Consider the following 57,671-nt stretch of genomic DNA (forward strand, 5'->3'; position numbering starts at 1 on the left):
GCGACTTACCGGTTCGTAATTGCTCCAGCGCCTTTTTCTGAAGGCGTTCATAATCAGGGTGTTGTTTGTCTAGCATAAAAAACTGCATTAAAGTTAACCTTTGACACAGTTCATTTTACAGCCTCTATTATGGAGGCGGCAAGGTGATTTTCGGCCTTAATCAGGCCTTATTTTGGCTTTAATTAGGCTTCCCGGCGGCCCGGATTAGGCTCGCTCCGGGCTTCGGGCAGGCTTCAAACAGGCTTATGGAAGGCAAATGGAAGGCTTATGGAAGGCTTCATGCAGGCTTCAGGCCAATACAAATTAAGGAATGTGGCGCGCCACGCATGTTGCGGGTGATCAGGTTATCAGGCCTTAGACATTTTGCCAGATTTTAAGTTTCACAAAAATTGGATGTACTGTTGCGGTTCGTTGTTTTTTTGATTAAAAAGTCCTTTACAGATGTCCACCTGATGTTTGAATATCTGTCGTTGTCATATTTTTGAAAAATAATTCTACCCTCCATCATATCTCTCATATATTGCATTCCTTGCCAGGCTGGATAAAGTTCATCTTTTGACGGAGAAATAAATCTTGTTAAGGTGATAACAGCATTTAGAAGGCGGATGCCTCCTGGTCTAAATAATTTATACTTTTCATTGGTAAGTTCAGTAAGCAATTTCACAAAGTCGTTACATGAAAGTCTGTCACCAGCGATTCTAAGGAATCTTGGTGTTTTGTTGTCAATGGCTGCTTCAGCTGTGAATTCTGCAACGTTATTAGTAGTTGTAAATTCTATGATTTGATTTGGATTGCCCCAACAAAGAATGCGTTTTTGTTTAAACATAATCAAAGGCATATCTGTAGTCAATAAATCCATAAAAGGACCGTTAAATATAGTTGTTGCTTTGATAGGGGTTGTTTCAAGATATCTGTGAAACTCTCGTCTTAAATCTAAATTTCTGTTTTGACCTTCTTTTAAGTTCGTGAAATCACTTGAATAATCGCTTGGTATAAATCGTGAAACATTTGCTTCAATGGCAGCGTCTAAGAAAACACGTTGAGCATCAATAATAGTCTTCCTTAAGCCGGCTAAAGCAGATACAAGGCAATGTGCACCAATGCAATGTTTTGAAACCTCGGATATATTGCTAGTGTTTACCTGAAAAACATTGACACCTTTTTTCTCTAAATCTTTTATTTTTTTAAGGTCCGTTTCCAGACGGACAATTGCTCTTACTTCTGCTCCTTTATCTAATAAGGCAGTTACAATTTTGCCACCTAAATTTCCTGTCGCACCTGCTACTACTATTATTTTCCTCATCCTACTCTTTTAGTTTGTTAGTCTTTAATATTTAGTTAGGTGTCGTCAGTTACAATGACCGATAAAGTTTTGCATTGCCGCAGGTGGGGATATGTAACGTTATTTTTTTGTTTCGAGTTGATTGTTCAAACTTAATGCGTCAGGAAAACCCCATTGCTCCGCTATTTTACCGTTTGCTATTCTGAAAATAGAAGTTTCATAGATAGTAACTTTTTTTCCAGTCGAGTCAAGTTCATTAAATGTTCCCTGTTGAGTACCTGTCGATTTATATCTTGTTACCACTTTGTCGCCTTCACTTATCATGTCAACAATTTCTTCTTTCCAGTCTGGAAATGATTTTCTATGACTTGTAATTGAACTATTTGCCCCTTCAATTCCTTTCCACTCAATTCCGTTTATAAAGTGGCGGACAAAATCTGGTGCTAATATTTTGTTTAATTCTGTCACTTGTCCGTTACTCCATACTTCATGATATTTTTTAACAACGTCACGGTTAGCGTCCAAGTTAATTTCTTGTTTATTTAAACTACAACTGTAAATAAAGATACTGGCTGTAAGAAGCAAAACTGAGAAGAAAGTTTTTTCATTTTAGTTTTTGTTTAAATGATATTTTATTAGTTATTCCTTATGCCAGCATTGCGGCAAACCTGATGTTATTCGCTTTTCGCACGAACTTCAAAATATTTCTTTAGTGTCTCGAAAATTACAGTGTTGTCTCCGGAAATATATTGCAACGGGATTATAAAAGGAGTGTTGTATGAGAAATTGCTAAACCGTCCTAATAATTTTTGCCACATATTTTGATCACTATAGAAAGCGTCTTTGTCAATTAAGTCTATTGCAATGCCAGAAGAAAAAGAACGAGAAAAGTTTACTTGTCGCACATTTTGAACATTGCTCCAATAGACTTTTCTATTTCTAATATTGTCAACAAGGCAATCTTTGTTTAGCTCAAGCGCAATTTGTCCTTTAATTGCCGGAATAAAATATTTTATGCAAACAACAATGATTAGTACAATCATGAAAATGTCAAAGTAGCGCATAATGGCAATTTCTTCAGGGTCGCTTAGCTGAAATGTCCTGATAACAAAAATGAAAAGAACAATAGAAAGCATTGATAATGTCAGGTAAGCAAACACTTTATTATATGTCAACTGAATTGTGTCGCTCATAAAGTTGCGCATAACGTCCGGGCTTAGCGACGTGGCGATATTCCGTGTTACGTAAGCCGGGACTGGTGCTGATCAAAGATATGAAGAAGAAAATATATTCTATAGCTGGGTTTTATTCGTCAGATTGATATGTCGCCGAGCAATGTTATATCGATCAGGATTTATTCGTTAAGCCGCCATGACGCCAAACCCCTTGTTGGCTGCGGTAAAATTTTTGTATTCCTCTTATTAATTAATACCAAAGCCATTGAACTTTACCTCTGTCTTTGTTCAAGGGCATCATCTCGATATTAATTTTTTTTGCCGAAATATAAACTGAGTCTATACCAAAAACACCCTTAAAGTTGTATTGATCTGAACTTTGGATATAATGGAGCGATGACTTAAATAAGCTGTCATATGGACTCTTTAACTCCACAATTTTCTTTGTGGTATCAATTTTTGCAATAAAAACCGATGTTGAGTCATTGCAAAACCGAATGGTAGCATAACCATCCATCATAGCCAGCTTTGTCCATTTCGTATTTCCATCATCAATTCTCAACTTTTCATTTGTATTCTGAAACCTATTTATTTCATAAATGCCATTTAATACTGATTTCATTGAGGCAGTTCGTCTCTGCCTGGCGTGCCATTTATCATTGACATAAACGAAAAAAACATAAGTAATGAGGATAAACTTCAAAATTAACAATGCAGGTCTGAATTTTGATTCTATAATCAGCATGTCGCGCTTCTTCTGAATATCTGCATTCAGGAAAAAGAATTTTAGAAGCCTATCTAAGTCGGGGTAAAGTATAAAAATTCCGATTAGAATAAGGTGCAGTGTCATTGTTTTTACCTGCACATCATATCCAATATTCAGCATTAGTACGTTTAAAAGCACTGCGATGGACGCAATTGCTCCAATAACAGAAGTTCTCCTGAATAATAGCAAAGCCCCCGGTATAACTTCCAATAACCCTGCAAATAAATTATATGATCTTGAAGCCCCCATGAAATCCCATAACAAACTATGCACATTCAAATTACCGAGCGGTTGTATTAAATCATTCGGCCACGGTTCTGCAAACTGGATTCCAAATATTTTTGCAAACCCATAATCTAGCAACATGAAAGCGAGGTAATAGCGGGAGTAAATGTTAAGGTAAAAAAAGAGTTTTGATTGTCCCTTGCTGCCGGCCACAATTGTCCAAATAACTCCAATGGGTATTGACAACGCAAAATAAGTGACAACAGCAACATAAAGCCAGTAATTGTCATCCATTGTAATATTCCCATCGAATTCTTTATGAATGAAAATTTCATTTATAAGGTGAATAAGTTTTCCCGAAATATATTGGAGTGAGTCTACGAAAAATGTTATTACTGGAAATGAAAATTTAAAATAATTACTGATGAAAAGAAAATACAACAACAAGTACACCGGAAGGATATTTCGGCATGTACCTATAATTGAACTTTTGTCTAGCTTCATTAAATAATTCGAAAGTTTGAGAAATCGCAGCCAACGACCAGGGCTTTATGCTGTTGGTATATTTGCCAATGTCCTGCCCGGAACCGATGTTAAATTTATAAATTAAAGTTCATTCTTTTTACAGAAGTGCAAAAATGCTGGTCAAGCCCAAACTAAAGACTGGCTTTGCTTTTAGCTGAAGATTGTTGGTCAAGCCCAAATAGCATAAAACCCAATGTTAGCGGTTCGAGCATCTGTTTTAAATTCTATTCCCATTTTGTTTTGTCACTAAAGAACTTTTGAATAAAGCTCAAGCCTTTTGGCGAAAGACCTCCAAACTTCATTGCTGGTGAGAAGGGTCTCGAACTTGTCATGCCACACTCGTCAAGGCAGAAGTAAATCTTGCCTGAAACCTTGCCGTCTGCATTATATAGTCTGCAGTAATATTTGCTTTCATTTAGTTTCCATGTTGTTTCACCCCAATGAAAATTTGTTGTGTCATTACAGAAGTTAGTGAACCTGTCAACATATTCCGGTTTTAGTGTTTTACTTGTCAACGAACTTATCATTGGGATGTTTCTAAAGAGCTTTACTTTGGTAACCTTTTGTCTGGGAAATGCATACTGGCCGTCAAAGAAATACTGTCTGTACCGTTGCATTAATTTTTCTCCGTCGTCACCGTCTTGCCATTCAAAAGACCTTTTTTCCGAAGATGTCAAATCTCTATAGTCAGAATTGAAATAATCCTTTTTGTCTGCCCAATACCAAAACGCACAGATTCCGATAAGAATAAAAAGTACAATAAGAATTTTTCTAAGTCGCTTCATGAGTTCATGATGTCTGTTACTGCCTGACCGCTAACGTACATGCATTGGCAAAGGCACGGCATTTAATATTTGCTGCCTGGTACCAAAGCTAATCCTTTATAAATAGTTGATTGAATATTACTAATTTTCAGCAGAACCTCTGTCGCCGAAACAACCGTTGATCAGTGAAATTATCGACGATGCGTATTGAGTCCGCCGTGCTTTTGCTAATGCAAGGTTAGCGGTAGTTTTCTAATTTCCATTGTCATAGTTTTGAAAAAATAATCTGCAGGTTATTCTTAAACGAATCTTCAAAGCCGGCCTCACCCGACCGTTCCAATATACGGAGCTGCGCCTGCCATTTGGGATCCACAGATTGAATTGACCCTATAAAGGCAGGTGAACTGACATAATTCTTTGACAAATTGATCATCGCAGTTCGGTCATCGGCCTTTTTTGCCCGTTTAAGTTCTTCGATAAAACCACTTCTTTCAGTACGTAGTGGGATCAGGGTTGTTGCCAATGACTGATTGTTGGTTTGTAGTGGAGGACGTACGACGGCAAACCGCATTTCCACTGTGGGGTGGATGGTATATTTACTGCAACCCACATATTCGAATCGAATCAAGTACAAAAGGAGCGCCAACAAAATTCCGAACATTGGGCTCTACTGCAACCGGTGTGGCCCCCATTTTCTGACAGGCAATGATGGCACCTGAAACATGCTCATTTCCTGCCATTAAAATTGGATACACTCCAACTGATACATTTACATACACAGGCTTATCAGAATAACTATACCGAACACTGGTACTAACATCTGATTTGCCATTCTGGCTGTACTGCGGAGTCAGCGTAATAAACTCATCGTAGGCCTCCAAAGTTGTTGTAGCGTTTCCTAAGTAAATAAAATACTTATCGTAATATTCTTTGTCGTAAAAGCGGGGCGCTCCTATGGCCACATTCCGAATACAAACATGCCAGTTATCTGAATGAAACCATTTTTTACCGACCGGATCATAGGTTGATACCTGAATAGTAGACATAACTATTATAGCAGCTAGTCCATCTACGTTACTACCTAATGGACCAGCATTGAGAAATAAAATTCCACCTTCCGGATGGGATAACCGCGCAGTGGCCTGGATGGCTCCATACTGCGGGCCAAAAAGAGTACTGTCAAAAACATGCGTGAGGCCACTATACAGTGTAATCCCCCGCCCGGGAAATATGCTTTCATTCGGAGTTGAACCATAGCCAGTTACTCCTGCGAGCGAAATCTCACCGGTGGCGGGCACTGTTTGAACAACGCTTTGATGTAAAAATTTTATGTCGCCCCGCATAAGGGTGGGCTGGTTGTTTGCGGCAAAATCAATAACAGTTTCCTGGTCCGAAAAACCTATAAAATAATTTTTATCCTGCTGCGTAATAAAATTAAAACCTCCCTGGCAGCCTAACGGCGGACTTAAAAAAGGCACCCGGTCAATGCCATTTCCTTTACCACCCGTGCCGGGACCCTTTCTATTAGACATTATTTTTTTAATGCGATCAATATCCCTGCTGATATATCCATTCTTTTCAGCATTCAAAGCGTCACGCAACTGGCTCTTTACCCCATCCTCATGAATTTGCTTGCTACTAAATTGATTACAGGCTTTATGCCATGTTGCATTTAATTGTTCTTGCATACAAAAAGATTTAAGGTGTTAATGATAAGAATCAAACAGTAAATTGAGCCAATTCTTCCAGAATAGAACGGGTGAAAGTCCCGTTTTAGGAGGCTATTTTTCCCGAAACCTTTCTATCCTGTTTCCACATGTTCCTATACTTTTTATAGCATATTCCCGGCCTTTCCCAAGCGCTTAGTTGCATACCTGGAACCGAATGGCAGCGATTGGAAATATCTCTGCACGCAGCAGAATGCCACCTTGCCTGGCACGGTAGTGAAAATTGTCGCTACCGACCTGGCTGGCAATGCCGCTGAGTTGCAACAAACCCTATAGTCATGGAACTGCTCTTACAACGGACGTACTACGAAACGGGTACGAACGGCATATTACGCATCCTTGATGATATCCTATGCTATACGATTGAGTTACCCTGGCGGAACAATGCGCCTATGAAATCCTGTATTCCCAAAGGCAGGTACCCCGTGGTACTGAGGTACAGTCCACGCCACAAGAATCACCTGCTACTGAAGGATACCGGGATCCGGAAACTGATACTCATCCACCGGGCCAACAATGCCCGGACTGAGTTGAAGGGTTGCATTGCCACCGTTACGGAACTCACGGGACCGGGCATGGGAAAGGGTTCAGGAAAAGCTTTCAACAAGTTGCTGGACCTGGTATTTATTGCACTCAAAGACAACAAGCCGGTATGGATTACGCTGGAGGAAATGCCGGCCATTATTAACCTTTAAATGGACAATGCTATGAAACAAACCGAGATCGACAGACTTAGCCTGGTGGAAAGGGCCAACGCCCCTACGCCATCATTCTTTGTAAAGCTGCGAAACATTGGCATGGCGCTGGCAGCGATCAGTGCCGCCATCATTGCAGCCCCTGTGGCGCTTCCGGCCATTGTGACCACCATTGCCAGCTACCTAGCGGTAGCAGGTACGGTAGCCACGGCCGTTAGCCAGATTACCGTGCAGGGATAAGCGATCAGGAAATCCCTGTGAAAAGCCAGCCCTGGCAAGCATTGGCCGGGGCTTTATTAAAAAAAGCAAGTATGAAACCACTACATCTTCCCCCCACCATAAAAATGCCCACTCCGGCAGAACCTGCAAATCTTGTGGAAGGGTATACCATTAGTCCAGACGACGATGATTTATTACCAAATACCTTCCTGGCACAAATCAACATCAACAATGAAAACTTATGGTCACTTTGCAGAGTCCTGATATTACAGTTACCGGAAGAAGTATGCATGGTTTTTGGCCCAGGTAAAGAAGATTATTCGCTGGGTGATGCGATGGATAAGATGCACTTATTAAATGAACTCGAACCCTTTCATCTTGAACTATCGCAAGACCCCGACCTGCAATTTTCCATTTTCTACCAGGATGAAGATTATTACGAACATGTAATGGTAACACAAGAAAAATACATCCATTATTGGGGCATGAATGAAGTACGATTCAGGAATACCATGAAATATTTTGGCCTTGCTGAAGTAGAAGGCTTAAACTTTATAGATGAATACCCGCTGGAAACGGAAAAGCTCGGGCTAATAAATCCAAATGCAACGGAAACAGAGGATTTGCTGGAACATTTGGAGGTGGTAATGAAGGGGCTGTAATCAATTCAACAATAGAAAATATCTTAGCATTTGAAATTCAATTATAAAAATTAATCTATTTAGAAAATATTCTTCCTCTAAAATCGTTTAACGGAAAAACCTATTTCATGAAATTTTTCTTTACCGCCATTTTATCAATTATTAGCATTTCTGGATTTACTCAAAATACAACACAGGAAGAATATTTATACCTAGTAAAAGGCTATAAAACTACGATTGAAAGTGGATTAGACATAAAAAAAGGCTATTCTATTTCCGATACCGTATCATTTACAACTCAAGGCAATAAATATGGTTTTACCTTTATGAACCTAATACGACAAAATAATAAATCCCTTGCCGGAACGATAATTCTTGCATATAGTTCAATTTCCGATAAGCACTATTTTTTAGGTATGGAAGCTGCTAGCGAAGGAAATCAAATTGATTTAGAAAATACCTTGATGAAGCAGATAACTGATTATGGGTGGGATACCCAAATAAAAAATGCATTTATTCAAGCATTGGCAGAATACCTAGCAATTAAACTAACTGACAAGAAATCAGTAAGGATTGCAATTACAGGTAGGTGACATATGCGTGTTATGATTTCATTTTAACCTTCGTTGACTCTAAAGTCTAATACAAAAAGGGATGGAACAGTCTTTAACTTTTTTGCAACCCAGTAGGTTTGCTCAAAACTGGACTTCTCTACAATAATTACATTATAGTTCAACACCCTTTCCTTTAAAAATAATATTAGTCTTCAGATGCACTTTAATTAAATATTAATGAGGATTGCCTTTATGATATAAATTTATCCAATAGCCATTTTCGCGGAATCTTTCCAAAGATATGGCGGCATTGGCTCTGACAACTCCCATACAATGTTCATAGGCTTAGAACCGTTGTGTTCCACTAGCTTTGCTTCACCCAAAAAAACTGAAGCCATAGTATTTTTATATTCATCTTCCTTTTTCTCACGTACAAAAAGCAATATTCGTCTTTCAAGCTTAACGTGATTTATGTACAATTGCCCCTTCACGGATTCCGGTTTAACTGAATTTTGAGACTGCCATTGAAACAAAATATCATTTATCGCAAAATCATCATACAATGTGGTTGGCGAGAAATCTTTATCCGATTTATCCAGTGTAATAAAAAGCAACTCCGTATTTTTTTCCACAGAGTACGCTACTCCTTCCCTAATTTCACTTCTTTTATTAAAAGTGTGAAAACCAAATGCTGCCAAAATCTGATCTCGGGTATACCTGCTATGCAGTTTTAAAGGTTGTGGATATGGCAGACGAATATTTATTTCCAAAAAATCAATCCTATCTATCAATATTTCCATTAATTCTATAATCTCATTAACCAATAACCTATTTCTACCTAAATACATTATACTTTCCGCAAGAGAACTAAATTTGCCTGGTTCCTGCCATACATCGTAATATAGCATCAAACACATCGTCTTTTCATCCACAGTAAAGCTTTCGAAATCAAAATTGAAGTTTCTTTTGGCCAATGTTAGAATAAATTGAAAATAGGTATATGAATTACACGAAAGCCACTTTTTACTTACCGCTCTAAATAATTCACTGTCGTAATCTGGGTCGTAATCTTCAATCTGCTCGGCCAATACACATAATCTACTCCAATTTGAATTTTTGTATATCAGTTGTAAATTAATATGATAAAAATTAGAAAAATTCTTCAGTGAAAGAGGCAGTGAAGTTTGATTTTCAAAATTCCTGATCTTATTAACCAGTTGATTTTTATTTAAGGAAGTTGCATTCCGGATGTTTTGTAATATGTACTCTTTTGCCTTCTTCTCAAGAATAATGGAACATCCTAATGGCAAGTGCGGAAATTCATCCTCCAATTCCTTTAGTATTGATGTATTGGTTTTTCCTATCAATGCTCGAAACTTACCATCAAAATCATACTCCGGCCTTGAGTTACCTACAAAATCCAAGACTGTCAAACAATCTTTCCCATCAGCCAATCTCAAACCACGGCCAAGTTGTTGCAAAAAAACTGTTAGGCTTTCTGTTGGTCTAAGAAATAGCACAGTATCAATTTCAGGAATATCAACACCTTCATTATAAATATCTACCACAAAAAGGTAATTGATTTCCTTTCTTATTAATTTACTTCGCATGCCGTCTCTCAAATCACGGATTGAATCACTAACGAGGTAATCGGACTTCAATCCAGCCAATGCAAATTTTTCTGCCATATACTTAGCGTGTTCTTGAGAAATACAAAAACACAACGCTTTTACATCGGTCAAATCATTTAGATATTTATTTAAATTTTCTATTATCTGGCCAACTCTTTTATCATTCTGGGTGTAAATTTTTGTCAGTTCTCCAGGCACATATTTCCCATTTTTCCAGGTTACCCTTGACAAATCAATGCTATCTGTAATCCCGAAATATTGAAATGGACAAAGCAACTTTCTATTCAACGCTTCTGGCAACCTTATTTCAGCGGCTATTGAATCACAAAAATCCTTAGTAATATCCTCGCCATCCATTCTCTCTGGTGTAGCTGTTAACCCTAAAAGGATATTTGGCCCAAATCGGTTCAAAACTGGCCGGTAGCTTGAAGCTGCAATATGATGAACCTCATCAATAATTATGAAATCATAAAAATTAGGAGAAAGTGTAAGAGATTCTATCCTATTATTTAAGGTTTGAACTGAAGCAAAAATACAATCATATTTCCCTGGAGAAATGCCATCAACCCATAACTCTCCAAAATTATTATCCTTTAGAATTCCACGAAATGTTTCAAGGGCTTGTTGCAAAATTTCCTTACGGTGGGCTATAAATAAAAGTCTAGCACTAGAGTGCTTACTTTTATAATTTTTATAATCAAATGCTGAGATAACCGTCTTTCCAGTGCCAGTCGCTGCTACAATTAAATTCCTATATCGATTGTGTACTTGCCGTTCAGTTTCTAATTTTTCCAGGATTTCATTTTGAAAAGGATGTGGAGTTATATCAAAATAGACTAAGGATTTTTTTCTATCGGTTAATTTTTCATTGCTAAGCGCTGATTTTAATTTTTCGCTGTGCATTTCAGTTTCAAAACGCTCAAACTCCTTATCATGCCAATATGTTTCAAATGTTTTCAGGAATTTATCGATTATATGACCTACTTCCTGTGTTGTAACCTTTACATTCCATTCTAATCCATTAGTTAATGCAGATCGTGAAATATTTGAAGATCCAATATACCCTGTATGGAATCCAGTATTTCTTAAAAACAAATAGGCCTTTGCATGCAATCGTTCATTATCAGTATTGTATGAAACTTTAATCTCAGTGTTCTTTAAAGTTGATAAATATTCAACTGCCTTAAAATCAGTTGCGCCCATATAAGAGGTGGTAATAATATTTAATTGGCCGCCCCGCTCTGTAAATTCAAGGAGTTCATCTTTAAATATTCTTATGCCTGTCCATTTTATAAATGAAACAAGAAAATTGATCCTATCAGATGACAGTATTTCTTTTTTTATTTCACTTTCTAGAGATATTCCTACGTTACTACCAGTGAACAGTTCACTTTGTGATAACCCAGTATATGGTGTGATTTTTTTTAGGTGTTTTTCTAAATTTGAAAATTTTGAATCCATTTTTGGAAATACTGCCGAAAGGATCTTTCCTTGTGCCACTATTAAGTCATCTTCGAATTCCTCGTCTTTTAATTGAGTGATAAATACTCTAATAACACTATTTGCAAGATCAATTTGTTTTTCTATACTATTATCACCACTAATTTGATTTAGTGCTATGCGCATTATATTTGAAAGATAGTGCGATAACACCTGCGCTGCTTCGGCTTTACCAATTTCATTTTCTTGAACATAAAACTTATCTCTGTCAATTTCATTTAGTCTGGAAAATATATACTTATTAATAAGCTGCTCATACAGGCCAAAATTAGTCATGATAAACATTTAAAAAATTCTCCAATACTGGCATGTCCGCTGCTGCCCAATCTAAACCCTTTAGCTCATCCTTCCTAAGCCATTTAAATGCCTTATGCTCAGCTAATATTAATTCGCCTTTTAAATACTTTGCTATAAAGGGATATAGCTTTATTGAAAACATACCATAATCAAACTCTCCGTTATCAATTTTCAATTCCACCTCTATTTCAATATTCAATTCTTCCTTTATTTCTCTTTTAATACAATTTTCGGCTGTTTCATTTTCCTCAATTTTCCCACCAGGAAACTCCCATTTTAATGGAAGCTTCATTTGTTCGCTTCTCTGAACAACTAAAATCTTATTATCCTTAATAATTATTGCACAAGCAACATCTATCATATAAAAAAGCAATAAAAGTTCAATACTGATTAATATAGAAAATTTTATTTGCCGTACTCACTCCTTCACCCCCACCACCGTCAGCTTCTTCTCCCTTGCCACCTCATTAAACTTCACCAGATCTTCCTTCTTCAACTTCGACAGTTTCGCTAACTCAACATCACACTTCCCGGCTATATCTGCATACACTTCACGCGACTGTTTCGACGGGGCCATATGGCCACTGTTGGCAGTTCCAAATACACCGGCGAGTTTGTCGTTCAGGCGTATAGGAAAGTTCAGCACGTCCTGGCCACTCTTGGCCCTGGTCTGGTAAAGGGCTTCTTCTATCAACGTGAGTTGCTTCGAAAGGGTATCGGCGGCGGACTTCACATCAGCCGGACAATCCTTGCCCTGGCGCGCTACGAAATCGGTGAGCTGGCTGCGGATGGAACGGATATCCTTGATGCCTTTCTGCACTTCATTGAACTTGTCCTGCACCTGCTTCAGGAAGGCAAACTGCGCAGCATAATCAGCGGGACTTATCTTGTATACGGGATCTGCTTTTACTACAAAGGGCAGCTCCGTGCTATCCTTCCCTACTTTCACTTTCGCGTAATAGTTTCCGGGCGGCGCTAATATCTCACCGGGCACACCATTCCAGAGGATCATGCCGTCTATTTTCTCCCCGGCCGGATATAAAAGGTTCCAGGCGAAACGGTTCATGCCCTGCCTGATGTCTAATTTGTTTTCCTTATCATCGGGCGTAAATGTTTTTATGGCTTTATGGCCTTCATCGTAAATGGTGATCGCTGAGGCGGACACTGCACTGTCTTTCACATAGTAGTTGATCACCGCGCCCGGCATCGGGTTGGCGCCGGCTATCGTTGGCGGACTGCTCCGGAATTCACCACCGCCCGATTGCATCCGCAATACTTCATTCAACGGGAATACATGCAGGGGTTTATTGACGATCGCCGCATCATACTGCTGCACGGTAGTCAGGTCATCCAGCACCCAAAAGGCGCGGCCCTGCGTGGCTACCACAAGGTCATTGTCCTTGATGGTAAGGTCGGTAATGGGCACTACCGGCAGGTTCAGCTGGAAGGGTTTCCAGTTCGCGCCATCATCATAACTGATATACATCCCGAACTCGGTACCGGCATAGAGCAGGCCATCGCGCTTTTTGTCGGCCCGCATCACGCGGGTAAAATGCAATGGTGCGATACCGTTAGTAACCAGGGTCCATGTCTTGCCGTAGTCTGTTGTCTTGTAGATATAAGGCGTATAATCATCCAGCTTATAGCGCGTGCCGGTGATATAGGCCACGCCCTTTTTCGTTGGGTGGGTTTCAATGGCATTCCACATCATCCACTTGGGCGCTGCAGGCGGGGTAACATTCGCCCAGTTCTTGCCACCATCGCGGCTTACATACACCAGTCCGTCGTCGGAGCCGGTCCACAGCAGGTCCTTCTCCAGCGCAGATTCCGCGGCGGTGAAAATGGTACAATAGTATTCAACAGAGGTATTGTCCTGCGTAATGGGGCCACCGCTTGATTTCTGTTTGTTCTTGTCATTGGTGGTGAGGTCGGGCGAGATCTGCTCCCAGCTTGCGCCTTCGTTCTCGGTTACAAATAATGCATTGGCCGCGCAATACAAACGCTTAGGGTTATGCGGGGAAAAGAAGATCGGGAAATTCCATTGGAACCGGAAGCGCTGTACATCAGCACCTGCGCCGGTCGGGTTATCGGGCCATACCGAGATCGCGCGGTTCTCGCCGGTACGATGGTCCAGCCGGCTCAGGTAACCGCCGTAATTGCCGCCATACACGATATCGGGGTTCAGGGGATCCGCAATCACATAGCCGCTCTCAAAGCCCGCCGTAGAGCTCCAGTCGCTGGCTGTAATGGCCGATCCGCTGCTGCGGCTCCTGATGCGCACGGTACTATTGTCCTGCTGCGCGCCTAAGATGCGGTAAGGAAAACTATTGTCTGTGCTCACGCGGTAAAACTGTGCCGTGGGCTGGTTATCATAGGTACTCCAGTTCGCACCGCCATCATAACTGATCTGACCGCCGCCGTCATCGGCTACGATCATGCGGTTGCCGTCTTCCGGGTCAATCCACAGGTCGTGGTGATCGCCGTGCGGCGTATTCACCTTTGTAAATGTTTTGCCGCCATCCACGCTTTTATTGATTTCCGTATTCAGCACGTAGAGCTCGTTCTCATTCTTCGGGTCAACAAAGACCTTGCTGTAATACCAGGCCCGCTGCCGGATATCGCCGCTGCTGTTCTGGAGGGTCCAGGTTTCACCGGCATCGGCACTTTCAAATAGTCCGCCGTTAGCATTTTCTACCAGGCTGTAAATTTTATCGGGATCTGATGGCGCCACTGCAACACCCACTATGCCCCAGACTCCTTTGGGCAATCCCTTCGCTGCGGAAATATTTTTCCAGGTTTCACCGCCATCGGTACTCTTCCAGAGCCCGGAGCCCTCGCCGCCACTTTCCATGCTATAAGGGGTGCGGATCACGCGCCAGGTGCCGGCATAAAATGTTGTCGGGTTACCGGGTTCCATCACCAGGTCACTGGCCCCGGTCTGGTTATTAATATAGAGGGTCTTTTTCCAGGTCTTGCCGCCATCGGTTGTCTTGAACACGCCGCGCTCTTCACTGGGCCCGAACAAATGGCCAATCACGGCTACCCAAACGATATCGGGATTGCGGGGGTGGATCACTATCCGGATGATATGCCGGCTATCTTTCAGCCCGATATTTTTCCAGCTGCGGCCGCCGTCTTCACTGCGCCACATGCCACCGAGGCCTTCGGATACATTACCCCTTAAGGTATTCTCGCCTTCGCCGGCGTAGAGAACGTTCTCATCGGATGGGGCAACGGCAATGGCGCCCATGGAGCCGCCGAAGTATTTGTCACTGATGTTTTTCCAGTTGCTGCCGCCGTCGGCTGTCTTCCATACCCCGCCGCCGGTGGACGCCATGTAGAACAGCTGCCTGTTTTTATAGGATCCCGTAACCGCGCCGGAACGCCCGCCGCGGAAGGGACCAACGAGGCGGTATTTGGTGGTGGAGAATAAAACTGAGTCTGCTTTGGTTATGGGTGCTGCCGGTGTTGGTGTTTTCTTTTTCTGTGCAACAAGGGAAACTGACAGGCAGGTAAAAATGGCGAAGATGGCTATTCTCATGTGCTGTAAAGATTTACGATGATGAAAATAGGCACAAATGCGCAAAAGAATCGTTGTATTATTCAATTACCACCAAACCGTCAATCCTGGCGAAATGCTTCCAGTTCAATGTGGCAGGCGGAATCTGAAATTGTACCGCAGTAGCTGCAATAAAAAGATCAGGAATGTCAATTTGTTTCCTTTTACGTTTTAACTCTTTATTTATGTCAACTGCTTTATCTACTGTTTTTTCGTCAAAAGGAAATACAGTTATTCTTTGCAGGACACTGTCCCAAAATGTCAATTGACTTGTGGTAGCTCCGGAGTAAATTTCAAACTTTGATATAACGGAAATGGCAAATTCATATTCTTGCCGAACCAATGCCATCCATGCTGAATTTGCTTTGTTTGTCTTGCGGTAAAAATCAATTAGAATTGAGGTATCAACCAATATCAATTTGTCCGCCATTGGCTGATTGCTTTTCTATTACTTTCAATAATCTCTAATTGCTTTTCCGTTGCTACCGGCCCATTCATAAGTATAGTCTCTAAATCAGCTTTAGATTTATTAACTTTTCTTTTCTTGCCAATTTCGGCCTTAAGTAGCTTTAACTGACCAGCTGGCAGCGTCTTTACAATTTCGAGTAGTTGTTCGAATTCTATGTCTACCTGTACCTGCATACAGTAAATTTAATGAAGTTTTCCCGATCCGCAAACTGCCGGAAACGTAACGCAGATCGTGATGTAAGCCTCCCCTAAAACTGGACTTAAAAATTAAATTTCTTTTCGCCGGTGTACAACAGTTGGCAGAAAAATGTGGCACAACGAAAAATTATATCTCCCGTATTGAAAACGACGCAAGTGATATCAGGCTATCCACATTAATGCGCATTATCAATGAAGGCCTGGGGGCGAAACTGGAGCTGCTGGTGCATGTATAAAGAACACAATAATTATTTTGGACGGAGGGTCTCTACTATACTGCCACAAGGCGGCATCGCATTCCCGTAATAAGGATTCCTGATCACCGACTCCTTGCTGAGCCAGCTGGCACCCCTGCCGTTATTGTACTTCTGGCAATGCAGGTAATACAGCGTTGTGTGTATTTTGGAAGCTCTCACCTGCATATACATATCGGCCGACAGGCTTGCAAAAGCGGCCCGCTGTTTTTCGAGGTCCTTTGTTGCTGCGATGGTTTTGATATCCATTGCCAGGTTGTCCATCTTAGGGGATTGCAGGATTTTTAACAGCAGCCCTGCTTCCTTTGCAGCAGCAGTTGCATCTGATTTTACCAGCGCATCTTTCACCTTCATATACTGGTCAATCACCTGCATCACCGGGTCTTTTTCCTGCGCATGTGTTACTGCTGAAAAAAGCAGCGTCGCAATGATGAGATAAATTTTCATGGCCTTATATTTTTAATGTGGCGTTTCATAGCTGTCATCAACCTGTTTAGTAGCTGATGGTAAATTCCTGCTCATTACCTGTATAATCAAAAACAATGCGCAGGTATTGATTCAATGGGTCCCAGTAAGAAAAATCGCCTTTAAACCCTGACCGCTCTTCGTATTTATTCTGGTAAGGCACCAGCAGTCCATCGAGTTTCACAGAAGAAGGACGGCCTTCAAATCCCACTATTTCCAGTACCACCCTTTTTTTCACCACCTGGCCTTTATAACGCCGATGGCCGCTTTTTACGGTGATGACCGGGCCATTTCCTGTTTCCCGCGATTGGAAAAAAATACGTTCATAGTTGTCTGTCAGTAATGCATTGGGATCGGCGCCATCATCATCATACATCATGAATTCAGACGACCCGGGGCCAATGTAATGTTTCACCCTTAAATACCTGGTCTTGTAGTCGGCAGTATTTTTCAGCCCGGGGCGCGTGGGTACGAAAGACCCTGCTTTCACATACACCGGGATCCTGTCGGCATATGTTTTTTCTTCTACCCATTGGCCGCCCTGCTGCCTGCGGTTCGTAAAGAAATCATACCAGTCCCCTTTCGGTAAATACAACCGGCGGGAACTGGCGCCTTTTTCCAGCACGGGCGCAACCAGCAGTTCATCCCCCCACATATACTGGTCAACGGCTTTGGCCAGGTTGCTGTCGGTATAGCTGTAATAATTCATGGGCCTGACCAGCGGTTTGCCAAACTGCGTTTGTTCATAGGCGAGGGTATAGTTATACGGCAGTAAATCGTAACGGAGGGTTACGGCTTTCAGCGCAATGGCTTTTACGCTATCGGGCCAGAGTGCGGGTTCTGAAGGGATGCTGATGGCGCCGGGGTCAATGGCGCCTACATTGGTACCATGCGGCCTGAATATGGGTGTGAACACCGCGAACTGCAGCCAGCGTGTATACAGTTCTGCATCATTATCGCCGCCCGCGAATCCGCCTGCATCCGAATGGATGTACGGCACGCCGCTGATGCTCATGCCCTGCAGCAAAGGCAACTGCGCCCGGAAGCCGCTCCAGCTGCGGCTTACATCGCCGGTCCACGGGAAGATGCCATATCGCGCACTGCCTGCATAACCCGCGCGGTTCAAATAAAAGAGCCGTGTTTTGGGATACAGTGATTTGTATTTTTCTGCCAGCATCTTGCTCCAGTAATAACCATAGAGGTTGTGCACCAGGTCGGCCGGCACCAGTTTTTTCAGTCCGAGGTCGCGGGTATTGTGGTACAGGTTGGCCGGGTGTTTTTCAGGTTCACCCAGGTCGCCCCACCAACCGGCAACACCCAATTTAATTTGTGCCTGGTACTTGCCCCAGAACCATTCGCGCGCATCTTTACGGAACAGGTCTATCAAACCGCCGCGACCGAAATAAAAATTGGTGAGTGTGTATGGCCTGCCGGCGCTGTCCACTGCCAGGTAGGGTTTCGACGCGGTATAATTTTTCGTGCCTTCTAAAACAAAAGGCTCGGTCACTAAAATGGTTTTGATGTTTTTTGCTTTCAGGCTATCGATCATGCCTTTGGGGTCGGGCCATTTGGTTTTGTTCACCCAGTCCAGGTTACCCAGGGTACCCTTGATGCTGTCGCCAAACCAGAACAGGTCGAGGATCACTGCATCCACCGGGAATTTTTCTGCCTGCATTTTCGCGAGGGTTTCCTCTACCTGCTGCTGGCTGCTATAGCCGAAGCGGCTCATGAAGTTGCCCAGGGCCCAGCGCGGAGGCAGGGGCTGGTGGCCGGTGAGCCCGCTGAAGGCCCGCACCTGTTCATCCATATTAGCGCCGATAATTACATACACATTCAGCTCGCCGCCGCTAAAGCCGGCTTCAAAAACAGCCGGGTCGGATTTACCGATATCAGCGTAGCCTTTCGAGGGATTGTCAAAAAACAGCGCATAGCCACGCGAGCTCAAAAAGAAGGGCACTGAAAAATTCAGGGCATCGGCGCCTTCGCTGTAGCCGTACCAGGGATTGTTATATAACGGAAAACTATACCCGCGCCGGTCCATGCTGATGGCCCTTTCACCGCCACCGTAAATCCTTTCACCGGTATGCAGGCCGATCCGGAAACCGGCTTCCGCGCTATCGGCAAAAAAGCCCAGCCGGAGGGTATCCTGCACATTACCGAAATGCAGCAGCAACAATCCGGCGCTGCTGTCATGCTGCAAGTGCCAATCCCCCACCTGCAAATTGCCTGCCTGCCGGTTTACCGCAAAAGCTTTGGGTTTGGCAATCACCGCATCACTGAACAAATAGTTCTGCCAGTCACCCGCCGGGCGAAAACTGATGCGCAGTATTTTATCGGAATATTGCTGCAGGCTCCAGCTACCACCATGGGTGCGTGTGCTATACTGGGCGTTTGCTGAGGTTGCCAGCAAAAAAAAGAAAGCCGTAATGATTTGTCGCATAGGTGTAATCACCCTTTAAAATACGACAAAACATCCGGCCTTCCATCCGGCGGTGCATTGCCGGACTAAGTATTGTATATATTAATTCGATGGTTTGAAAGTGCTGTCAGCAACGGGTTTGTTGATCTCCACTTTTTTCAGGACCATATCAGCGGTCATACCGGGACCCAGGGGAACGGAAACAGCCATGGGGATTAACAATCCTTCCGGTATTTTCTGGTAATTACTGAAAGCAGTGGTCAGTTCCATCTCCTGCCCATTGATGCTTTGTTTGGTAACAGATTTCACCAGGTAATATGATTTGGGATCGATATAGTAGGTATCGACTTTTCCGCTTTTGAAAGTGATCTTCAGTTTAAAGCATGCAACGCCATCAACATCTTCCGTACCCAGCAATTCAACGGCATGACCCTTGGTTTTGTAATCCACCAGTGCACCCTGCACATCCAGTTGGTCGGCACCCAGTTTCACCATTTCAGGGGTGGCTGGTTCAGCTTTTGTCTGGCCCTGGAAAGGCAGGTAAGTCCAACCCTCTGTTGGCGTAATGATCGTGTAACCCGTCATACCCATAACAGAAATATCCTGGCGTGTGCCCTTACCAAGGACAGCTGTAGATACTACCGATACATCAGCACCCTGCACCTGGAAGCCACCTTCGGTAATAACGGTAGTCACTTTTTTCCAGTTGTCTTTCCCGCCAATTGCTGCGATGTATTTATCCACCACCTCATCTGCAGTTTGAGCGAAGCTGGTTACTGCACCCAATATAGCGGCGCTCAAAAATGCAAGTTTCATTGTTTTCATTTTCCCTGTATTTGTTATTTGATAGTGTGTGTGTTTATTCAGCCTTGTATTTTTTGGGGTCAACCGGTTTGTTGACTTCGATCTTTTCCATGATGGTACTACCGCCCATGCCAACACGCTTAACGGCGAAGGGGAAAATATAGCCATCGTCAGTTTTCTGGAAATCGGCATAATCGGTTGTCTGCATCATATCGCCCTGGGGCGCACCCTGGCCCTGGCCACCGCCTGGAGGACCACCGCCACCAGGTGCTCCACCGCCTCCACGGCCCATCATACCACCACCTTTGCGCTGGTCGCGTACAATATAATAGCTGCTGGCATCAATAAAGTAAATGATATCGCTGCCCGTATTCAGGGTTAGCTTGATTTTATAGGCTTCTTTTCCGTTCACGGTATCCTTCCCGAGCAGTTCGGCTTTATGACCTTTAGCCGCATAATTCGACAGCGGCCCGGAGAGGTCCAGTTCAGCCTGCATGGTTTTCAACCTCTCTTCGGGTATTGGTTCAAACTTGCCCTGGGAGCGTGGGCTCGCAGCCCAGCCACCTTTGTCGGTCACGACCATGGTCATGCTGCCCATGCCGAAATTGATTTCAGTGCGCAGCAGTTCCTTATTCACTTTGGTAATATCAGAAGTAACTTCATTACCGTTCTGCATCACCGATACCCCTTCCATATGTACCGATTTGATGCTGGCCAGTTTATCCCGGCCACCCATGGCGGCTTCGTATTTGGCCACAATTTCATCAACTGTCTGGGCCTGCACCGTTAAAAGGGTAAGCGAAAAGCAGGTTACGAAAATGATGGCCACTATTTTAGGCATCCTGAAAAAGTTTAGTTCCCAAATTTAGCGGGAATTTATCCTATTAGTTGACCGTTTAACCAATTCCTTACAGGCGCAGGCTTATTTTAGGAATAGTTTAGGGTAGTTGGGTAGTACTCAGGCCTGTTTTGCGGGGGAACCCAGGAAAACATCCCTGTCGCGGAGGAAAGTGGCCACCCAAACCAGGGCAATAGGTGTTAAGGCATTGAAACTAGTGCCGTGTGACAATTCAGTCCCCATGGCCCCTGCAAAATAGCAGGATAAAAGCAGGAACCCGATCCGGTTGGTGCGGGGGATAAGGAATAAAATGGCAAACCCGATTTCCATCAGTCCCAGTATAACCCGGTATTGACCTACCCCAAAACCGCTGAGGACCCTATTCACTTCTTCGCCGCCCATGAGTTTTATGATCCCGCTGAATATGACCAGGGCAGCTGCAAGAAAAGGAAGCCCTGTTGTGATGATTTTCATTGCTTTCATTGCTTTGACTTTTGTGGTATAAACCTACTTCATTTTTAAAAGACTGGCATTAACCGCAACCACCACTGTACTCACCGTCATTAATATTGCCCCGGCAGCCGGGCTCAGGAGGATGCCCATATTATACAAGACGCCCGCAGCCAGGGGCAGGGCCACGGCATTGTACCCGGTGGCCCAGATTAAATTCTGGATCATCTTGCGATGGGTAGCTTTACCAAACCGGATCAGGGACACCACATCTTTCGGGTTGCTGTTCACCAGAACAATGCCGGCGGTTTCAGCAGCAATATCAGAACCGGATCCAACTGCAATTCCAACATCGGCCTGGGCCAGGGCGGGCGCATCATTTACCCCATCGCCGGTCATCGCCACAAATTCGCCCCTCGCCTGTAATTCTTTTATTTTATCCAGTTTCTGGTGGGGTAACACACCGGCAAAAAAACTGTCCATGCCCAGTTGCTTTGCCACGGATGCAGCTACCTGCGGGTTGTCGCCCGTCAATAACACTGATTTGATCTTCTCTTTTTGCAGTGCCTGGATAGCTATTGCTGATTCCGGCCTGATGGTATCCGATAAAGCAATTGATCCGGCTAATGCTTCATCCACCAGCACATAAACAATGGTTGCCGTGGGGTCGGCGGGGGTACCGGCAGGCTGTGAAAGCTGGTGCGTTTCCAGGTAACCCGGACTAACCACTTTTATTGTTTTGCCGCTAACCATTGCCGTTACTCCTTCACCGGGTAGGGCCCTGAAATTTTCTACAGGCGGAATAGTTAAGGAAGCTTCTTTTGCTTTATGGCAGATACCGGTGGCAATGGGATGTTCCGAGTTTTGTTCCAGCGCAGCGGCATATTGTAATACATCGGATACAGACCATTCCCCTACCGGGACGATTGCACTGACTTCAAATTTTCCTATAGTGAGTGTCCCCGTTTTGTCAAATACCAGGGTGGTGATTTTGCGGGCATTTTCAAACGCGGTGCGGTTCTTAATAAGCAATCCATTTTTAGCGGATAAAGCCGTTGACTTCGCCACTACCAGCGGAACTGCCAGTCCGAGTGCATGCGGGCAACAGATCACGATAACCGTCACCATCCTTTCAATGGAAAAAGCGAGGTCCTTTCCTAACATCCACCATACAAAAAATGTAGTTATACCTGCTACCAGCGCAATCAGGGTGAGCCATTTTGCAGCTTTATCGGCCAGCAACTGTGTTTGGGATTTTGCGTCCTGCGCATCATGCACCAGTTTGATCACCTGCGACAAATAAGAATCTTTCGCACCATGCGATACCGAAACCCTGATGGCGCCATTGCCATTGATGGAACCCGCAATGACGGCATCCCCTTTACTCTTCTGAACGGGTAAGGATTCACCCGTTAGCATCGATTCATTCACATAAGTTTCCCCTTCTGTGATTAAACCATCTGCAGGCATTTTTTCGCCGGGCTTGATGAGGACCAGGTCGCTCACTTTCAGGGTTTCTGTTTTCACTTCCATGATATGGTCACCATGCAGCATATGCGCTTCGTTCGGCATCAACTTCACCAGCAATTCCAGTTCGCGGGAAGCGCCGGCGACGGATTTCATTTCAATCCAGTGGCCCAGTAACATAATGAGGATCAGCGTGGCCAGTTCCCAGAAAAAATCCATGCCTTGCAGGCCAAACACGGTGGCAACGCTGTAACAATAGGCCACTGAAATGGCAAAGCCGATAAGGGTCATCATGCCGGGATTCTTCCCTTTCATTTCAGCCGCCCAGCCATTGAGGAAGGGCCAGCCACCATACCCGAAAACAATGGTCGAAAGAGCCAGCAATACATATTGAGAACCGGGGAAATGGAAAGAGAAATGCAACCAGTGCTGGATCATTTCAGACAAAAGCAAAATGGGAATGGTGAGTATAACGACGACATAGAACCGCTTTTTAAGGTCCCCGGCCATCATGGCATGATGGTCATGGCCCGCAGCATGTGTTACATGCTGGTGTTCGTGTTCATGTCCGTGCTCATGTTCGTGCATGTCTTTAGTGTTTATGGTTACCCATATCCATACCACCCATAGCATCACCGCCTTTCTTAAAAACAAATTCACTCTGCAGCAGGTAGGCCCCGCTGGTAACGACCACATCACCGTCCTGCAACCCCGAAGTTATTTCAATCCGGTCATCAGTTTCCATCCCGGTTTCCACCATTTTCATTTTGTACCTGTTCTTACCCGACTGCACCCAAACCGTATTCATCATTTCGCTGCGCAATACCGCATCTGAAGGGATTGTAATTGATTTCGATTCCCTGCTTTTAACCAGTACAAATGCCGGCATGCCGGGTTTGAGTACGCCATTGGCATTGGGCACGGATACCCGCACCAGGTTAAGCCTGGAGCCCGATACGATTTCAGGGTTCACGAATTCAATTTTTCCCTGCCATTGCCTGCCGGGCAGGTCGGGCACCTGCACGATGGCCGTGCCTTTTAAATCAACCGCCGACAGTTGCGCGGCATAGACCTGCGCTTCTGCCCATAGCGTGGAAAGGTTAGCCAGTTTAAGGATGGTGCTGCCCTCACTGACATACTGCCCTTCTGTTACCGGCAGTTCGGTGATATACCCCGAGGCCTTACTATAAAATGCCGTGAGCGGGGATGCTTTTTTTGTAGTGGCCAATTCATTCACCTGCGCTTCTGTTAGTCCCCATAGCAACAGTTTGTTTTTTGCGCTTTGCAGCAAGCGGTTAAAATCTATAACCGCATTGCCCAGGGCTTGTTGTTTTTCCAGTGCAACAATATATTCCTGTTTGGCAGTATTGAGTTCTTCGCTATAGAGGTCATAGATCCGCTCGCCCTGCTTCACATAATCGCCGGTATTTTTAAAATACAGGTGGTCTATCCGGCCCATGATCCGGGCGTTGATACTGTTGACTGTTGTTTCATTTGTATTCAGGGTAGCGGTCAGTATAAGCTTGTCGCCGATCATGCCGGTACGCAGGGTATCGGCCTGGATATTCCCCAGCAGGACCTGGTCGTCGTTCAGCACTATTTCATCGGCAGCGGAACTGGTTTTTTTCACCACGATTAAATCCATATGGCAAATGGGACAAGTGCCGGGATGATCCTGCATCACCTGCGGGTGCATGCTGCAGGTATAGTATTCCACTGCCTGCAGGCTGGTTGCTGTTTTGTTTTTACAGGAAACCATTCCGGCTACAACAAAGAGGATGATAGTTATGATGCTTTTCATGACGCTCAATTTGTTTTAATAAAACTCTCGCTGTCCACCAGGTATTGCGCATTCGCCGCTACTGCTTCAGACTGGTCCAGTCCCGCCAATACCTGCACCAAATGTTTATTCGAAATACCCGTTTCAATTTTCCTGGCCAGGAAGGATTCGCCGTTACGGACAAACACAACCTTATCCATGCCGAGGGTTAAAACTGCTTCTTCAGGTAGCCAGTTAGCAGAACGGTCGCCGGCAAAAATGGTCGCTTTAACCTGGCTGCCGATCGGAACCTGCAATGACGCATTATCAAAATAGACCCTGGCCGTAAGGGTTTTGCTATCCTTCCGGTAAACCGGTTCGATATAGCTGATAGCCGCCCTGAAATCCTTCGGGGGGTTGCCTTCTGTGGCAATGCGTACTTTATTACCCGCCTTCACCATCGCCGCCTGGCCGGTGAAAATATTCAGCACGGCCCATGCTTTGTTGGGATTGAACACCGAAAAAATCGGCTGCCCTTTTTGAACATACATCCCTTCCTTAACCGACAACTCGGGGGTAGTAACGGATACAGGGTTCATCGCTGCAGGCTGGCTGCTGTTCATGCCTTCACTGTTGCTTTCATGCACATGGCCGGAGTACTTACTGTATACCGCAACAGTCAATGCTGCCTTACCGGATTTGATCACCTGGTCGAGCTGCAACTTGCCCATGCCCAGCAAATACAATTTCTGTTTCGCTGAACTAATCAGCAGCTCATTGTCAGGATCATTCTTCAGCAGGAACAATAAATTTTCCTGGGCGGTGAGTAACTCAGGACTATAGATATCCATGATCCGCTGGCCGATGCGAATTTCCTGGTAGCGGTATTTAACGTAGAGTTTTTCAATACGGCCGGCATAGTCGGCCGCGATAGTGCCCACCTGGCGGGTATCATAGGTAATAAACCCAAAAGAAGCCATTTCAATATTTTCTTCCCGGGCCATCATGTGCACCATGGAAACATTGGCAATCACCCGCTGGTTGGATGGTTTGATGAGGGTATTCAGGGAAACCGCCTTCGGCTCTGCAGAGGATTTTACTTTCTCCAGTTGCATGCCGCAAATAGGGCAAAAACCAGCCGTATCGCTCTGCACCTGCGGGTGCATGGGACAGGTATAGGCTTTTGTTTTATGTTCTGTAACGGCGGCCTTTTCAGGTTCCCTGCGCACATTGTGGCAGGCAAAAAGAAAACAGGTTACCAGCATAAAACATAACCATCCTTGTATCGGTAATTTTTTCATCGGCTAGCCTTATTTGATTTCCAAAATTTTCATCAGTTCGGCCTGCATTTGCAAGGCCTTCTGCAACTGGTCGAGATATTCCATCTGCGTCATATTCAGCGCCTCCCAGGCATCAAACAATTCAAACAACTCCTCTGTGTTTTGCTCATAGCCCAACTGCATCACCTGGTAGTTTCTTTGTAAAGCGGGAATGATCTGCTTTTCGTAAAGGGCCATTTGTTTCTTTTTCAATTCCAGTTCGGTATAGCTGGAGCTGGCCATTCCAGCGGCTTCATTGATAATCATCTGCTGCTGGTTTTTCAGTGCCTCGTTCTTCCAGAGCAGGCTCTCCATTTTTGCCTTATTCATTTTAGAAGACCATTTCGCCATGGGCAGTTTCACCATACCCATCAGGGAAAACTGCACGGGTTGCTGGGCCCAGCCAAACATGTTGTCGTACCTGACCCCAAACTCGGGAGCAAGGCTGGATTTTTCTGCCTGGCTCTCCAGGTTGTTGACAGCAATATTCCTGTCAATCACTTTAAGTACACTCAACTGTTGCATCAAAGCAGCGGAGTCAAACATCTTTTTATTAAAATCAATCCAGGTATAATTAGTGTCCACCACAAAAGCCTCATCCGTATTCCTGTTCATGATAGTATTAATCGCGATCCGCTTCATCACAATTTCATTTGACAGCATCAGTTGCATATTCTCCAGGTTAGACAATGCCGCTTTAGCTTTGTAGTACCCGCTGATTTTACCCAGGCCATTCTTATAGCGAATCTCCGCGCTTTGCATCATGAACTGCAGCAGCTTAACATTTTCATCCAGCACTTTCAGTTTCTTTGCCAGCACCACCCAGTCGTAGTAGTTTTTACGTGCTGTGTACAGCAATTCATTCACCACTACATCCTTCTTCTGTTTTTCAATAGATGATTGCGCATTCATAAAAGCAAATGCGGCATCCTGCTTTTTTTTGCTGGGAAACATTTGCTGTGCAGAGACCATAAACATGCCCATACCCGGCTGGCCATCCATGGCCTTCCACTTATTGGGATTGTAGGGTGTCTGGTAAAATCCCGCGCCAAGTTCGGGTGCCATCCAGGAGTACGATCCTTTGGCCGCTTCATCCATTGAGCGGGCTTCAGCATCCAGCATTTTTAAGGCCGGGTGGTTCACTTCAATAGCGGTGCGTACATCCTGCAAGGACAATACCGGTTGCGACTGTACCAGCTGAACCGTAAGCAAACAGCCAATTATTATGGGTAAGTTTTTCATAACGTTATCTTTCCTTTTTTCCGTAACTCATATTCTTTGGACAGCAAGAAAATCAATGGGGTCACCAGCAGGATATGTGTTGCTGAAGTCAGTACGCCACCCACCATGGGTAGAACGATGGGCTTCATGACATCGCTGCCCACACCGTGGCTCCATAAAATGGGGATCAGGGCAAAGAGCGATACACTAACGGTCATCAGCTTGGGCCTTAACCTTTTCGAAGCGCCGGCAATAACGGCTTCCCGTAGTTCTTCTTTTGTGATGGTTTCTTTTGAATTTCCTTTTTTCTCTACCAGTTGCTGCATGGCATCATTCAGGTAAATAACCATCACGATACCCGTTTCCACTGCCAGTCCGAATAAAGCAATAAAACCAACTGCTACTGCAACAGATAAATTCACGCCCCAGAAGTAAACCAGGAATGCCCCGCCGATCAGTGCAAAGGGAATGGAGATAAGGCTTAACAGCGCTTCCTTTACTGAATGAAAAGCAAAATACATCGACAGGAAGATGATGAACAACACCACCGGTAAAATGAGCTGCATGGTTTTTTCGCTGCGGACCAGGTTTTCATACTGTCCACTCCATTCAATAAAATATCCTTTGGGCAGTTTAGTGAGCAGCTGATCCAGTTTAGCTTTTGCTTCATTCACTGTGCTGCCCAGGTCCCTTTCCCTAACGTTAAATAATACCGTTCCGCGAAGCAGCGCGTTCTCGGAATTGATCATCGGCGGGCCCTCGGTTATTTTTACATCGGCCACAGACCCTAAAGGAACAGGGCCAAATTTCATGGTCTGCACCTGCAGGCGTTTCAGGGCTTCCAGGTTATTCCTGAAATCCTGTCCGAACCGGGCGTTGACAGAAAAACGTTGGCGGCCTTCAACGGTAGTGGTCAACCGCATTCCGCCCAGCGCGATTTCCACCACGCTGTTCACGTCATCAACTGTTAAGCCGTAACGGCCGATCTCGTCGCGTTTTACAACTATATCAATGTATTTACCACCAGTGATGGGTTCAACATATAAGTCCTTCACCCCTTTAATACCATCCAGTTCCTTTTTAATCTGTTCACTGAAAGCGTAAATGGTGTCGAGGTCCTGGCCATATACTTTTACACCCACATCGGTACGGATACCGGTGGACAACATATTGATCCGGTTGATGATCGGTTGTGTCCAGCCGTTAGTTACGCCGGGGATCTGCAGCTTGGCATTCAGTTCATTGATAATATCATTTTTGGTGATGCCCTTTCTCCATTCCGACTGGGGCTTCAGCAAGATGATAGTTTCGACCATGCTGATGGGCGAATTATCTGTTGCGGTATTTGCCCTGCCGGCCTTACCCAGCACATTCTTTACTTCGGGTACCGACTTGATCAGTTTATCCTGCACCTGCAAAATCCTTTTCACTTCGCTGTTTGAAACATCGGGTAAGGTCACCGGCATGAACAACAGGGAGCCTTCATCAAGTGGCGGCATAAATTCCCTGCCCAGGCTCATCACCAGGGGGATGCTGATGGCCAGGGCAATGATGTTAACGGCGATAGTTGTCTTCCGCCATTTGATACAGGCCCGGATAACCGGTTCATATATTTTTTCCAGTAAGCGGTTAACGGGGTTATGGGTTTCAGGCCTGAACCTGCCTTTCATAAAAAAAGAGATCAATACGGGGGCCAGGGTAATCACCAGCAAGGCATCCACCAGCATGATAAAAGTCTTGGTATAGGCCAGTGGGTGGAACAATTTACCTTCCTGCCCGGTCAATAAAAACACCGGTAAAAAGGAAGCGATGATAATGATGGTGGAAAAGAAGACCCCGCGCGACACCTGGATACAGGCTTTACGGACCAGGTCCATCCTCACTGCGCCGGGTATGCGATAGTTGTTACCGTTTGTGTTTGCGGCTTGCCAGTCGGACAGGTGCCGGTAGGCATTCTCGCTCATGATGATGCCGTTATCGACGATAACCCCGATGGCCAGGGCGATACCGGTCAGCGACATGATGTTAGAGGAGATGCCGAGCAGGTTCAACAGGATAAAACTGATGGCGATGGTAATCGGTATCTGGATAATGATGCTGAGGGCGCTTCGCCAGTGGAATAAAAACAAGATGACGATAAGGGCAACGATGGCCATTTCTTCAATCAGCTTGCTTTTAATATTACCGATAGCAGCTTCAATCAATTCACTGCGGTCATAGGAGGTTTTAAAGGTCACGCCTTCGGGCAGGCCTTTCTCGACTTCCTTCATTTTAGCTTTGACCGAACTGATCACTTTATCTGCATTTTCACCATAGCGCATCACCACAATGCCGCCCACCACTTCGCCTTCCCCGTTCTCATCAAAGATGCCGAGGCGGAGGTCCCCGCCCATTTGCACCGTGCCGATATCCTGCACCCTTACCGGGATGCCGTTGTAATTACCAACGGCGATGCTTTCGATGTCTGCCTTGTTTTTAATATAGCCCAGCCCGCGGATGATATAAGCCATATCGCTCATTTCAAATTTCCTGCCGCCCACGTCGTTGTTGCTGGCTTTCACCTTGTTCATCACATCCATGAGGGAGATATTGTAAAACTGCAGTTTCACAGGATCTACCACCAGCTGGTATTGTTTTTCAAACCCGCCGAAGGAAGCAATTTCGGCTACTCCCGGCACCGTTTGCAGGGCCAGTTTTACATACCAGTCCTGCAGCGCCCTTTGCTCACCCAGGTCGAGGTTTTTTGCATCTAACGTATACCAGAAAACATGCCCGACCCCGGTGCCATCCGGTCCAAGGGTAGGCGTAACGCCTGTGGGCATCAGCCTTTGCGCGTAGTTCAACCTTTCGAGCACCCTGGTGCGGGCCCAGTACACATCCACATCCTCTTCAAAAATCACGTACACGAAACTCATCCCGAACATGGAGGTAGCGCGGATGTTTTTCACTTTGGGGATACCCTGCAGATTGCTCACCAAAGGATAGGTCACCTGGTCCTCCATGATCTGCGGGCCGCGGCCCATCCATTCCGTAAACACGATCACCTGGTTTTCGCTCAGGTCGGGAATGGCGTCAATCGGGTTTTTCTGTATGTTGAAAATCCCCGCTGCAAACAGTACTATCGCCAGCAGCAAAACGATGTACCGGTTTTTCAGTGACCAGGAAATTATGGATGGGATCATACTGGTTGGGTTTACCCTATGGGCTATTTATACATTACAGTCACATCGCCACAGCCTGGCATTTCTGACCCGTAAAAAGGATTGCGGATTTCTTTTACTTCACTCAGCCAGTTGGAGCCTTTTTTATACATCGGGCAATTATCGAGGTAAAGCGGCCTGCCTGCGCCAAAGGCTTTCACCAGGTCGGCCATGTCTTCACTCATCATGGCAAAATGTTCGCGCTGGTGGGCCAGTTTACTTTTTGCGATATGTTCAGTATGTTCTTTCAGGTCGGCTTCCACACCATCGTATACCTTTTTCTGGTCGGTGCTGAGCAATGATTTGTCGAAGCTTTTCATGGCAGTTTCCATTTTGGCCGATGCCGCTGCTGCTACTTTTTCATCAGCATTAAAAAGGGCATTTTTCAGTTCCAGGTAATGTTGTACCAGGGCACCCATGAAGGAAGTCACGCCGGGGTCAACAGAAGAGAAGGTGGCAGCAATAACTTTTATCGATGTATCCACTGCAGGTGTGGCCGCGGGATCAGTTGCAGTTGCGGTATCAGGGACAGGAGCCACAACATTGGTATGTTCCTCAACCGGGGTCTCTTTTGTCGCGGGATTACTATTACAGGCCATGATCATCATTACAGCAATAGTGGTAAAAACAGGAATTGTCTTTTTCATGCGTATATCTATTTGATTTGATTGATTACAATTTGGGCATGGGAAAATGCCAATAGCCCAACGTGGGGGTTGGGCGTTCTTTACAAAGCCGGTATTAAACCAGGATACTCCGGTCGAGAATATAAATGCCGATGCTACTGCGCTGGGGTGGTGCATGGCTATTGGGGTTTCCAACTGTTAAGGAAGATACAGGTACAGTCGGGATTTCGATAAAGCTTACCGGGATAGCCACAGCATCAGTAAATGCAAAATGGAAACTTGCTTCCGTGGATTTCTGGTCGGTATTGTTCTTAACGAACTTAATTTCATCCTTGCAGCAGTGGTTGCCTTTTTTGTCGCTCTTCTCCATGCCACAGGTCTGGCAGTTTTTTGAAGCTTTGCTGCTAAGGTCCCAGTCGGTCATTTCGCCCATGCAGTAATGCATGTTGATAACGGCCCCTGTGGAAGTGGCCAGGTATAAAATGGCTAATATGGCGGTGATGAACTTTCTCAATACTGCAAAAATATAAATAATTTTATGGAGGCGGGCATGAATTTTCTATACCCAGTGTTCTTACTTTGCAGTATGGGAAAAGCGATTCAAGCCAATATAGTGGACATACCCAACCGGAATATCTATTTCGGGGAAGTCCACCTGGATGGTGACCGGATCAGCCGCATCGTTATGCTTTCTGAAATGCCCAATACAGCCGCGAATTACATTTGTCCGGGTTTCATCGATGCGCATGTCCATATCGAAAGTTCCATGCTCGTGCCTTCTGCCTTTGCGCGGCTGGCGGTGGTCCATGGCACGGTGGGTACAATTTCCGATCCCCATGAGATCGCCAATGTGCTGGGTGTTGAAGGGGTGAGGTTCATGATAGATAATGGTGCCCGGGTGCCGTTCAAGTTTCATTTTGGCGCGCCGAGTTGCGTGCCGGCCACTGTTTTTGAAACAGCCGGTGCCAGGATCAATGCAGACGAGGTACATGACCTGCTTGAACGTGATGATATATATTACCTGAGCGAGATGATGAATTTCCCCGGTGTGCTGCACCAGGATCCCGAGGTGATGAAAAAGATCGCTGCCGCCTGGCATTTGGGCAAGCCGGTTGATGGCCATGCGCCTGGTCTCCGTGGCGAAGACGCCCGAAATTATATCGCGGCAGGCATCAGTACCGACCATGAATGTTTTACTGCAGAAGAAGCCGAGGACAAACTGGCGCACGGCATGAAGATCCTGGTGCGTGAAGGCAGTGCCGCAAAGAATTTCGAGGCCCTAGTGGAGCTGCTGAACGACCATGCTGCCAATATGATGTTCTGTTCAGATGATAAACATCCCGATAGCCTTGTGGCCGGGCATATTGACCAGCTCTGCGCGCGGGCAGTGGAACACGAAGTGGATGTATTCAAGGTGCTGCAGGCCGCCTGCGTGAACCCGGTATTGCACTACAGGATGCGGGTGGGACTGTTGCGCGAAGGCGACCCGGCAGATTTTATTATCCTGGAAGACCTGGGCAAGTTCAAGGTTTTGGAAACCTGGATAGATGGACAACTGGTGGCCGCAAACGGGAAATCACTGATCCCGCATGTGCTAACGGAACCCATTAACCGATTTGAAGCCAGTCCCCGTACGGTAGCCGATTTCAGGATCGCTGCAGATGGTGAACCACTGCCGGCCATTGAAGCACTGGACGGACAATTGATCACCCATGCCATTCCTGTTTCGAAGGAAGATTTGCTGCAGGATGAAAATGGGTGGCAGGCCAATCCCGCTAAGGACCTGCTGAAACTCTGCGTGGTTAACCGTTACCAGGATGCGCCGGTGGCGTTATGTTTTATTAAAAACTTCGGTTTGAAGCACGGGGCCATTGCCTCTTCCGTGGCCCACGATTCCCATAATATCATTGCAGTTGGCGCAGATGATGCCAGTCTATGCGAAGCCGTTAACCTGGTGATCGCCGAGCGCGGCGGGGTGAGTTGTGTAGGTCCGGATGCGTCGGCTGTATTACCCCTGCCTGTCGCCGGACTGATGAGTACCGATGATGGTTATGAAGTTGCCCGGTCTTATACGCAGATTGATGCCATGGCCAAATCCCTCGGCTCCACCCTCAACGCGCCATTCATGACGCTATCTTTTATGGCGCTGCTCGTCATTCCCGAATTAAAATTATCTGACCTCGGGTTGTTTGATGGGGTGGCATTTTCATTTCTGGCAAAAGGACATTAAGGCACTATTCACCATTCACCATTCACCATTCACTATTCACTATTCACGAAATTTTGCCTAGCTTATATTAAATATTCCAAAATATACTGCCATGAGATATATCGTTGCTGCACTGCTGCTTTTCTCTTCATCGCAATTCATACAGGCCCAGGAAACCCGGCTGCTGCGGCAACCCGACATCAGCGGACAGAAAATTGTGTTTGCCTACGCCGGTGATCTTTGGACCGTTAATAAACAGGGCGGCACCGCGCAAAGGCTGACCAGTTTTCCCGGCGTAGAATCGAACCCGAAATTTTCACCCGATGGCAAGATGGTTGCGTTCAGCGGACAGTACGGGGACAATATGGATGTTTATGTCGTGGCCACTGAAGGCGGAATACCGAAGCGGCTCACCTGGCATCCTGATTTTGATATGGTTTCAGGATGGAGCCCCGATGGCAAAGTGGTCTTCACATCCGGCCGCGACGGTGCACATGGCGGTTTTACTAAAATGTACAAAATCGGCCTGGATGGCGGGATGCCCGAGGCCCTGCCCATGCCCAGGGCTTTTCGCGGGACTTATTCACCCGACGGGAAATCATTCGCGTATGAAATGAATATCCGTTGGGATGAAGAATGGCGGAATTACCGTGGCGGCCAAAACAACCCGATCTGGGTGCTGGACCTAAAGCAGTATACGCTCAGGAAATTACCCATGGTCAACAGTCACGATATGCTGCCAGCCTGGATGGACAACAATATTTACTTCCTCTCCGATCGCGATTCGGCCATGAACCTGTACAGCTATAACACGCAAACTAACGGCCTTGAACAGCTCACATTTTTTGCCGAATATGATATCAAGAATTTATCAGCAAATAGCGGCGACCTGGTGTTTGAATATGGCGGGGACCTATATACCATGGATGTTTCATCAAAGCAATACAAGAAGGTTCCCATCGAAGTCAAAGGGGATTTCCCCTGGCTGGATCCTAAATGGGTGAGTGCGGCAGACTACCTGGCCAAAGCATCACTATCGCCAACAGGCCAGCGCGCTGTTTTTGAAGCAAGGGGGGAAATCATAACCATCCCGGTGAAAAAAGGTGATGCCCGCAACCTGACCAATTCTTCGGGAAGCCGTGAGCACGATCCCTCCTGGTCGCCCGACGGTAAAAGCATTGCCTGGTTCTCGGACGCAAGCGGTGAATATAGCCTGATGATCGCCGACCAGGATGGGCTCAGCAAACCCCGTGAGATAAAAATCCCGCATCCCACATTTTATTACTCACCGGAATGGTCACCCGATTCAAAATGGATCGCGTTCACTGACCATATCCAACAGTTATGGCTGACCGAAGTAGCAACAGGTAAAACAATCCTGGTCGATAAAGAACCCTACCTGCACCCGGAAAGGACCATCAACCCGGTTTGGTCGCCCGACTCAAAATGGATAGGATACTCCAAGCGGCTGCCCAGCCAGTACCATGTGATTATGGCCTATTCAGTTGCCCAGGCCAAAGCCATCCAGCTGACCGACGGCATGTCGGATGCGGTTTCACCGGGCTGGGATGCCAAAGGCAAATACCTCTATTTCCTGGCCAGCACAAATTTCGCCTTGTCATCGGGCTGGCTGGATATGAGTTCTTACGAAAGGCCTGTGCGCAGGTCGGCCTATATAATGGTTTTGAAAAAAGGGGAGCCATCGCCATTGCTGCCGGAAAGCGATGAAGAAAAAATAACAGCGGAGAAAAAAGACACAAAAAAAGACGACAAAAAATCCGACACTGATTCCTCAAAAGTAACCGTACAGATAGACCTGCCCGGTATCAGCCAGCGCATCCTTTCCCTGGGCCTGCCGGAAAGGAACTATGGAGAACTAAAGGCTGGCGCAGAAGGAGAAATCTTCATCAGCGAAAACGTCCAGAACCAGGAAGGCGCTACCCTGCAGAAATACACCATCAAGGAGCGCAAGGCAGAAAAATTCCTGTCACCAGTAAATTATTTCAGTCTTTCAGCCGATGGGAAAAAACTATTGTATAAATCCGCTGCTATATGGGGCATTGTAGAAACATCGGGCAAGCCCAATATTGGTGATGGCAGTTTTTCGACCAGCGGCATAACACTGAAAGTTGACCCGCGGAAGGAATGGCGGCAGATCTTCCGGGAAGGCTGGCGTTACCAGCGTGATTACCTCTATGTGAGGAATACCCATGGCGCAGACTGGAACAAAGTGTATGAGCGCTATGCGCCGCTGCTGGAACATGTTGCCCATCGCAGCGACCTTAACTACCTGCTCGACATTTTAGGCGGTGAAGTTTCCATTGGCCACTCTTTTGTGGGCGGCGGTGATTTCCCCAAAATTGACCCGGTGAAAATCGGCCTGCTGGGCGCTGACCTCGAAATAGCCAACAACCGTTACCGCATCAAAAAAATCTATACCGGTGAAAACTGGAACCCTGATTTACGGGCACCATTAAGCGCTCCCGGTGTGGATGTGAATGAAGGGGATTATATCATTTCGGTAGATGGTGATACGCTGAAGGCGGCAATGAATCCCTACAGCCTCTTTGAGAATAAAGCCAATAAGCAGGTAACCCTTAAGGTTAGTAAAAACGCCGATGGCAGCAATGCCCGCACAGCCATTGTAGTTCCGGTGGAATCAGAAAGGACACTGCGCAATTTTTACTGGGTGGAGCATAACCGGAGATTGGTTGACTCCTTATCCCATGGCCAGGTGGCTTATGTGTGGCTGCCAAACACGGGCGATGGGGGCTACAATAATTTCAACCGCTACTATTTTGCGCAGCAGGATAAGCCCGGTGTTATTATTGATGAACGCTTCAATGGCGGGGGGTCTGTGGCCGATTATTTTGTAGACATCCTCAGCCGGAAACTGCAGGGTTATTTCAATAATGTCAGCGGTGACAAAACTCCCTGGAAAGAGCCAATGACGGGCATCCTGGGCCCCAAGGTGATGATCGTGAATGAAATGGCCGGATCGGGCGGTGATATGCTGCCATACCTATTCCGGCAGATGAAAATCGGGCCGATAGTAGGCACCAAAACATGGGGCGGACTGGTGGGTATCTGGGATACGCCAGAATTGATGGACGGCGGCGGCATGACCGCGCCCCGAGGCGGGTTCTTCAACCTCGATGGCAAATGGGATGTAGAAAATATAGGTGTAACACCGGATATTACCGTTGAAATGATCCCCAAAGAGGAAATAGCAGGGCATGATCCCCAGCTGGAAAAAGCAGTGGAAACAGCCCTGAAACTATTGAAGGAAAACCCGGTGAAATTACAGCCCGAGCCTGCCGCACCTATAAGGTCGTTCAGGCCGAAGCGAAATTAAAAAAGCAGGAACTATAAAGGTTTAATCCCTAAACGGTCGCACCAGCCGAGGAACCGCGTATGGATTTCATCGAGGGTTTGCTTTTGTTGCGGGGTTAATTCCAGCGCATACGTGCGACTGATAGTGCGTATGGGCAATCCCCTTTTTTGCAAAAAGTATTTTGCACTCATGGGATATGCCTGGTGAATTATTGGATCCACTGCTGTAAGTTCCGATTGCAGCCAGGCTACATCTTCCTGCTTTGCAGGATCCAGGGCATTGTTGCACATCCAGACCAAAATCTCGGGATAGAAATTGCCTGAAATGGATGACATACCTTTCGCGCCCATCTGCAGGGAATACATCGCATTGGGGGTATGCGCATCATAAAACTCCATGTTACTGTTCGTGGCAATCTCAATTTTGGCTTTAACATTGTCCAGCAGTATGGAAGTGTCTTTATGGTATACCAGCCGGTTAGATGCCACCAGTTTTTGGAAGACTTCGGCAGTCAATATTCTTTTATAAGGCGCCGGACATTCATAGGTACCCAGGGGAATATCTCCGGTTAACCCGAACATTTTATCAAAGTTCTTTAACAACAATTCATCGGGGTCATCTACATGCGCAAAATGGCCGGTGATCATGATCGCCGCTTCAATACCCGTATCGTAGATCTTTTTCGTAAACTCGGCTTTATCTTCAATGGTTAATCCAAATGAACCGGTTGCTACTATGGGCAAACGGCCATTGACATACTTCACAATAAATGAAGTCAGTTCCAGCCTTTCATCTTCACTGATGCTGTACATTTCACTGCTGAGGCAATTGGCAAAAAAACCTTTCACACCGGCAGCTATGTAAAAATCAATCAGCTGCTGCAGCACATCGAAATCCACTTTAGCCTTCAGGTTAAAAGGCGTGATCATTACCGGAACAAATTTTTTATCTCCTGTATTCATAGACTTTGTGGTTTGAACATGGTTTTAATTTTGGGCAATAACAACCCCGTTAAGAAAATGGTCAGCGTGCCAATTACAATGATCATGTTTTTGTGCAGTATATTCCTGAGGGCGCTTTGCTCATCGGGAATCAGCGACGGGAAAGTCATCCACACGATGACGAGGATCCCTATAATGGTGGCTACAAATGCTTCAATATTATTGGTGCGGCGGCTGCTGATACCCAGCAGGAAAAGTCCGAGCATGCCAGCTGCGAAAATCCCGGATAGCTCCCACCACAAATCGAGGATACTTTTTACGCCAATCATGGCCACCCCGCAGGCAATACCGACTACACCGAAAACAAAGGTGCCGATATATAAAGAACCCATGGTTTGGCGGTCAGTCGCGTTCTTCTTAAAATACCTTTTGTAAATATCTTCCGTAAAAACCGTTGCGGAGGAATTCATGCCGCTGCTGATGGTACTCATTGCAGCAGAAAGGATCGCTGCAATAATTAACCCGACCATTCCGGTTGGAATATTCGTCACCATAAAATTCGGCATCACTTTGTCGCCATAATCAGCCGGTTTCAATGATCCTGCCAATTGCCTGATAGCATCCTGCGAAGCACCTACAGGCAATCTTTCTGCAGCCGATTGCAAACGGACAGTATCGGTTAATTCCGGATGTACCTGGTAGAAAGCGTATAAACTTGCGCCGATGATTAAAAATAACAGCGATACCGGGAGGTACATTTTTACGCAAAGCCACAATGACTTTTCGGCTTCTTTCTCGGTAGTGGTAGTAAGGTAGCGCTGTACAAAAGTCTGGTCGATCCCGAAATTATTCAGGTTGATAAAGAATCCATAGAGCAGCACCACCCAGAAGGTTGAGGTAGTGAAATCGGGTGCAAAGCTACCCAGGCTGAACTTACCATCCCTTTGGCCGATCTCGATGATATGTGAAACACCACCCGGCATTTTAGAAACAACCAGTCCAAGGATCAGCACGGCCCCCAGGGTTTTAATAATAGCCTGCACCACTTCCGTCCAGATGACGGCTTCAATACCACCCAGGACCGTATAGATAATAATAACGACCCCAACGGTGATGATAATCGCCGCCATGGAATATCCTGTGAAGGCCTGCAGGCTTAGGGCGATACCAAAAAACACGGAGCCCATCCGGGCAAACTGGGTCAGTAAAAAACAGATCACGGCATAAGTCCGGGCCCATGGGCCGAAGCGATGTTCGAAATGGGTATAAGCAGAAACTTCACCGGTTTTCCGGTAAAAGGGAATGAAATATTTTGCGCCGATCCAGGCAGCCAGGGGCATCGACAAACTAAAGACAAAAGCATTCCAGTTGCTGCCGAAAGCTTTGCCGGGAACACCCAGGAAAGTATTGCTGCTCAGGAAAGTGGCATAAATAGAGAGGCCGATCGCCCAACCCGGAATACTTCCGGAAGCCCTGGTAAACTGGTCGGCGTTCTTTCCTTTCCTGGAGAACCATAACCCGGTCAGTACCATGGCCACCATATACGCCAGGATAATAAGCAGGTCAAAAAGCGGAATATGCTTCATCATGAGGCTAGAGCGCAGGTTTTGGTTTTAATACTCATTATTTCGTTTTTTTTTATCCATTTACTGCCTGCGGATGAGTATAAAAATAAAGTTTCGTGCTCTATAACCGGAAGCGATCGCATTAACATATAAAATAAATTACTTATGACGGTTCGAAAAAAAGGTTTATCCAGGAGGAATTTTGTGAAAAACACATCGCTCGTGGCTGGTAGCGCTCTTATTTTACCACGCCACGTTCTGGGTGGGAAGGGCTTTGTAGCCCCCAGCGACAGGCTGAACATTGCAGGTATCGGCGCCGGCGGAAAGGGCAAAGATGACCTGAAGAATTTTTCCCAAAGTCCGAAAGTAAATATCGTAGCCCTTTGCGATGTAGATGAAAAAAGGGCCGGGGAATCCATTGCGCGTTTTCCCAAAGCGAAATTCTATAAGGACTTCCGGGAAATGCTCGAAAAAGAGAGGAAGAATATTGATGCTGTTTCTGTGTCAACCCCCGATAACGTGCACGCCATTGCGAGCTTAACTGCCATGCAGATGGGGAAGCACGTGTATTGCCAGAAACCATTGTGCCACGATATATATGAAGCCCGGATGATGGCTGAGGCTTCCAAAAAATACAAGGTGGTTACCCAGATGGGCAACCAGGGCGGATCCAGTGACGGCGTTCGCCAGGCCAAGGAAATGTATGATGCCGGCATGCTAGGCCAGGTGCATACAGTACAGGTTTGGACCAACAGGCCGATCTGGCCCCAGGGCATGCCAACACCTACCGGAAAATTTGAAGTGCCGAAAGAGCTGGACTGGAACCTGTGGCTCGGCCCGGCGAAACATGTCGATTACAATCCCGCTTACCATCCCTGGAGCTGGAGAGGCTGGAATGCATTTGGAACAGGCGCACTCGGTGATATGGCCTGCCATATGATGGACCCTGTTTTCCGCCTGCTACCCATTGATTTCCCCACTGAAGTAGAATGCTCCATCCCAACCAGCTGGTTGCCGAATGGCGAAGAAGCGAAATATCCCGATGGATACCCTGCAGCATCCATGATCCATTTAAAATACCCGAGAAAAGATGGCCGGGGCGATATAAAAGTATCCTGGTACGACGGCGGCTTACTGCCACAACTACCCGATGAACTGTTGCCCGGGGAATCATTCGGCGCTGATGATGGCGGTGCCCTGTTCATTGGTACCAAGGGCAAGATGATCGTTGACTGTTATGGTGAGAATCCGCGTTTGCTGCCAACCAAACTGATGGCACAAACAACGATGCCTGCAAAAACATTGCCCCGTGTTCCTGAAGGACACTACCTGCAATGGGTAAACGCCTGTATGGCTGGTTATGGCAATGCAACCACCAGTTCACCTTTTGAATATGCCGGACCATTTACGGAAAGCATCCTGATCGGCAACCTGGCTATCAGGAGCTGGAACCTGCCGAACAGCAAAAAGGTTAAAGACGACGATCCTGATTTCTTAGGCCGCATCAAATTGCTGTGGGACGCGAAGAATATGCGCATCACCAATTTTGAGGAAGCCAACCAGTTTGTTAAGCGTGAATACCGTGAAGGTTGGAAACTGCCTGTGTAGTATATTGTACTATGAAAAAAACGTTAAGCCTTCTTTGCATAGTACTATTCATTTCCACCACCCGGCTGATCGCACAGGATGAGCTATGCCAGGGTGATTACTTTACAGAACAACAGGGATATGACTTTTTACAGGGTCATATCCCTGTTTCTTTAACAGCCTGGACGGAACGGTCCGAAAAAATCAGGCAGCAGATTAAAGCGGGTATGCAACTGGAGCAGATGCCTGCGCCTGTTGGCTCGGCCCCGATCATCCATAGCCGGAAAGTAATGGATGGCTATACCGTAGAAAATGTTGCCTTTGAAAGCCTGCCCGGATTTTATGTGACGGGAAATTTGTACCGGCCACTGAAAAAAGAAAAATCATATCCGGCCGTTCTTTGTCCGCATGGACATTTCAGTAACCCCGATACCCGTTTTAACGAAAACACCCAGAAACGCTGTGCCGGCCTGGCCACAATGGGAGCCGTGGTATTTGTGTATGACATGATCGGATACGGCGATTCAAAACAAGTTACGCATACGATTGCAAAAGCGCTGAAATTACAAACGATTAACAGCATCCGCGCGCTTGATTTTTTACTTTCCTTACCAGGGGTAGATTCAAACCGCGTTGCCGTTACCGGCGAATCAGGCGGAGGAACCCAGAGTTTTATTTTAACGGCACTGGACAACCGCATTAAGGTTTCCGTGCCCTGCGTAATGGTATCAGCATATTTTTTTGGCGGCTGCGTTTGCGAAAGCGGAATGCCTATCCATAAAAAAGGGGATTACCAGACAAACAACACGGAAATCGCTGCCCTGACGGCTCCCAGGCCGATGCTGCTGATTTCCGATGGGGCCGACTGGACCAAAAACAACCCTACTACCGAGTATCCCTACCTGCAGAAAATATATGCACTCTATGGCCAGAAAGCAAGGGTTGAAAATGTACACCTGCCCAATGAAAAACATGATTATGGCCCTTCAAAAAGAAATGCCATGTATGCCTTCATGGCTAAATACCTGAAGTTGGACCTTAAGCACCTGAAAGAACCCGCGACAATATTAACACAGGCAGAACTGACTGTTTTTGACCAGCAACACCCGCTTCCTGCGAATGCTGTAAAAGGTGATGATGCAGTGATGGTATTATTATAATTACTTACCTTAAGCAATTAGTCAGCAAAAAAATAAGTTATGGCGCTCACTGCACAAAGTGTACCTGATAAATTACCTGTTAACAGGGTGACTTCGGTTGATGTTTACCGGGGTTTTGTTATGTTGCTTATGATGGGGGAAATCCTGTCATTTGAATCAGTTTCGAAAGCTTTGCCGGACAGCGGTTTCTGGAATTTCCTGGCCTTCAACCAAAGCCATGTGGAATGGACCTGGCTTTCCCTGCATGACATGATCCAGCCTTCCTTTACATTTTTAGTGGGCGTGGCATTGCCATACTCGGTAGCCAGCCGGATCAGCAAAGGAGCTTCATTCGGGAATATAATAGGACATACGATCAGGCGTTCCCTTATCCTGATATTCCTGGGGATCTTTTTGCGTTCCATGGGCTCGCACCAAACCAATTTTACTTTTGAGGATACATTAACACAGATCGGTCTTGGCTACACTTTTTTAGTGCTGCTGTCATATACTTCCCAACGCACACAATTAATCGCGCTGATCGTTATCCTTGTTGGTTATTGGCTTGCATTTGCCCTTTACCCGCTGCCGGATGCCAGTTTCAATTATGCTGCAGCAGGCGTTGAACCTAACTGGGAACATAACCTGAATGGCTTTGCGGCGCACTGGAATAAAAACACCAACCTGGCCTGGGCTTTTGACAAATGGTTTTTAAACCTGTTCCCGCGTGAAAATCCGTTCTTATATAACGGCGGTGGATATTCGACCTTAAGCTTTATCCCGACCCTTGGGACAATGATCCTGGGATCATTTGCCGGAAAGGCTTTAAAAGACAATACCAGTCAATTGCATAAACTAAAATTCTTTATAACAACAGGCCTGGCTTTACTGGTTATCGGCGCAGTACTGCAATTTACCGGTATCAACCCAATCGTAAAACGCATCTGGACACCAGCCTGGACCATCTTCAGCGGTGGTATCTGCTTTTTATTCCTGGCTTTCTTTTATGGTGTAGTAGATGTAGCCCAGAAAAAAAGCTGGTCATTCTTCCTGATGGTGATCGGCATGAATTCCATTGCGGCTTATGTTTTGGCTGATGGTGGAATGCGTGATTTTATTGCCAGGTCCCTGTACATACACCTGGGGCCAACCTATGACCAGTTATTCGGTATGCCTTATGCTACACTTGTAAAAGGCTTGCTGACCTTGTTTTTCCTATGGCTGATCCTTTACTGGATGTATAAGAAAAAGCTTTTTATCAGGATCTAGAACTTACCAGAAATATATTCATTGAAAAAGACCCTGCTGTTTGTATGGTTTGCACTTGGGATAGCCGTGGCAGCTTCTGCCCAGGAAAAAGAACTGCCCCTTCCGGGGGAAGTATTTTCTGTTGCAGGTTCCACAGCTTTCCTGATACTGCCTGAAAAGAAAACTACGGATCGCAGTCCTGTGCCATGGGTCTGGTATGCGCCAACCCTTCCCGGGCTTCCTGCAAAAGAAGAGCTGTGGATGTTCAGGCAATTTTTAGCTGCTGGCATCGCCATTGCCGGTATTGATGTGGGAGAATCAATGGGCAACAAAGCCGGCAGGAAAACCTACACTGCATTATATAATGAGCTGGTAAAAAAAAGGCATTTCTCCGCGCATCCTGTTTTACTGGCACGAAGCCGCGGCGGACTGATGTTATATAACTGGGCGGTTGAGCATCCTCAGGAAGTTGGGGCCATCGCCGGCATCTACCCTGTTGGTGATTTGTCTTCCTATCCCGGATTAGAAAAAGCAGCTATTGCTTACGGTTGGCCTTTGAAAAAAATGAAACGGAAGTTAGCCGGTAATAATCCCGTTAACCGTGTTAAACCATTAGCCAAAGCGCGGGTGCCCATATTGCATTTGCATGGTGATGTGGATGAACTGGTGCCCCTGGCGCAAAACTCCGGCGCAATAGCAGCGGAGTACAAAAAATACGGCGGGCCAATGACCCTCCTGGTCCAGAAAGGCCAGGGCCATAATATGTGGGAAGGTTTTTTCCAGTCGCAGGAACTGGTTGATTTTGTGATCAGCAATGCACTGAAAAAACCTTAGAAAGTATACTCATATTTTTTGCCGGGCTCTGTGTTAAAATCATAGTCCACCGTTTTCCGTGGCGCCGGGTTTTTCAGTTTCGCTTTCCTTGAGATAACCGGGTCCTGGAAAAGTGGCACAGTGTAAAAAGGATTCGGGTTATTGCCACCAGGATTATTGGCGATCTCCCTTGAACCCGGTAAGACCAATGGTTCATAGGAACGGATACGGCAATACCCCCCGAGACCGGAGTAGACCACCAGTTTTTTTAGTTTACCCTTTTGCCAGGCCATATCGATCGTGAATCCGCCCCTGGCTTTCAGTCCTTTTACTTCACCATTTTCCCAGGCATCAGGTAAGGCCGGCAGTACATGGATCGCACCATCCTGCGATTGCAGCAGCATTTCCGCGATACCTGCCGTGCAGCCAAAATTGCCATCAATCTGGAAAGGCGGATGCGCGTCGAAAAGATTGGGGTAAGTGCCGCCACCTTCCTTGTTACTGTCAACCGGGCTCAGCTGGTCGGTAATGAGTTTAAAAGCATGGTTGCCATCCAGTAAGCGGGCCCAGCAATTGACTTTCCAACCCATGGACCAGCCCGTAGATACATCACCCCGGTAGACCAGTGAATTCCTGGCTGCTTCAAACAATTCAGGGTGACGATACGGTGAAATCAGGTTGCCAGGATACAAGCCCCACAAGTGCGAAATATGGCGGTGTTTGTCATTAGGGTCATCCCAGTCCTGCATCCATTCCTGCAACTGGCTGTACTGCCCGATTTGCATAGGCGCCAGTCCACCGATTTTCTGCTGCAACTTTTTTACCAGTTCAGGATCTGTGTCCAGGATTTGCGCAGCCCGGATGGTATTGGAAAAGAGGGAGAAAACAAGCTGGTTATCCATTGTTGTGCCAGCTGAAATACTGAAGCCCTGGTGCGCGTTTTCGGGTGAGGCTGAAGGTGAGACCACCCACCAGCCGGTGGTGGGATCTTTAAACAAAACGTCCAGGAAAAATTCACAGGAACCCTTCATGGCTGGAAACACATCAGCCAGGAATTTCCTGTCGCCATTGAACAAATATTTTTCCCACAGGTGCTGGCATAACCAGGCACCACCGGTGGGCCAAACGCCCCATGGGCCATCGATTGCGCCCGTCATGCGCCAGAGGTCTGTATTGTGGTGCAGCACCCAACCTTTGGCGCCGTACATGGTTTGCGCGGATGATTGTCCGCTTACCGATAAGTCTTTCACCATCTGCACCAGCGGTTCCTGCATCTCCGTTAAATTGGTCAGTTCTGCCGGCCAGTAATTCATTTCGGTGTTAATGTTGGTAGTGTATTTACTTCCCCATGGCGGATCAACATGCGGGTTCCAGATGCCCTGCAGGTTAGCCGGCTGTCCGCCTGGTTGCGAACAGGAAATCAGGAGATAGCGCCCGAACTGGAAATACAGGCTCACCAGTTGCGGGTCATTGCCATTGCCAAATTGTTTGATGCGTTCATTGGTAGGAAGTGTGATCGCATTAGATGAGCCGAGGTTTAAAGAGACGCGGTTAAAGAATTGCTGGTAGTATTTGATATGGTCATTCAGAGCTGTTGCGTAAGGTTTCTTTTCTGCCTTAACCATTTGCGCGGTTGCCAATGCATTCGGGTCGCCAAAAAGGACCTGGTAATTTTTAAAGTTGGTGGCCATGGTAAGGTAGATGGTCACGCTATTCGCATCCTTTACAACCAGGGTTGTATCCTGAGCCTTGACCGTCCCGCCTTCGGCCTTGATATCGAGGTTGGCCTGGACTTTTACAAAACCGGGTATACCGGCATGTTCCGGACCAGTTGCAGCAAGCGCCAGGGAATGTGTTCCTGTATTCCTGGAAGAACCTTGCTGTGGTGTTTTCATGGAAGCGGTGAAGCTGATGCTTTTGGGTTTACTGGCAGTAAGCCTCACCATGATGGCGTTATCCGGAAAGGATGAAAATATTTCGCGCGTGTAAATAATGCCGTTAGCAGTATAGGTCGTTTTGGTTACAGCCCGCTGGATATCCAGTTCACGGCGGAAACTGGTAAACTGGTCGTGACCTTCAAACTTCAGGTAGAGATCACCAACCGGCTGGAAAGGCATGCCATGCACTTTCTCTGCTACAAAATTATTGCTGGCCATTTGTTCGGCTTCCTTGTACTTCCCGGCAGCAATCAGTTGCTGGATTTGCTGGAGTGCAGCTTTGCCGCCTTTCGGGTTAGCATTGGTATATGGACTACCGGCCCAGAAATCATCTTTGTTCAACTGCAGGTGTTCAAGTGCGGGATTGCCAAATACCATTGCAGCGATATGACCGTTACCGATGGGCAATGCTTCCTCCCATGTGCTTGCGGGTTTGTCGTACCAAAGGGTCATTGGGTTGGACTGTGCCAGGGCCTGAATAAAAGAACTGGCCACCAGCAACAATAAGAGCAAAAATTTTTTAGAGCAAGTCATATTGAAAATTTAATAATCAACTTTATAATCCTTACGGGCATGTTCACCCTGCCAGATTCTTTTGGAAGTCCAGTCAGCGGGCGGGTCTGTCCAGAACCGGTTCGATGCAGGCAAGCCAAGCGGGAGGAATCCCACTGTGCACAAATATAGGCTGCCAGTGCTGGTATAGGTATCCGCCAGTTCAGGCTGGTGGCCTACAAAGCCCAGTTGCAGCCAGCCGTTTGCAGAAAAAGTACCCGCATGGTCAAAAATATTATGCGCCACTTTGGTTAAGGCGCAGCGCACTTGTGCAGGCTCGATAAAGCCGGGCATTTTTTCCATCAGGGCCACTTGTCCCAATGCCTGGAAAGCCGCATTGCGGTAAGCCATGGACCGGCCCATCACGGTGAAATATCCTTCGGGTGAAATTGCCCTCTCCTGCCACTCGGCATAACGAACCATTCTTTTGATGGCAAGGTCATATTCGGGTTGCTGCACCATTTTCTTATCAACCATTACAGCCAGCATATCCACCAGCATTGGATGGATCACGAAGGAATTATAGTAATCCATCGCAAACTTATCACCATCACTATACCAGCCATCGCCCACATACCATTCCCTGAATTTCCGGTAAGCAATATCAATACGGGCAGGGTCATACGAAGCGCCGGTCTTCGCGAGGAAGGCTTCGGTAATGCCGGCAAACAGGAGCCAGTTGTTATAGCCTGCTTTACGGTCCCTGAGGGACTGGAATTCTGTTATAAAACGTTTTTGGGTAACCGAATCCAGTGCTGACCAGAGGTTAGGCGCACGCAGGAAAGCCTGTGCCAAAAAAGCTGCGTCAACAATCGGTTGCTGTTCGGTGCGGAAGTTGAGGTAATCGGGATTAGCAGGATCTACCGCATGCGGCAATCCCTGCAGCACCAGGCTTCGCAGGTTCTTACGTTGTAGGCCTTCAGGGGTGTTATCATCAGGCAATGCAAGCCAGGGGGCGATGCCAGCCATCGTCCTGCCAACAGCTTCCAGGTAGGTAACAGCTTTCACATTCCCGCCATAACCCGGTCCCAGTTCAAGCGGCATATTTTGTTTCAGGGTACCAGCAGCCAGGTTCTGCATAACCGGGTATGCAATTTTATACAAGGTTTCTACCCAATATTTACGGTCTGCTGCACCAGTGCCTTGAGCTGGTGATCCAACTGCAAAACACAGCAACATCAGTAGTGTAATGAGGTATTTCATGTAATTTGAATTTATTGCACCACTGCAGCCGGGCGGACTTCGGTGCCGACTGTTTTGGTTAAGCCATCACCGAGGGCCTGCCGGTATTTATCAGCGATAGCACTAAGCTGTTGAACAACTTCAGGATACTGCTCCTTCAGGTCGCGGTCTTCACCCGGGTCCCTGTACAAATTATAGAGTGCAAGCTTCACGGTATCGGTACCATATTTACCCGGGAAGCCATCGCGGCCAATGGTTGCGGGTGGACCATAGGTTTGGGAGGTAGCGGGGAAGACCAGTTTCCATTGCCCTTTGCGGATCGCTTTCAGGTTATTGCGGTCGTAGTAATAAGCAAACTCATCGCGCGCAATATAATTTTCATCGCCCAGGATCAGTTTACTAAAATCAAGGCCATCAATTTTGTTAGCAGGCATTTTGGCCTGGCATAAGTCCACCAGGGTTGGTAGTATATCCATGGTAGTGAGTAACCGGGAGGAAACCGTGCCGGCTTTTATTTTCCCCGGCCAGCTGATGATAGCCGGCACTTTCAGGCCACCGTCCCAGGCTGTGCCCTTCCCTTCACGTAATCCACCTGTATTTCCGGCATGGTTGCCGAATATGAGCCAGGGACCATTATCACTGGTAAAGATGACGATGGTATTATCCTGGATATGATTGGCCTGAATGGCCTTCACTACTTCACCAACAGACCAGTCGACCTCTTCCATAACGTCGCCAAATAAACCTGCACCGCTTTTCCCCTTAAAAGCATTAGAAGCCGCAATAGGCACATGTACCATGGAATGCGCGAGGTACAGGAAGAAAGGCTTCCTTTTATTTTTATTGATAAACGCTACCGCCCTTTCCGTATACAGTTTCGTCAGGGTAGATTGGTCCTCTAAGGTTTTCAGTGTTCTGATGGTGTTATTCCCTTCAATAAGAGGCAGCGGTGGGTAGGTAGAGCGGTAATTGGTGGTATCGGTATAAGGCGTGCCGTCATAATATACCGGCCACATATCGTTGGAATAAGGGAGCCCGAGATATTCATCAAAGCCATGCTGCAAAGGCAGGAAAGGAACATGGTTACCCAGGTGCCATTTACCCACCATGCCGGTTGCATAACCACGGGCTTTCAGCAATTCAGCAATTGTTTCTTCATTTGGGTTCAACGCGATTTTACTGTTATGGTCCAAGGCGCCGGAAATCCCAATGCGGGTTGGATAACAACCCGTGAGCAAGGCGCTCCGAGAGGCACTGCAAACGGCCTGTGCGGCATAGAAATTAGTGAGTCGCATACCCTGGTTGGCAAGTGCATCAATATTCGGTGTTTTATAAGGCCCGCCGCCATAGCAAACCGGGTCACCATAGCCCATGTCATCCATGAAGATGATGACAACGTTGGGAGAAGAAGGGGTTTCTGTTTTAGGTTTAATATGCAAATGTTTAGCTGAAAAAGCCAGTAAACCAATACTACCTGTCAGCACAATGCCAAGAGTCAGTTTTATAGATTTTATCATGAACTAAAGATTATTCATCTTAAAGAATGTTTCTCCCTTTATCTTAATTTCCTTGCTGCCCATATTTTCAATGCTAATGTTTTTTCCCAATACATCACCAATTATAATATTCTTCCCGATCTCCACATTTTTACAGGCGTTAAAACTAAGCCCGGACTTCCGGGTATGGAATGGCGTAAACTGGTTACTGCGTTCAATGGTGTTATTGCTGAAAACCAATCCATCTACAGAAAGCGCATACAGGATCGGGTAATCGAAGGGATGGAATTTGTTGCCGGTGATTTTAATATTCCTATGGTAACAAGGCGCTTTCAAATCCATTTTGGGAATCTCGGGCATGATGGAAATAATCCCTTCACAAAACTGGTAATTGGAGGTGAGGCAGGGCGCCTGGAAATCATTGCCCCTGATGGTAACATCGCGCACGCCTCCGGTTTCATACCAATAGTTAGCATCACCTGCAATCAGGATGGCCGACCCGCTGGATGAGAAAATATTGTTTTCAATAAGCACTTTCCCGGGGGTTGATACCAGTATTCCCCTTGCGCGGTTACTTTTAAAGCGGCTATTCGTTATTGTTACATCAGGCACCCAGGTAAGGTTTTCCAGTGCGTCTCCTTCCGTGATTGATGCAGGAACTGAAGCTTCAAATTCCACTTCAAAGGTTTCATTGGTTAACCGGGTAAAAGTCTTAACCAGGCCATTGGCAATGGTAGTCATACCGGCATTTTCAATGAACCCGACCTTTTCACCCGTTCTTGCCCAGGTCATGCCAACACTTTGCTTTTCCATGAACTGGCAAAGGAGTTTCTGGTCATTGATCCTTTTGATGATCCTTACACTGGTGCCATGCACATTAATAGGATCATCCATCAATCCTTCAAATTCACAATCATCCACCACAATAGTACCCTTGCAATTAGAGTAATGGAAGCCATCATCATGCCCGCTCAGGAACCTGCCCTTTGCGGTATTCGGTCCTACCAAAACACTATGCATAACCAGGTTGGAACTGTATTGCGATAAAACCCCGAGCCCGGCAGTATGGTAAATTTTCAGGTTATCCAGGGTGACATGGTCACTCTCCAGGATGAATATCCCGGCATGGTCGCGTTCGCTGTGACGCAGCACCAGTATATTTCCCGGTTTGGGTTTTCGGGCAAAGTCATAAAGAAGACGAACCTGTCCGGGTGCTATTGCTTTAGCGGTATACTGATCCCAGTTACTGCCAAGGCAGGGTTGATCGCCGGTACCCTGTGCAATCAGGCGGGTCTGGCTGTCAAATTCCATCACGCCCCACCACTCGCTTTTCCAGCCCTCACCGACAAAAACCAGCTTACCATTTTCAATGATATAAGGTGATTCAACATAGTTCACCTGGATATCAATATACTGTGGTGTTACCTGGAGAATTTTAGCCTGCGCAGTTAATGGGATATCCCAATCGACCTGCAGGTTTTTGATGGTGATGTGGTCAGACTCTTCAACGGTAAATGGCTGGATACGGTCGTGCATGATGAAGTCTGATCCATTGCCATCGATGGTCAGTTGTTTGAACTGGCCGATCAGTATCGCCAGTCGCTTGGGGTTATTATCTGTAGTATTCGACTCAAAATAAGTCTTCTCAAAACTGTACTGGGGCCAGAAATCATAGCGTCCTTTCGGGAATACCAGGACCGGCTTTTTAACTTCGCGGCATTTTTCCAGGGCTTTAATAATATACGGGGTTGCATTAATACGCGAATCCGGTGACAATCCGAAAGAACTGACCAGGACAGTATCCTGCGAATGGGCAACAAAAGGAGCAGACAAAATTGAGATTCCACCAAGCAGAACCAGGGTTAGAAGTTTCATAGCTGGCAATTTATCAATTCTGGCGCAAAACAATAAAGCGACTATTCTTCCCTGCTGATAAAAATCATGTTTATTCTTAAAAAACTACTGCACATTTAGGAGACCCGCAATAAATGCCTGTATTTATGAAATCGATCATAGAGCCATTTAAAATAAAATCAGTTGAGCCCATTTATTTTACCAGTAAAGAAGAAAGGATTGCAATTTTAAAGGAAGCATTTTATAACCCCTTCTTAATTCATTCCAATAAAGTACTCATTGATTTATTAACAGATAGCGGCACCAGTGCTATGAGCAGTAACCAGTGGGCCGGGATAATGCTGGGCGATGAATCCTATGCGGGAAGCCCAAGTTTTTTCCGCTTTGAAGCAACGGTACAAAAACTAACAGGAATGCCGCTGGTAATCCCCACGCACCAGGGACGCGCGTCGGAAAAAATACTATTCAGCATTGTCGGTGGAAAGGGGAAGTACTTTTTAAGCAATACCCTATTTGATACAACCCGCGCCAATATAGAATTTACAGGTGCGGAAGGCATTGACCTTTTATGCGAAGAGGGAAAGCATACCGGCATACCGGCCCCGTTTAAAGGCAATGTTGATATCGCCCTGCTTCAGGAAACTATCAGGGAAAAAGGTGCTGAAAATATACCGCTCTGCATCATAACGGTCACCAACAACTCAGGTGGCGGGCAGCCGGTGAGCATGGCAAATATTAAAGCGGTAAAAAAAATATGTACTGAAAATAATATCCCGCTGTTTATAGATGCCTGCCGTTTTGCCGAGAATTGCTATTTTATCAAGCTGCGCGAGGAAGGTTATGCCAGCAAATCCATTCCGGATATTGCAGCCGAACTCTTTTCTTATGCAGATGGTTGTACGATGAGCGCCAAGAAGGACGCATTCGCCAATATTGGTGGATTTATTGCCCTTCACGATAAATCACTTGCTTTACAATGCAGGAACTTATTGGTGATAACAGAAGGTTTCCCAACGTATGGGGGCCTGGCAGGCCGTGATCTTGAAGCCATCGCCATTGGCCTGGTTGAGGTAATGGATGAGCATTACCTGCATTACCGTATCCGGAGCATTGAATACCTGGCCAACAAACTTATTGCAGCGGGTGTGCCTGTAATGCAGCCAGCCGGCGGGCATGCTGTGTACCTGGATGCAAAGGCCTTTCTGAACCATATACCCGTAGACCAATATCCGGGCCAGGCCCTGGTTAGCGAGTTGTATTTACATGGCGGAATCAGGAGTGTGGAAATCGGGTCGCTGATGTTTGGAAAGTATGATGAAGACGGAAAGCTGGTTCCCGCCCATATGGAATTAGTAAGGCTGGCCATTCCAAGACGGGTATATACGCAAAGCCATATTGATTATGTGGCCGAAGTTATTATTGAGGTATTCAATAAAAGGAGCGAAATAAAAGGGATGCAAATCATTGAAGAAGCACAGGTCCTTCGGCACTTCACCGCTAAATTGCATCCCGTAGAATAATAAATTTTTCTATCCGGCCTACCTGGCCTTATGCGCTTCCAGTTCAATCTCAATCATGAACTCTGGCAATGCAAGCTCACGTACCCCAAACCAGGAGCCTGTAGGAAATTGCTTTTTGTAAATGGTATTGCGGTAAGCCGATTGTTTTAAAAATTCCGGCATGTTGGTCGTTAATATATTCTCAACCACTACGTCGTCAAAAGTACAACCATAGTGTTTCAATACTTTATCCAGGTCTGAATAACAGTTTTTCATCTGTTGCAGCAAATCACCTTTTGCAGTCGGAATGCCTTTATCGTCCATGCTGACAGCTCCGGATATTTTAATATCGTTGCCAATTCTTACTGCATGTGAATAGCCAAATGCTTTTTCAGCTTCCGGGCGAAGCAGGAAATACTCAGGCGTATCGACCTGGACAATCTGTTCAATTTTAACTTCCTTAACCTGGTCTTTGCAACTTTGCAAAGCAATAATTAAAGCGAGAACTGAAGCAATAAATTTCAGTTGACTGGAAAACTTAAAACCATTATGCATATTTCATAGTTTTTGCCTGCCTACTCTGGTCGGTTTTCGGCTACCCCGGTATTTATGGTTACTACGATTAATTCAGGTTCAGGTTTATCTGCAATAATTAATGCATCTACCTGTTGCAAATGCTTTTTGATCCGCATAAACTGAATGGCAAACAAGGCGATTGTCACCACTATTGAAAAAAACAGGATGGTAGATTGCCAGCTAAAGTATTGCCTGAGCGGACCGATCAGTGCCGGACCTGTTGCATATCCCAAATTGCTGATTGCCATGTATAATGTAAACTGCGTGGCAGAAACCTTTTTCCAGCAAAACTGCATGGCAATAGCCAATATGCCAACCATTGCAAAAACATACACAACCGTATACGCAAAAATATATCCTGTTGTGAAGGAACTGTTATTCCAGTAAATCTTAAAAAAAGCCATTGACGCAGTTAACAGGATCAGGAGAAAATAGTAAATACTTAACATACGGATTTTACCAAACAGGTCTAATAATGCCCCGCCAACAAACATCCCCATTATTCCACCTGTAAGAGAAGCAAGTGAATAGATTTGTGCGTACTCCTGGTTTGTCCAGTGTAAAACCTGCACCGTAAAAATGGGGATCAGGGTATTCATGAAATTAAAAGCCAATCCCATTAGGTACAAAGGAAAAATAAGCAAAAGACTATAAGGCAACAAGACTACACGAAGCAGGGACCTGAAGATCATTGCCCAGCTTTCCAATTGCAATGAGGCAGTTTCCGGGGAGGCAAAGCCGGTAGTCCATGGCAATAATTTTTCGCCTGGCCGCTCCCGTAATAAAAGAGGAACCAGCATAATACAGCTTACGGCAACAGAAAGGGACAGCAGTGCAATTGAAAAATTATAATGATTTATGAGCCAGCTACCCAAAGCAAGGGAAGCTGATATTCCTATGATTTTTGAGCCCCACATCAAACCATTTGCCCTTGCCTGCTGGTCCATGGGCACAATATCTATTGCCATTCCATCTGTAGCAACATCCTGGAATGCGCCAAAAAAGCCAACAAAAAAACCAGCTATCCTCAAATCATGTAAGTTATTGAGCGGGTCGGGTACCATGGCCATGCCGATGAAACTGCACATTAAACCGAGTTGCCCAAAAAGCACCCACGGCCTCCTGCGACCCATTGGCAGGTATGCATACCGGTCCATCAGCGGAGCCACCAGTATTTTAAAACTCCAGGGGATTCCTATAATCGCAACGAATCCACCAATTTCGGCAACTGACTTGCCATTCATAGCCAGCCAGGCCGGGATGCCGAAGTAGGTCATCCCCTCAGGTATTCCCTGTGCCATATACAAGGCAACAAAATTGAAATACCTTAAAAAAGTATTTTCCGTTAATGCAGGAAGGTTTGCGGATTTATCTTTTCTCATGGCGGCCTACTTTATCGTTGTTTTACTGATCAGCGCCCCCATTCCCCCAATAATTACCCAACCCTTTTCTGTCCGCTTCCAGGTATGGGTGATTTTATTGTAAGTTTTCTCTATGACTTCCTTTTTCTCATTTCTCCAGGTATAGTTCACATCATATAATACAATGACAATATCATCGAATACATTTTCAACTTTCCGTACCAGCTCAATCGTAAAAGTTTTGTTTTTATCCTTATACAAATCAGCGATCCAGTCGGTAATATGGTCTTTACCCGTGATGATATTATTACTGGGATAACCCATAAAATTATCATGCCATAAAGTGCGATAATTGGTAAGGTCCTGTGCCTGCACATATTTCCAGTACTGCTCTTCCATCTTCCAGATTTCGTCCTTTACCATTTGCGTCTGGCTGAATGAAGGGAAAGTGCCCAGCACCAGCAATGCGACTAAAATATATTTCATGCTTTCATTTATAAATAACTAAGCCACCATTTATCCTTATGATTCGTTTTATAGATATCGTACCATTTACATAGCGGGTACAACAGCAGAACAACTATGATCCAGACCAGGTAAGTAAACCCTAAAGAAAAACCATAACCGACAAGCCAGGGGCTGTCTTTTGGATTCGAACCTCCTGTCAAAACCATATCCGTCCAGGGCCGGCCACTATATACCACTGCAACAATTGCCAGTAAGTGAATCAGGTACAAATGCAGGATATAAAAGAAGAGCGGTACCCTTCCAAACGGGATTATTATTTTTCCAAGTTGGTTCAACGGCTTTTCCGCCAGGGCCAGAAAGATAAGCGCCGGACCCAGTGTCATCAATGCATACAACAGGGAAGGCGGGTATTTGGTCACATTCAGCAATGAACAGATGGTCAACAGTGTGGACTTTTGCATGGCCCATGGTGCCATATCACCATATTGGTTAATTCCCCTGATGAGCAGGAACAAGATGATTGAACTGGTGCCGGCAATCAGTAAATATTTTTTCCTGAGGGCAACATCCATTCCTTTTTTATACAATTGCCCAAAGCTATACCCCAACAGCATAATGCATAGCCATGGCAGCACCGGGTAACCTGTGCCAATTGTCCGTCCGCCTATTGTGAACCTTTTGCGCTCATGCAATTCGGCCCATATAAAGTCTTTAACCGTATTGCCTTCTGCATGGATGCCATCGAATAAGTTATGACCAATTAAAACCAGGAGGCCAAGGGCTAAAATTATTTTAGGCGGCAGGTAGACCAAACCCGAGAGGATAACCATACAAAACCCAAGCACCCAGATCACCTGCAGGCGGAAGAATAGAAATGCCGGATTGAAAGACCAGGCAAAGCCAATTATGGTCAATTCAAGAAACATCAGCCACAGTCCTCTTTTAAATAAAAAAGCGGATAGTTCTTTTTTCGTTTTCCTTTCGCCAACCAGGAAGGCGGAAGTGCCTGCGAGGAACACAAATACCGGTGCACAAAAATGGGTGATCCACCTGGTAAAAAATAATGCAGCGTTACTTTGGGATAAATCTGTGGGGTCATACAAGTACTGATCAGCATGGAAATAATCCCGGACATGGTCAAGCGCCATTATTACAATAACTACTCCCCTTAAGAGGTCAATTGATTCGATCCTTGTTTTGGTTACTGTGGACATGAATTATATTACAAGCTATTTGATACTGACTTCTCACATATGCTTCCGTACATCCATACCTAGCCTGCCCATTCTTGCAGCCCAGGTTTCTTCGTCTACACTTCCTGCTGCGATCCAGTCTTCATCAGCAAGGGAAGCCCGGTAGCCAAGCAGTGGTGCAGCGTCGGCCCCGACAGGATTACGGAAAGCAGTATGCCCTTCTGATAATATGGTAAGGACCATGTCCGCTACGGTCTCTGGCATTACATGGTGAGAAGCAGATGCAGAGAGGTAGGCTTTCAACCGGATGTGGTTGGGGTAAACCGAAGACACCGGCAGGCCTGCAAATTTATCTATCAGGGGAGTATCAATAACACCAGGCTCAACAAGTGCCACACGTATTCCAAACTGGCCAACCTCCCCGGCAAGGCTTTCACTAAGTGCCTCAACGGCAGCCTTTGAAGCAGCATATGCCCCAAAACAAGGACTGTATATTTTACCGGAAACGGAAGTCACGTTAATAATACATCCACTTTGGCGCTGGCGCATCCCCGGTAGTACGGCCTGGATACAACGCAGGGTACCCAGGTAATTAGTCTGGGTCACCGCATAAAATGTTTCAAAAGGCATTTCTTCAACTGAACCAATGGGCGCAATTCCAGCGTTATTGACCAATACGTCAATTTGCCCGGCCCGGGACAAAACTTCATCTACAGCTGTTTGTACTGACTTGCCATCATCTACATCCATTGTAAGGATAGTTACCGGCAGGTTTTCCCGTGCAGCGAGTTGCGCTAATCCCGGAGCCTTTTGCGGATTCCGCATGGTAGCAAATACGTTGTATCCATTACGTGCCATAGTTTCAGCAATAGCAAACCCGATTCCGGTACTACAACCAGTAATCAGAACATTTGCTTTAGGTTGATTTCCCATTTTCTTATTCTCCACTATTGAATTATTCAGCAATTAAACCGTTTTGCCGGCAATTGTAAGATTCCCTCTTCTGACCTTGGCTCCTTGCAAAAAAACTTCGGTTACCATAAGAGGAAAAGCCCAGCAGGCCCATGCCATAACGTTTACTGTTGTTGCAGGATCTATATGAAATTGCTCAACGAGGATTTTTTCTAACAACCGGAAACTGGTAAATGCACAGGTCACCACAAAACTCCTGACCATTCATTCCCGGTGCTGGTCATAATTTTTCGACCTTACAGACCAATAGGCCATGCCGGATGTAATTAACCACGCTAATGCCAGCCCCATCAGGCCCGTCCCGAAGTTTACATCTTTTTCAGTGATGATCAGTTTCCCAACAGATAAATTGAGCGAAGCCACAGCAGCGACAAGAATACTCGTTAAATAAATCTTGCCCATTGTATGGTGTACTTTGGGGTAATTATTCCGGATTGCAGGGAAAAACTGGAAAGGGCCAATTAAAAGGGCAATCATCCCACCAACAATATGCAGCAATAACCAGGGTGCGAAGTTTGGCCAGTAGCCCTTTCCATATGCGTCAACGTTATAAGAAAAATAATGGAATGCATTATCATAAATAAAATAAAGCGAGGCCAAAATAATAATACCCCATCCTGCAATGCTGATTAACCTTGTTGCCATAAGAGATGTTTTTAGCTTATCAATTACTTTTCTTTTAGGTAGGTCTCAACGT

At 45.9% G+C, this 57,671-nt stretch carries 49 protein-coding genes (1 of these 49 running past the window's edge); 12 read left to right on the plus strand and 37 right to left on the minus strand.

Annotated elements, in window-relative coordinates; translation table 11 throughout:
- Positions 1–373: 373 nt before the first annotated feature.
- The 7 genes from LAQ65_RS14670 to LAQ65_RS14700 all read right to left on the minus strand — a co-directional run bounded on the left by LAQ65_RS14670 (position 374) and on the right by LAQ65_RS14700 (position 6,425).
- The gene (locus LAQ65_RS14670; RefSeq protein ID WP_224117743.1) at positions 374–1,303 is read right to left on the minus strand and encodes an NmrA family NAD(P)-binding protein; all 930 of its coding nucleotides are present in this window, start codon (positions 1,301–1,303) and stop codon (positions 374–376) included.
- Between the two features lie 99 nt (positions 1,304–1,402).
- Entirely contained in the window at positions 1,403–1,807 is a 405-nt protein-coding gene (locus LAQ65_RS14675; RefSeq protein WP_224117744.1) for an ester cyclase, read from the minus strand.
- Positions 1,808–1,956: 149 nt separating this feature from the next.
- On the minus strand, positions 1,957–2,475 hold the full coding sequence (locus LAQ65_RS14680) for an STM3941 family protein (protein WP_224117745.1): 519 nt from the start codon (positions 2,473–2,475) through the stop codon (positions 1,957–1,959).
- Positions 2,476–2,707: 232 nt separating this feature from the next.
- Positions 2,708–3,742 carry a hypothetical protein gene (locus LAQ65_RS14685; protein WP_224117746.1) on the minus strand — a complete coding sequence of 345 codons (1,035 nt, stop codon included), beginning with the start codon at positions 3,740–3,742 and terminating at the stop codon, positions 2,708–2,710.
- Positions 3,743–4,197: 455 nt separating this feature from the next.
- The gene (locus tag LAQ65_RS14690) at positions 4,198–4,758 is read right to left on the minus strand and encodes a hypothetical protein (protein ID WP_224117747.1); all 561 of its coding nucleotides are present in this window, start codon (positions 4,756–4,758) and stop codon (positions 4,198–4,200) included.
- 244 nt (positions 4,759–5,002) lie between these two features.
- Complete coding sequence (locus LAQ65_RS14695; RefSeq protein ID WP_224117748.1) at positions 5,003–5,260, minus strand: hypothetical protein; 258 nt, start codon at positions 5,258–5,260, stop codon at positions 5,003–5,005.
- 73 nt (positions 5,261–5,333) lie between these two features.
- The gene (locus LAQ65_RS14700; RefSeq protein ID WP_224117749.1) at positions 5,334–6,425 is read right to left on the minus strand and encodes a hypothetical protein; all 1,092 of its coding nucleotides are present in this window, start codon (positions 6,423–6,425) and stop codon (positions 5,334–5,336) included.
- Positions 6,426–6,742: 317 nt separating this feature from the next.
- Between LAQ65_RS14700 and LAQ65_RS14705 the strand changes: the two genes are divergently transcribed.
- The 4 genes from LAQ65_RS14705 to LAQ65_RS14720 all read left to right on the plus strand — a co-directional run bounded on the left by LAQ65_RS14705 (position 6,743) and on the right by LAQ65_RS14720 (position 8,612).
- Positions 6,743–7,159 (plus strand): DUF5675 family protein, encoded by a 417-nt coding sequence (locus LAQ65_RS14705; protein ID WP_224117750.1) that lies wholly within the window; start codon positions 6,743–6,745, stop codon positions 7,157–7,159.
- A 12-nt stretch (positions 7,160–7,171) separates the two neighbouring features.
- Complete coding sequence (locus tag LAQ65_RS14710; RefSeq protein WP_224117751.1) at positions 7,172–7,399, plus strand: hypothetical protein; 228 nt, start codon at positions 7,172–7,174, stop codon at positions 7,397–7,399.
- Between the two features lie 71 nt (positions 7,400–7,470).
- Complete coding sequence (locus tag LAQ65_RS14715) at positions 7,471–8,040, plus strand: hypothetical protein (RefSeq protein ID WP_224117752.1); 570 nt, start codon at positions 7,471–7,473, stop codon at positions 8,038–8,040.
- Positions 8,041–8,147: 107 nt separating this feature from the next.
- Positions 8,148–8,612 (plus strand): hypothetical protein, encoded by a 465-nt coding sequence (locus LAQ65_RS14720; RefSeq protein WP_224117753.1) that lies wholly within the window; start codon positions 8,148–8,150, stop codon positions 8,610–8,612.
- A 224-nt stretch (positions 8,613–8,836) separates the two neighbouring features.
- Here LAQ65_RS14720 and LAQ65_RS14725 read toward each other — a convergent pair whose 3' ends face one another.
- The 5 genes from LAQ65_RS14725 to LAQ65_RS14745 are packed head-to-tail and all read right to left on the minus strand — an operon-like array spanning position 8,837 to position 16,202.
- Positions 8,837–11,980 carry a DUF3427 domain-containing protein gene (locus tag LAQ65_RS14725; protein ID WP_224117754.1) on the minus strand — a complete coding sequence of 1,048 codons (3,144 nt, stop codon included), beginning with the start codon at positions 11,978–11,980 and terminating at the stop codon, positions 8,837–8,839.
- Complete coding sequence (locus tag LAQ65_RS14730) at positions 11,973–12,362, minus strand: (deoxy)nucleoside triphosphate pyrophosphohydrolase (RefSeq protein WP_224117755.1); 390 nt, start codon at positions 12,360–12,362, stop codon at positions 11,973–11,975. Before LAQ65_RS14730 ends, LAQ65_RS14725 begins: the two co-directional genes overlap by 8 nt.
- Before the next feature lie 57 nt (positions 12,363–12,419).
- Entirely contained in the window at positions 12,420–15,542 is a 3,123-nt protein-coding gene (locus tag LAQ65_RS14735) for a VPS10 domain-containing protein (RefSeq protein WP_224117756.1), read from the minus strand.
- A gap of 58 nt (positions 15,543–15,600) precedes the next feature.
- On the minus strand, positions 15,601–15,990 hold the full coding sequence (locus tag LAQ65_RS14740) for a type II toxin-antitoxin system VapC family toxin (protein ID WP_224117757.1): 390 nt from the start codon (positions 15,988–15,990) through the stop codon (positions 15,601–15,603).
- Positions 15,975–16,202 (minus strand): hypothetical protein, encoded by a 228-nt coding sequence (locus tag LAQ65_RS14745; RefSeq protein WP_224117758.1) that lies wholly within the window; start codon positions 16,200–16,202, stop codon positions 15,975–15,977. Before LAQ65_RS14745 ends, LAQ65_RS14740 begins: the two co-directional genes overlap by 16 nt.
- 122 nt (positions 16,203–16,324) lie before the next feature.
- Here LAQ65_RS14745 and LAQ65_RS21205 point away from each other — a divergent pair, with 122 nt between their 5' ends.
- Positions 16,325–16,462: a helix-turn-helix domain-containing protein gene (locus LAQ65_RS21205; RefSeq protein WP_224117759.1), complete on the plus strand. Its 138-nt coding sequence runs from the start codon at positions 16,325–16,327 to the stop codon at positions 16,460–16,462.
- A gap of 12 nt (positions 16,463–16,474) precedes the next feature.
- Here LAQ65_RS21205 and LAQ65_RS14755 read toward each other — a convergent pair whose 3' ends face one another.
- The 12 genes from LAQ65_RS14755 to LAQ65_RS14810 form a co-directional block, all read right to left on the minus strand.
- A complete protein-coding gene (locus tag LAQ65_RS14755; RefSeq protein WP_224117760.1) occupies positions 16,475–16,927 on the minus strand; it encodes a DUF3347 domain-containing protein in 453 nt (150 codons plus the stop codon).
- A 46-nt stretch (positions 16,928–16,973) separates the two neighbouring features.
- Complete coding sequence (locus LAQ65_RS14760; RefSeq protein ID WP_224117761.1) at positions 16,974–19,385, minus strand: TIM-barrel domain-containing protein; 2,412 nt, start codon at positions 19,383–19,385, stop codon at positions 16,974–16,976.
- An 81-nt stretch (positions 19,386–19,466) separates the two neighbouring features.
- Entirely contained in the window at positions 19,467–20,180 is a 714-nt protein-coding gene (locus LAQ65_RS14765) for a LolA-like protein (RefSeq protein ID WP_224117762.1), read from the minus strand.
- Between the two features lie 43 nt (positions 20,181–20,223).
- A complete protein-coding gene (locus LAQ65_RS14770) occupies positions 20,224–21,009 on the minus strand; it encodes a hypothetical protein (protein WP_224117763.1) in 786 nt (261 codons plus the stop codon).
- 117 nt (positions 21,010–21,126) lie between these two features.
- A complete protein-coding gene (locus tag LAQ65_RS14775; protein WP_224117764.1) occupies positions 21,127–21,489 on the minus strand; it encodes a DoxX family protein in 363 nt (120 codons plus the stop codon).
- Between the two features lie 24 nt (positions 21,490–21,513).
- Positions 21,514–23,511: a heavy metal translocating P-type ATPase gene (locus LAQ65_RS14780; protein ID WP_224117765.1), complete on the minus strand. Its 1,998-nt coding sequence runs from the start codon at positions 23,509–23,511 to the stop codon at positions 21,514–21,516.
- Positions 23,512–23,515: 4 nt separating this feature from the next.
- Positions 23,516–24,724 carry an efflux RND transporter periplasmic adaptor subunit gene (locus LAQ65_RS14785; protein WP_224117766.1) on the minus strand — a complete coding sequence of 403 codons (1,209 nt, stop codon included), beginning with the start codon at positions 24,722–24,724 and terminating at the stop codon, positions 23,516–23,518.
- Between the two features lie 5 nt (positions 24,725–24,729).
- Complete coding sequence (locus LAQ65_RS14790) at positions 24,730–25,983, minus strand: efflux RND transporter periplasmic adaptor subunit (protein ID WP_224117767.1); 1,254 nt, start codon at positions 25,981–25,983, stop codon at positions 24,730–24,732.
- A gap of 9 nt (positions 25,984–25,992) precedes the next feature.
- Positions 25,993–27,243, minus strand: coding sequence for a TolC family protein (locus LAQ65_RS14795; protein ID WP_224117768.1), 1,251 nt, complete (start codon positions 27,241–27,243; stop codon positions 25,993–25,995).
- Positions 27,240–30,404 carry an efflux RND transporter permease subunit gene (locus LAQ65_RS14800; RefSeq protein WP_224117769.1) on the minus strand — a complete coding sequence of 1,055 codons (3,165 nt, stop codon included), beginning with the start codon at positions 30,402–30,404 and terminating at the stop codon, positions 27,240–27,242. The genes LAQ65_RS14795 and LAQ65_RS14800 overlap by 4 nt, the downstream gene beginning before the upstream one ends.
- Positions 30,405–30,427: 23 nt before the next feature.
- Positions 30,428–31,069: a DUF3347 domain-containing protein gene (locus LAQ65_RS14805; RefSeq protein WP_224117770.1), complete on the minus strand. Its 642-nt coding sequence runs from the start codon at positions 31,067–31,069 to the stop codon at positions 30,428–30,430.
- A 94-nt stretch (positions 31,070–31,163) separates the two neighbouring features.
- Positions 31,164–31,562: an HYC_CC_PP family protein gene (locus tag LAQ65_RS14810; RefSeq protein ID WP_224117771.1), complete on the minus strand. Its 399-nt coding sequence runs from the start codon at positions 31,560–31,562 to the stop codon at positions 31,164–31,166.
- A 72-nt stretch (positions 31,563–31,634) separates the two neighbouring features.
- Between LAQ65_RS14810 and ade the strand changes: the two genes are divergently transcribed.
- Positions 31,635–33,278, plus strand: coding sequence for an adenine deaminase (ade, locus tag LAQ65_RS14815; RefSeq protein WP_224117772.1), 1,644 nt, complete (start codon positions 31,635–31,637; stop codon positions 33,276–33,278).
- A gap of 91 nt (positions 33,279–33,369) precedes the next feature.
- Positions 33,370–36,612: a S41 family peptidase gene (locus LAQ65_RS14820; protein ID WP_224117773.1), complete on the plus strand. Its 3,243-nt coding sequence runs from the start codon at positions 33,370–33,372 to the stop codon at positions 36,610–36,612.
- 11 nt (positions 36,613–36,623) lie between these two features.
- Here LAQ65_RS14820 and LAQ65_RS14825 read toward each other — a convergent pair whose 3' ends face one another.
- Together LAQ65_RS14825 and LAQ65_RS14830 are read right to left on the minus strand one after the other, a co-directional pair.
- The gene (locus LAQ65_RS14825; RefSeq protein WP_224117774.1) at positions 36,624–37,553 is read right to left on the minus strand and encodes a dihydrodipicolinate synthase family protein; all 930 of its coding nucleotides are present in this window, start codon (positions 37,551–37,553) and stop codon (positions 36,624–36,626) included.
- On the minus strand, positions 37,550–39,121 hold the full coding sequence (locus LAQ65_RS14830) for a sodium:solute symporter (RefSeq protein ID WP_224117775.1): 1,572 nt from the start codon (positions 39,119–39,121) through the stop codon (positions 37,550–37,552). The genes LAQ65_RS14825 and LAQ65_RS14830 overlap by 4 nt, the downstream gene beginning before the upstream one ends.
- A 141-nt stretch (positions 39,122–39,262) precedes the next feature.
- Between LAQ65_RS14830 and LAQ65_RS14835 the strand changes: the two genes are divergently transcribed.
- The 4 genes from LAQ65_RS14835 to LAQ65_RS14850 are packed head-to-tail and all read left to right on the plus strand — an operon-like array spanning position 39,263 to position 43,905.
- On the plus strand, positions 39,263–40,705 hold the full coding sequence (locus LAQ65_RS14835) for a Gfo/Idh/MocA family protein (RefSeq protein WP_224117776.1): 1,443 nt from the start codon (positions 39,263–39,265) through the stop codon (positions 40,703–40,705).
- Positions 40,706–40,716: 11 nt separating this feature from the next.
- Positions 40,717–41,844, plus strand: a complete 1,128-nt coding sequence (locus LAQ65_RS14840; RefSeq protein WP_224117777.1) for an alpha/beta hydrolase family protein — start codon at positions 40,717–40,719, stop codon at positions 41,842–41,844.
- Between the two features lie 39 nt (positions 41,845–41,883).
- Positions 41,884–43,092, plus strand: a complete 1,209-nt coding sequence (locus LAQ65_RS14845; protein WP_224117778.1) for an acyltransferase family protein — start codon at positions 41,884–41,886, stop codon at positions 43,090–43,092.
- A gap of 21 nt (positions 43,093–43,113) precedes the next feature.
- A complete protein-coding gene (locus tag LAQ65_RS14850; RefSeq protein ID WP_224117779.1) occupies positions 43,114–43,905 on the plus strand; it encodes an alpha/beta hydrolase family protein in 792 nt (263 codons plus the stop codon).
- Here the strand turns inward: LAQ65_RS14850 and LAQ65_RS14855 are convergent.
- From LAQ65_RS14855 to LAQ65_RS14870, 4 genes are read right to left on the minus strand one after another with little or no spacing between them, the layout of a single operon-like run.
- Positions 43,902–46,355: a glycoside hydrolase family 95 protein gene (locus LAQ65_RS14855; protein WP_224117780.1), complete on the minus strand. Its 2,454-nt coding sequence runs from the start codon at positions 46,353–46,355 to the stop codon at positions 43,902–43,904. The two genes, LAQ65_RS14850 and LAQ65_RS14855, sit on opposite strands and share 4 nt — an antisense overlap.
- Before the next feature lie 9 nt (positions 46,356–46,364).
- Positions 46,365–47,576, minus strand: coding sequence for a DUF2264 domain-containing protein (locus tag LAQ65_RS14860; protein WP_224117781.1), 1,212 nt, complete (start codon positions 47,574–47,576; stop codon positions 46,365–46,367).
- 11 nt (positions 47,577–47,587) lie between these two features.
- Positions 47,588–49,072 (minus strand): sulfatase family protein, encoded by a 1,485-nt coding sequence (locus LAQ65_RS14865; protein WP_224117782.1) that lies wholly within the window; start codon positions 49,070–49,072, stop codon positions 47,588–47,590.
- Between the two features lie 3 nt (positions 49,073–49,075).
- Positions 49,076–50,926, minus strand: coding sequence for a right-handed parallel beta-helix repeat-containing protein (locus tag LAQ65_RS14870; protein WP_224117783.1), 1,851 nt, complete (start codon positions 50,924–50,926; stop codon positions 49,076–49,078).
- A gap of 125 nt (positions 50,927–51,051) precedes the next feature.
- On the opposite strand from LAQ65_RS14870, the gene LAQ65_RS14875 reads away from it, so the two are divergent.
- Positions 51,052–52,425, plus strand: coding sequence for a tryptophanase (locus LAQ65_RS14875; RefSeq protein WP_224117784.1), 1,374 nt, complete (start codon positions 51,052–51,054; stop codon positions 52,423–52,425).
- 18 nt (positions 52,426–52,443) lie between these two features.
- On the opposite strand, the gene LAQ65_RS14880 is transcribed toward LAQ65_RS14875, so the two are convergent.
- The 7 genes from LAQ65_RS14880 to LAQ65_RS14910 all read right to left on the minus strand — a co-directional run.
- Positions 52,444–52,959: a RidA family protein gene (locus tag LAQ65_RS14880; protein WP_224117785.1), complete on the minus strand. Its 516-nt coding sequence runs from the start codon at positions 52,957–52,959 to the stop codon at positions 52,444–52,446.
- Positions 52,960–52,979: 20 nt separating this feature from the next.
- Positions 52,980–54,362, minus strand: coding sequence for an MFS transporter (locus LAQ65_RS14885; RefSeq protein ID WP_224117786.1), 1,383 nt, complete (start codon positions 54,360–54,362; stop codon positions 52,980–52,982).
- Positions 54,363–54,368: 6 nt separating this feature from the next.
- Entirely contained in the window at positions 54,369–54,827 is a 459-nt protein-coding gene (locus LAQ65_RS14890; RefSeq protein WP_224117787.1) for a nuclear transport factor 2 family protein, read from the minus strand.
- An 8-nt stretch (positions 54,828–54,835) separates the two neighbouring features.
- Positions 54,836–56,023, minus strand: coding sequence for a DUF1624 domain-containing protein (locus LAQ65_RS14895; protein WP_224117788.1), 1,188 nt, complete (start codon positions 56,021–56,023; stop codon positions 54,836–54,838).
- A gap of 33 nt (positions 56,024–56,056) precedes the next feature.
- On the minus strand, positions 56,057–56,968 hold the full coding sequence (locus tag LAQ65_RS14900; RefSeq protein WP_224117789.1) for an SDR family oxidoreductase: 912 nt from the start codon (positions 56,966–56,968) through the stop codon (positions 56,057–56,059).
- Positions 56,969–57,178: 210 nt separating this feature from the next.
- A complete protein-coding gene (locus LAQ65_RS14905; protein ID WP_224117790.1) occupies positions 57,179–57,619 on the minus strand; it encodes a DUF2306 domain-containing protein in 441 nt (146 codons plus the stop codon).
- Between the two features lie 23 nt (positions 57,620–57,642).
- Positions 57,643–57,671, minus strand: partial view of a dioxygenase family protein gene (locus LAQ65_RS14910; RefSeq protein WP_224117791.1) — the 3' end only. Its footprint extends 868 nt past the window's final position; the window shows 29 of its 897 coding nt (coding positions 869–897); its start codon lies beyond the right edge, outside the window; the stop codon is at positions 57,643–57,645.

This window comes from Flavihumibacter profundi, assembly GCF_020076305.1.
In the GTDB taxonomy this organism is placed as follows: domain Bacteria; phylum Bacteroidota; class Bacteroidia; order Chitinophagales; family Chitinophagaceae; genus Flavihumibacter; species Flavihumibacter profundi.

Coding starts and splice junctions, on each gene's coding strand:
- LAQ65_RS14670 (WP_224117743.1), bottom strand. CDS start 1,303: ATGAGGAAAATAATAGTAGTAGCAGGTGCGACAGGAAATTTAGGTGGC.
- LAQ65_RS14680 (WP_224117745.1), bottom strand. CDS start 2,475: ATGAGCGACACAATTCAGTTGACATATAATAAAGTGTTTGCTTACCTG.
- LAQ65_RS14685 (WP_224117746.1), bottom strand. CDS start 3,742: ATGGATGACAATTACTGGCTTTATGTTGCTGTTGTCACTTATTTTGCG.
- LAQ65_RS14690 (WP_224117747.1), bottom strand. CDS start 4,758: ATGAAGCGACTTAGAAAAATTCTTATTGTACTTTTTATTCTTATCGGA.
- LAQ65_RS14700 (WP_224117749.1), bottom strand. CDS start 6,425: ATGCAAGAACAATTAAATGCAACATGGCATAAAGCCTGTAATCAATTT.
- LAQ65_RS14705 (WP_224117750.1), top strand. CDS start 6,743: ATGGAACTGCTCTTACAACGGACGTACTACGAAACGGGTACGAACGGC.
- LAQ65_RS14710 (WP_224117751.1), top strand. CDS start 7,172: ATGAAACAAACCGAGATCGACAGACTTAGCCTGGTGGAAAGGGCCAAC.
- LAQ65_RS14715 (WP_224117752.1), top strand. CDS start 7,471: ATGAAACCACTACATCTTCCCCCCACCATAAAAATGCCCACTCCGGCA.
- LAQ65_RS14720 (WP_224117753.1), top strand. CDS start 8,148: ATGAAATTTTTCTTTACCGCCATTTTATCAATTATTAGCATTTCTGGA.
- LAQ65_RS14725 (WP_224117754.1), bottom strand. CDS start 11,980: ATGACTAATTTTGGCCTGTATGAGCAGCTTATTAATAAGTATATATTT.
- LAQ65_RS14730 (WP_224117755.1), bottom strand. CDS start 12,362: ATGATAGATGTTGCTTGTGCAATAATTATTAAGGATAATAAGATTTTA.
- LAQ65_RS14735 (WP_224117756.1), bottom strand. CDS start 15,542: ATGAGAATAGCCATCTTCGCCATTTTTACCTGCCTGTCAGTTTCCCTT.
- LAQ65_RS14740 (WP_224117757.1), bottom strand. CDS start 15,990: ATGGCGGACAAATTGATATTGGTTGATACCTCAATTCTAATTGATTTT.
- LAQ65_RS14745 (WP_224117758.1), bottom strand. CDS start 16,202: ATGCAGGTACAGGTAGACATAGAATTCGAACAACTACTCGAAATTGTA.
- LAQ65_RS14755 (WP_224117760.1), bottom strand. CDS start 16,927: ATGAAAATTTATCTCATCATTGCGACGCTGCTTTTTTCAGCAGTAACA.
- LAQ65_RS14760 (WP_224117761.1), bottom strand. CDS start 19,385: ATGCGACAAATCATTACGGCTTTCTTTTTTTTGCTGGCAACCTCAGCA.
- LAQ65_RS14765 (WP_224117762.1), bottom strand. CDS start 20,180: ATGAAACTTGCATTTTTGAGCGCCGCTATATTGGGTGCAGTAACCAGC.
- LAQ65_RS14770 (WP_224117763.1), bottom strand. CDS start 21,009: ATGCCTAAAATAGTGGCCATCATTTTCGTAACCTGCTTTTCGCTTACC.
- LAQ65_RS14775 (WP_224117764.1), bottom strand. CDS start 21,489: ATGAAAGCAATGAAAATCATCACAACAGGGCTTCCTTTTCTTGCAGCT.
- LAQ65_RS14780 (WP_224117765.1), bottom strand. CDS start 23,511: ATGCACGAACATGAGCACGGACATGAACACGAACACCAGCATGTAACA.
- LAQ65_RS14785 (WP_224117766.1), bottom strand. CDS start 24,724: ATGAAAAGCATCATAACTATCATCCTCTTTGTTGTAGCCGGAATGGTT.
- LAQ65_RS14790 (WP_224117767.1), bottom strand. CDS start 25,983: ATGAAAAAATTACCGATACAAGGATGGTTATGTTTTATGCTGGTAACC.
- LAQ65_RS14795 (WP_224117768.1), bottom strand. CDS start 27,243: ATGAAAAACTTACCCATAATAATTGGCTGTTTGCTTACGGTTCAGCTG.
- LAQ65_RS14800 (WP_224117769.1), bottom strand. CDS start 30,404: ATGATCCCATCCATAATTTCCTGGTCACTGAAAAACCGGTACATCGTT.
- LAQ65_RS14805 (WP_224117770.1), bottom strand. CDS start 31,069: ATGAAAAAGACAATTCCTGTTTTTACCACTATTGCTGTAATGATGATC.
- ade (WP_224117772.1), top strand. CDS start 31,635: ATGGGAAAAGCGATTCAAGCCAATATAGTGGACATACCCAACCGGAAT.
- LAQ65_RS14820 (WP_224117773.1), top strand. CDS start 33,370: ATGAGATATATCGTTGCTGCACTGCTGCTTTTCTCTTCATCGCAATTC.
- LAQ65_RS14825 (WP_224117774.1), bottom strand. CDS start 37,553: ATGAATACAGGAGATAAAAAATTTGTTCCGGTAATGATCACGCCTTTT.
- LAQ65_RS14830 (WP_224117775.1), bottom strand. CDS start 39,121: ATGATGAAGCATATTCCGCTTTTTGACCTGCTTATTATCCTGGCGTAT.
- LAQ65_RS14835 (WP_224117776.1), top strand. CDS start 39,263: ATGACGGTTCGAAAAAAAGGTTTATCCAGGAGGAATTTTGTGAAAAAC.
- LAQ65_RS14840 (WP_224117777.1), top strand. CDS start 40,717: ATGAAAAAAACGTTAAGCCTTCTTTGCATAGTACTATTCATTTCCACC.
- LAQ65_RS14845 (WP_224117778.1), top strand. CDS start 41,884: ATGGCGCTCACTGCACAAAGTGTACCTGATAAATTACCTGTTAACAGG.
- LAQ65_RS14855 (WP_224117780.1), bottom strand. CDS start 46,355: ATGACTTGCTCTAAAAAATTTTTGCTCTTATTGTTGCTGGTGGCCAGT.
- LAQ65_RS14860 (WP_224117781.1), bottom strand. CDS start 47,576: ATGAAATACCTCATTACACTACTGATGTTGCTGTGTTTTGCAGTTGGA.
- LAQ65_RS14865 (WP_224117782.1), bottom strand. CDS start 49,072: ATGATAAAATCTATAAAACTGACTCTTGGCATTGTGCTGACAGGTAGT.
- LAQ65_RS14870 (WP_224117783.1), bottom strand. CDS start 50,926: ATGAAACTTCTAACCCTGGTTCTGCTTGGTGGAATCTCAATTTTGTCT.
- LAQ65_RS14875 (WP_224117784.1), top strand. CDS start 51,052: ATGAAATCGATCATAGAGCCATTTAAAATAAAATCAGTTGAGCCCATT.
- LAQ65_RS14880 (WP_224117785.1), bottom strand. CDS start 52,959: ATGCATAATGGTTTTAAGTTTTCCAGTCAACTGAAATTTATTGCTTCA.
- LAQ65_RS14885 (WP_224117786.1), bottom strand. CDS start 54,362: ATGAGAAAAGATAAATCCGCAAACCTTCCTGCATTAACGGAAAATACT.
- LAQ65_RS14890 (WP_224117787.1), bottom strand. CDS start 54,827: ATGAAATATATTTTAGTCGCATTGCTGGTGCTGGGCACTTTCCCTTCA.
- LAQ65_RS14895 (WP_224117788.1), bottom strand. CDS start 56,023: ATGTCCACAGTAACCAAAACAAGGATCGAATCAATTGACCTCTTAAGG.
- LAQ65_RS14905 (WP_224117790.1), bottom strand. CDS start 57,619: ATGGCAACAAGGTTAATCAGCATTGCAGGATGGGGTATTATTATTTTG.